Source organism: Clostridium sp. D53t1_180928_C8, assembly GCF_015667795.1.
Taxonomy (GTDB): domain Bacteria; phylum Bacillota; class Clostridia; order Clostridiales; family Clostridiaceae; genus Clostridium.
The window spans coordinates 1-57,671 of sequence record NZ_JADPEL010000019.1; the positions used below are offsets into that span (position 1 = coordinate 1).

Consider the following 57,671-nt stretch of genomic DNA (forward strand, 5'->3'; position numbering starts at 1 on the left):
GTTTTTTCTTGTCATTAAAAAACCTCCTAAAAAATCTTTATAGTATATTATTCCAAATCTACCAACTTATCATACAAAAAGAGAGTAGATAGATTTGTGTTTTACACAAATTCATCTACTCTCCCTATTTAAAGGAATTAAGCTTTGTTTACTGAACCGAATAATTCCATTTTTTCTTTAACTGTAGCTTTGATAGCTTCGAATCCAGGATTTAATAATTTTCTTGGGTCAAATCCTTTTCCTTCTTTATCTTTTCCAGCTTCAATGTAAGCTCTTGTAGCTTCTTGGAATGATAATTGACATTCAGTGTTAACGTTGATCTTAGAAACTCCTAAAGATATAGCTTTCTTGATCATTTCTTCTGGAATTCCAGTACCACCGTGTAATACTAATGGCATGTTTCCACAAGCGTTGTTTATTTCTTCTAAAGCATCAAAAGCAAGTCCTTGCCAGTTTGATGGATATTTTCCGTGGATGTTTCCGATACCAGCAGCTAACATAGTAACTCCTAAATCAGCTATTGATTTACATTCTTGAGCATCAGCAACTTCACCTTTACCAACAACTCCGTCTTCTTCTCCACCGATTGATCCAACTTCTGCTTCTAAAGATAATCCTTTTTCTGCAGTAACTTTAACTAATTCAGTAGTCTTTTCGATGTTTTCAGCGATTGGGTAGTGAGATCCATCAAACATAACTGATGAGAATCCAGCTTCCATAGCTTTGTAGCATCCTTCGTAGCTACCGTGGTCTAAGTGTAGAGCAACTGGTACAGTGATGTTTAATTCTTCTAACATACCGTTAACCATTCCAACGATAGTTTTGTATCCACACATATATTTTCCAGCACCTTCAGATACTCCTAAGATTACTGGTGAGTTATTTTCTTGTGCAGTTAATAAAACAGCTTTAGTCCATTCTAAGTTATTGATGTTGAATTGACCAACAGCATATTTTCCTTCTCTTGCTTTGTTTAACATTTCTTTAGCTGAAACTAACATGGCAATACCTCCGTGTATTTTAAAATATTATAGAGAATTCGTTAAGTTTTACTTAATGTTATAAAATTAACAATTATGTATATCAATTTATTCTCCATTGGTTATTATACCTTAAAATAATAAGAATGAAAACAAAAAAATAAGTAAATTAACTTTAATGATAGTCTATGAATATCATATTTGTTTTCTAAATTAAGTTAAAATAAAGAAAATATGATATATTAAATAAAGAAATATTTTTTATTTATTATATAGTTTAAATTTAAAATTATAGTTTAATATAATAAATATTAAAGAACTTAGGAGGAAAATATGTTAGCTGATTTACATATACATAGTTATTATTCAGATGGTACAATGTCACCAAAAGAAATAGTAAGAGAGGCAAGGAATAGAAATTTAGGAATAATTGCAATAACTGATCATGATGTTTTAGATTCTTATGAAGAAGTAAAGCATGAAGCTGAAAAAGAAGGAATTGTTGCAATAAGAGGAGTTGAAATAGATTCAATTTTTGAAGGACATTTAGTTCATTTATTAGCATATAAGTTTAATGATAATGAAAGATTTTTTGAGTTAGTAAATAAAGCAAAAAAAGAGTTGCTAGAAACTAGTATTGAGCTTATAAGAAGAATGGAAAAAGATTATGAAAATATATCTCTAGAAGATTATAATGCTTATGAGTATGATAGAAGAAAAGGTGGTTGGAAGGGAATACACTACCTATTTGATAGAAAAATTACAGAAGGTCTTTTTGATGGAATGAAACTTTATGGTAAATATGAATGTGGTCATGAAAAGTTTAATTTTCCAAGTGTAAAGGAAGTTTGTGATATTACTCATGAAGCAGGGGGATATGTAGTATTAGCACATCCATGTAATTATTATAAAGAAAAAACTAAAGAAGAAATATTAGAAAAGCTTGAAATATTAAAATCAGAAGGAATTGATGGAGTTGAATGTTATTATCCTGCAAATAGTGAATTAATGACAGAAACATGTTTAGAGTTTTGTAAGAATAATGATTTAATAATAACTGCTGGATCTGATAGTCACGGGGATTTTGGTGCAGTAAGCAAGGGGATAGAGTATTATTTAGGTGCAGTTAAGGCTGATGATACTATTTTAAATTTAAAAAAAATATTGTAATTTATTAAGAATAGGAAAGAACTGTTATAACAAGTATTAGTTATAATAGTTCTTTTTTTATTATTTATAATTAGTTATTAATGGATAACTATTAATGATAATATTGCATATTTTATAGTAGTTTAGGAGGAGATATTATATGTTAAATAGTATAAGTGTAACTTTGATAAATGAAGTAAATCAAGAAATATCATCTGATATAGATGTTTTAAATATTAAAGGAGAAGGATATGGAAAAATATATTTAGAAGATAGAAACTCGGATTTAACTATAAATATGAGCAATGTAAAATTGGGAACAGATGAAAAGGGTGGATACTTAGATTTAAGTGGAGGAATGCAAGGACATATTACAATAAATGCAATTGGAGAAAATATTATAAATGCAGGAATGGTCAATTTAAATTATGTACCTGCGAATGATGTAGAAGTAAATGCGGCTATTAGAATTTCAAAGGGAGTAATAACAACTATAATATGTGGAGAAGGAAACTCATTAACATGTATAGGTGAGACTTTAGTTTATAAAGAAGGAGTTACGCCAGAATACAAAGCAGGAGCTGGAATAGGAGGTTCTAGTGGGGATACTTGTGGGACAATAATAGTTAATTGTGAAGGTAAAATAACAGCTATTGGAGGAGTAAGTGCAGCAGGAATTGGAGGTGGATCTGGAGGAGATGGAAATAATATAACTATAAATATTATTAATGGAGGAACTGTTGAAGCTATTGCGAGTTATGATGTAAATGGTAATGGAGGCGCTGGAATAGGTGGTGGATGTGGCTACTTAAATTCTAAAATCAATAATTTTGAAGGTGGAAATAGTGGAACTATTACTATAAATGCACAAGGTAAGGGTGAAAGTTTGGCTAATATTATTTCTATAGGTGGTCATTGTGGTGCAGGAATAGGTGGAGGTGCATATGGAAATGGTAGTGGAAGTATAATTCAAGTCTCATGTGAAGGGTGTAAAGATAGTGGTAAAGAAATAGAAATAAGTAAAGGTGAAGGAATAACAATAAACCTAAATGGAAATTCGAAAATTCAGGCTAGTTCTTTATATGGCGCAGCAGGGATAGGCGGAGGTGCAGGACTTTTGCCTAAAGATGAAAGTAGTGATGTTTTTATTGGAGGCAATGGTGGAGTTATAAATATTATGGGAACTTCAAGTGATAGCATTATTGCAATTGGAGGAATTCAAGGAGCTGGAATAGGTGGGGGCTCTAATGGAAATGGTGGAAATATAACTATTGGAGGAGAGTTATTTATTAACGCTCAAGGTGGAAATAATGCAGCTGGTATAGGTGGAGGATACGCGTTAGAATATTTTGGAATAAACTGTATTTGTGGAAATGGAGGAATTATAGAAATTAATGGGCAAGTAAATATAGATACAAGTGGTAGTTATGGAGGAGCAGGAATTGGTGGAGGTTTTAATGGAAAAAGTGGACAAATAATAATAAATAATTGTAATGAAATAAATGCAACTGGCGGTTATGGGGGAGCAGGAATTGGTGGAGGATTACATGGCCAAGCACAATGTATAGAAGTAAAATCAGGAAATGTAATTAATGCAATAGGTGGAGTAGGAATTATTGAAACTATAGATAATGACGGCAATCGTATAACTCAATATTGTGGTGGTGGGGCAGGCGTTGGTGATGGTACATTTGGATATAATACAACTGCTGTAAAATATGGAGATAATGCTGAGATTGATATAGCAGGTGTAAATAATTTAACTGCTAGTGGTGGATCTTATGGAGGAGCAGGAATTGGTGGCGGTAGTGAATGTAGTAGTGGGAAGATAGTTATAAATAATTGCAATTATATTAATGCAACGGGAGGAAATGCAGCTGCAGGAATAGGGGGAGGAAACAGAGGTAATTCGATAGATATAAAAATAAATAATGTAAATAATATTATTGCAAGTGGAGGAGAAGAAAGTGTTGAAGATAGTATTTATGGGGGCGCTGGCATTGGAGGAGGAGGATTTGGAAATAATATAGCTATAAAAGTTTCTGGTTGCTCAAAGCTTTCTGCTATTGGAAGTGGTGGAGGTGCTGGAATAGGTGGAGGTGCTGGAAATAGTGGAGATGATAATGATGAGGGAAATATACTTGGTGGATATGCAGGCAATATAGATTTAAATGATTGTCAGTGGATATTAGCTAATGGAAGTAGTGAGTTTATTAATGGATTTAATAGAGGAAGTTCAGGAATAGGGGGTGGAGCATTTGGAAATGGTGGTTATATAAACTCAAGTAATTGCGACAGTATAACAGCTATTGGTGGTTTATTCGGAGGTTCTGGTATAGGTGGTGGTTATACTGGATGTTATCATAATATTGAAATAGTTGGATTTGAGATATTGGAAGCCAAAGGAAATTCAGAAGCACAAAATATAGGTGTAGGTGATAATTGTCCTATAGAATGTTTGAATCTTGTAAAAAGTTCTAAAAAGAAACCTATTATTAGGCAAAGAATAAAAATAAATAGAGGAATTAATTTGTTTAAAGTAAGTAAAATTTAATTTTAATATTTATATAATAAGTTATAAGGGGATGCCGTTAAAAAGTAATAGGTATTCCTTTATAACTTGTAAGGTTGATTAAAATAAAAAAACTATTATATTTATAATTTATATTACACATAATATAAATACTGTTAAAAAAATAGGGGTATAGTATTATGTTTAATAAAAAAATAATAAAAAGCGTATTAAAAGTTGTTTTTATTTTTATATTAATTTTCAGTAGTGATATATTAGTTAAGGCTAACATTTTATCTAATACTAAAATTCTTGCAATAGGTTCGTACTCTTCAGGAAATAAATGGGAAAATTCTATTTTAAAGGGATTTGAAAGTAGTAATAACAATAAATATATAGTAAAGTATGAATTTTTAGATAGTAAGGTTTCAGAATCTAAGGAGTATGACGATAGTTTTATTAATTTTTTAAATGTTAAATATAGAGAGGCTAATATTGATTATATAATCGCTCTAGATGATGAGTCATTTAAATTAATTAGAAGTAATTTATTTAGTGAAGAATTATTTACATATAAGAAAAAAATTATTTTTGTGGGAGTAAATGAGTTTATACAGTTAAATGAGGATGAAGGAAATTATATTACTGGGATATTAGAATATCAAGATAATTTACCTATAGTAAATACAATATTAACAGCAGGGAAAAATATTAAGGATATATATCTAATTTTAGATAATAGCATTTATTGTGATACTGTAAAACAGGAATTTACCAAAATCATTGATATGGCAGAAAAAAAGTTTGAATATCATATTATCCAAGATACAAACTTTGACTCTATAAAAAAACAATGTAAGAAAATTCCTGATAGAGATTGCGCAATATATTTATGTGGTACATTCAAGGACTGTGATGAATCTAATATTATTCAACCAGATGAAGTTATAAGAGAGATTAAAAGGATAAGCAATGCACCTATTTATGCAAAATTAGAAGAGTATATTTATGCAGGGGCAGTTGGAGGAATAGTTAATGATGGATATAAACTAGGGGAGGTTACATATACTCTTTTAAACAATATTGTATCAGAAACTTATAAATATACTATACTACCAGTACATGATACATTTAGTTTGCCGATTTTTAATTATAATGCCATAGTTGAATATGATATTAATCCTTTTAAGTTGCCATCTGACAGTAAAATCATTAATAAAAAGCCATTTCAGTTATTATTACCTAAATACTTAATTATAATAGTGTGGTTCTTGATTTTATTAGCTATATTAGGTGTTGTAGGATTAATTTATTTATATATAATAAATAAAAGAAAAGCTAGGGAAAACAAGTTATTACTAGTAGAATCAGTTGAAAGGGAAAAGATAAAAACTGATTTTATTGTTACAATTTCTCATGAGCTTAGAACGCCTTTAAATATAATAATAAATGCAACTAATCTATTAAAAATGAAGTTAAATGATAGAGAGTTTGATAAAAGTTTTTTTGATGAAAGATTAAATTATATAATGAAAAATGCTAATAGATTACGTAGATATATTAATAATTTAATTGATGTAAGCAAACTAGAAATGGGATATATGGATGCTAGGTTTACTAATGAAAATATAGTTAGCGTAGTTGAGGATATAACATTAACTATTGTAGATTTAGCTAAGTCATTTAATTTAAATGTAGTTTTTGATACTGAAGAAGAGGAAATAATAATGGCTATAGATAAGGTTAAGATGGAAAGAATTATTCTAAATTTATTATCTAATGCTATAAAGTTTACTAATGATGGTGGAAAGGTTATGGTTTTTGTAAAAAGGGAAGCCGACAATGTTATTATAGAAATTTGTGATGATGGTGTTGGAATGTCTGAAGATATAAAAGAACATTTATTTGAAAAATTTAAGAGGGCAGACTTAAATGATGGATTTAATAGAAAAAATGAAGGTAGCGGTTTAGGATTATTTATAGTAAGAGGATTAGTAGATTTACATAATGGAAAAATAGAGGTAAAAAGTAAATCGAATGAAGGAACTAAATTTATAATTTCATTGCCTATAAGAATAGTAGAAGATAGAGAAAATGAAAATTTAATAGAGTATTCATCTTTAGAATACATGTTTGAAATGGAATTTTCGGATATTGATAAAAAGGAATAATATTTAATAAAAGGAATAAAAAAAGACTGTATAAAATTATACAGTCTTTTTGGTGCTGAAGACCGGAATCGAACCGGTACGGTATCGCTACCGCAGGATTTTAAGTCCTGTGCGTCTGCCTGTTCCGCCACTTCAGCAGGCAAGAATTATTGTAATATGATATTAGGAATAAGTCAATAGAAAAATTAAAAATAATAAAAAATATGTAATAGTTATAAAAAAAATGATAATATAAAAGAAATATATTTATGGAAATTGGTGAGCTATTATGAATAAGGTGTTTGAAGTACTTCATAAGTATTATGGATATAATTCATTTCGAAAGGGTCAATATGAAATTATAAACAATATATTGAAAAAAAGAGATACATTTTGTATTTTACCAACAGGTGGGGGAAAATCAATTTGTTATCAGATTCCAGCGCTTTTGTTTAGTGGTGTTACTATAGTTATTTCGCCATTAATTGCTTTAATGAAGGATCAAGTTGATAATTTAAAAGCAAATGGAATAAATGCTGAATATATAAATAGCACTAAAAATTTAGAGAATATAGATAGAATTATGGATATGTGTAGGAATGATAAAGTAAAATTACTTTATATTGCACCAGAAAGACTAGAAAATGAATTCTTTAAAAAGAAACTTAGGAAACTTAATATAAGTCAATTAGCTATAGATGAAGCTCATTGTGTATCAATGTGGGGACATGATTTTAGAAAAAGTTATGGGTTAATTAATGATTTTATAAATTCTTTAATTATTAGACCTGTAATAACAGCTTTCACTGCTACAGCAACAGAAATAGTTAGAAAAGATATTGTTAATCTTTTAGGCTTAAGAAATCCTTATACATATATAAGCAGTTTTGATAGAGATAACTTATCAATAAGAGTACATATTGAGGAAGATAAATTAGAATTAGTAAAAGATATTATTAAGGATAAAGAAAATGAGGCTGGAATTATTTACTGTGCTACAAGAAAGGAAGTTGAAGGATTACATTTTTATCTTAAAGATTTGGGATATGATGTATTAAAGTATCATGGTGGACTAAAAGATGAAGAAAAGGAATATTATCAAGATGAATTTTTAAATGAAAGCTCTAATGTTATGATTGCAACTAATGCATTTGGAATGGGAATAGATAAGTCAAATGTAAGATATATAATTCATTTTACAATTCCTAAAAATATAGAAAGTTATTATCAAGAGATTGGTAGAGCCGGTAGAGATGGAGCTATATCAGAATGTCATATTTTATTTAATAGAAGTGATATTAGGACTCTTGAATATTTGATATATACAACAGTTCAAATAGAGAGAAAAGAGTCAGAAATAAAGAAGCTTCAAAAGATGATAGACTTTTGTGAGAGTAAGGAGTGTCTAAGAGCTTTTATTTTAAAATATTTTGGTGAAGAAAATGTTAGGGATTACTGTAACAATTGTAGTAATTGCTTAAATAGTGATGAGCTTAGAGATTATACTATAGAGGCTCAAAAAATATTATCTTGTGTATATAGAACTAGAGAGCGTTATGGAGTAGCGGTTCTTATAGATGTACTTAGAGGAATGGTTGGACCTAAGATAGTTAATGATAAATTAAATGAGTTAACTACATATGGAATAATGAAAGAATATAGCAGTAAGTTTATACGAGACTTAATAAAGGCATTGATTGATTTTGGATATGTCAGTCTAAAGGATGGAACGTATTCAATGCTGAAATTAAATGAAAAGTCATACAGTATTTTAAAGTCAAAACAAAAAGTAATGTTTAAGTTAAGTTATCAAGATGAAGAGAAGATTATTAATAGTGAGTTATTTAATAAGTTAAGATTATGGAGACGAGATACTGCTATTAAGGAAGGAGTAAAGCCATATATAATTTTTTCTGATGCAACATTAATTGAATTATGTAATAAATTACCTCAAAATGAGAAGGAGCTTTTAGAAATACGAGGTATGGGTGAAAAGAAATTTAATAAGTATGGAGAAGAAATTTTAAAAAAACTAAAAAGTTAAAATATTATAAAAGATAAGTAATTCCTTATAAGTAAAATTGCAATATTGTAATTTTACTTATAAGGAATTTTTATTATTAATAAAGTTAATTGAGCATGTAGTGTAATAATTTTAAAAAATATGTTTAGTTAATAATAATTATAAAATTTAAACATATAAAATATAGAGAAGTGTAAATAAAAAAATAGGAATATAACTATTTAATACAATAATATATTAGATTAAAGGGGAGGGATGAGTCTATGAACTTCAAGGAATTTATAACTACAGATAGAGAAAATAGAAATAATGAAAAATTTGAAGGGACATTTTTGGATTACTTAGAAATTGTAAAACAAAATCCAGATGTAGCAAAACTTGCACATAAGAGGTTATATGACTTTATTATGAGTAAGGGAGTAGATGTTTTAAAAGGCGATGAGCACCCAAGAATAAGAAAAATATATGGTAATGAAACAATTAGAGAATATGGATATTTTAAAGAAGATTTCTTTGGAATTGATAAAATTCTAATGAAGCTAGTTAATTATTTACACTCTGCATCTATGAAAGGTGAGGAATCTAGACAAGTTTTATACTTAGTAGGACCTGTTGGAGCTGGTAAATCATCATTAGTAGAATCTTTAAAGAGCGCATTAGTTCAATGTGAACCAATATATTCTTTAAAAGGTTGCCCTATGCATGAAGAACCTTTACATCTAGTACCAAATCACTTAAGACCTAAGTTTAATGAAATGTTAGGTGTTCAAATAGAAGGAGATTTATGTCCTGTATGTAAATATAGATTACTTCACGAGTTTAATGGAGAATATGAAAATTTCCCTGTTGAGAGAAAAGGATTCTCTATAAGATCAAGAAAGGGAATTGGAGTTGTTCCACCGGTTGACCCTAATAATCAAGATACTTCAATATTAACAGGTTCTGTTGATATTTCTAAGATGGATATGTATCCAGAAGATGATCCAAGGATATTCTCATTAAATGGTGCGTTTAATGTTGGTAATAGAGGATTAGTAGAATTTATAGAAGTATTTAAAAATGATGTTGAATATCTACACACAATTATAACTGCAACACAAGAAAAATCTATACCATCACCAGGTAAAGGGTCAATGATTTACTTTGATGGATTAATAATAGCTCACTCAAATGAAGCTGAATGGAATAAGTTTAAATCAGATCATACTAACGAAGCTATATTAGATAGAATTGTAAAAATCGAAGTTCCTTATTGCTTAGAGCTTGAAGAGGAAATTAAGATTTATGAAAAGATATTAAGAAAGAGTAACTTTAATGCTCATATAGCACCACATACAATTGAAGTTGCTGCTATGTTTGCTATACTTTCAAGATTAACACCTTCTGCAAAGGTTGACCCAATGACTAAGCTTAAGATTTATAATGGTGAGGATTTAGTTGAAAAGGGAACAACTAAGAAAATTGATATTTCAGAATTAAGAGAAGAAGCTGGTCCTTATGAAGGAATGAAAGGAATTAGTACAAGATTTATTATAAAGGCAATTGATAATGCACTTTCAAATTCAGAGTATGATTGTATAAATCCATTAAGCATAATGGAAAGTATAATTAAATCTATTAAAGATATGGATATAGCTGCTGATGATAAGAAGAAGTATTTAGCATTTATTCAAGATACTATACGTAAAGAATACAATAAGATATTAGAAAAAGAAATAACAAAGGCATTTATTCATTCATTTAGAGAACAAGCTGAAAGTCTTTTCAATAATTATATAGATAATGCTGAGGCTTTTGTTAATAAAACTAGAATTAAAGATGCTCAAACTGGTGAAGAATTAAATCCAGATGAAGAATTTATGAGAAGTATAGAAGAACAAATAGGAGTATCAGAGGCTTCAAGTAAGGGATTTAGAGCTGATGTAACATCTTATATGTTCTATCTAGTAAGAAATGGATCAAAGATAGATTATAAATCTTATGAACCTCTAAAAGAAGCTATAGAAAAGAAACTTATAACATCTGTAAGAGATTTATCTAGAATAATTACTAAATCAAGAGTTAGAGATAAAGAGCAAACTGAAAAATATAATGCCATGGTTGATGAAATGCAAAAGAATGGATATTGCCAACACTGCTGCGATGTAATTCTTAAATATGCCGCTAACAACTTATGGAAGGATTGATAAGGAATGGCTATATTTAGAGATAATACTATAAATCCTGTTGAACATGATAGAAGTATTGAGGATAGAAGAAGACATAGGCAGTTGGTGGAGAAATCTATTAAAGAAAATTTAGGAGATATACTATCTGAAGAAAGTATAGTTGGTGAAACTAAAAATAAAAAATTTAAAATTCCTATTAGAGGAATAAAAGAATATCAATTTGTATATGGTAGCAACAATAAAGGTGTTGCTACCGGTACAGGTGAAGAAAAACGTGGGGATAAAATAGGATCAGCTGATTCTTCAAGTGGTAAAAAGGGTAATAAAGGTGCAGGTAATTCTGAAGGTGACGATGTATATGAAACAGAAATAACTTTAGAAGAGTTAATGGATTATATTGTTGAAGACTTAGATTTACCTAATTTAGATAAGAAAAAATATTCAGAAGTTATTACTGAAAGTGCTAGTAGAAAAAGGGGATATCAAAGACATGGTATCAATCCAAGACTAGCAAAGAAAAAGACAGTTATGGCTAAAACGGCTAGAAAGCAAGGTAAAAAAAGGGCTTTGAAAGAAGCTGGGTTAGATACTGAATTAGAAAGATTTCCATTTAGAGAAGATGATATTAGGTATTATAGGGTAAAAACAAAACCTAAAAAAGAAAGTAATGCTGTAATGATATTTATAATGGACGTATCAGGTTCTATGGATAGTACTAAAAAATATTTAGCAAGATCATTTTTCTTTGTTTTATCTACTTTTATAAAGAGAAAATATAATAATATTGAATTTGAGTTTATTTCTCATACAACAGTTGCAAAGCAAGTTAATGAATATGAGTTTTTCCATAAGGCAGAATCTGGAGGAACATATATCTCTAGTGGTTTAAACTTAGCGTTAAAGCTTATTGAGGAAAAGTATTCTCCAGATGTTTGGAATATATATCCGGTGTATGCAAGTGATGGTGATAACTGGTCTGAAGACAATGAAAGAGCAATTGAATCTGTAAAGAAGCTTTGCGAAATAAGTAATATGTTTGGATATGCTGAATTATTACCATCAACTTATTCAACAACTATGTATTATAGATTTAATAAAGAAGTTTCTGATAAGAAATTTGTCTCTGTTATTGTTAAAGAGAAAAAGAATCTATGGGATGCTCTTAAGTTAATGCTAAGCAAGGAGCTGAGGGAGGATGAATAATGGAGTACACATTAAAGGAATTAGAAGAATGGAATGTGAAAATTGAAAAAAAAGCAACTGAATATGGACTTGATTATTATCCACAAGAGTTTGAGATTGTTGGATTTAATGAGATGTTAGCTTATGAGGCTTATGTTGGAATGCCATCTAAATATCCACATTGGAGCTATGGTAAGGCATATGAAAAAAGCAAGACACTGTATTCGTTAAATTTAACAGGATTACCTTACGAAATGGTTATAAATTCTAATCCGTCTCTTGCGTATTTAATGAAAGAAAATACGTTGCTTTTACAAATTCTAACTATGGCTCATGTATATGGACATAATGATTTCTTTAAAAATAATAGGTTATTTAGAGAAGGGACTAAGGCTTATTATACTTTAGAGATGTTTAAATTAGATGCGGATATAATTAGAAGCTATATAAATGATCCTAATATAGGATATAGTAGAGTTGAAAAGATTTTAGATGCAGCACATGCACTTAGATACCAAATACCAAGAGTAGTTGGTATGAAGGAATTAAGTGATGAAGAAATTAAAGAAAATTTAATAGAAGAGTATAATAGGAAAATTGAAGGTAGAGATATATTAAATAGTGATGAGGAAATACAGCTACCTGATTTAAGCAAAACACCTATAGAACCTTGTGATGATATTATAGGTTTTATAATTAAATATGGTTCTTTAGAAGAATGGGAAAAATCTATCTTAAAGATAGTTAAAAGGGAAACTCAATATTTTATACCACAAATTGAGACTAAGATAATGAATGAAGGATGGGCAAGCTATTGTCACTATAACATTTTGAAGAGTTTAAACTTACCAGATGGATTACATCTTGAGTTTATAAAACGTCATAATGATGTTATAGCACCTGCATTAGGTGGATTAAATCCATATTATGTTGGTTTCAAGGTATTTGAGGATATTGAGAAGCGATATGGAAGAGATAAGATGTTTGAAGTTAGATATATAGAAAGAGATAATTCTTTCTTAAGAAAATATTTAACTCAAGACTTATGTAGAGAGTTAGGTTTATTCCAATATGCAAAGAAGAGTTTTGAATTTGTGGTTGATGAAGTATCAGATGAAGAGGGGTGGAAGGTCATAAGAGATACTATGTCTGACTCCTGTGGAGTTGGATCTATTCCTTATATAAGAATTACTGATTTGAATAAGCGGGATGGAACTTTGACATTAGAACATGTTTTTGATGGAAGAGAGCTGGAGTTGCTTTATGCAAAGGAAACAATAAAATATTTATTTGATCTTTGGGGCCATAAGATTATATTAAAAACACATACTAAGGAAGGTAGAAGTATAGAAATAGTATGTGATAACGATAAAAGAGTAACAGTAAATTAAGATTAAAGAGAAAATGATGAATTAAAAATGAGAAGTAATATGTTTACTATCATTTATGATTCATCATTTTTGTATGTTTTGAATAGTTTAATATTAGAAATGCTTTAGAGGAGATTAAAATGGATTTAAAGGGAAGTAAAACTGAGAAAAACTTATATAGAACATTTGCAGGAGAAAGTAGAGCACGGACTAAATATAATTTGTATGCGGAGAAGGCAAGGGATGAAGGCTATGAGTGGATAGCACAAATCTTTGATGTTACAGCTATAAATGAATTGGCTCATGCAAGGAGAGTCTATAAAGAGTTTTTAAAATTAGTTTGTAGTACCAAAGAAAATTTAGTGGATGCAATATGTGGTGAAACAGCAGAGTATAAAGATTTATATGCTAAGTTTGAAAAAGAAGCAATAGAAGAAGGGTTTAATAATATTGCTGAATTTTATAAGGAGCTTAGAGAAGTAGAGGAAGAACATTCAGAAAGATTTAAGGATTTATATAATAAATTAGATAAAGGAACAATGTTTAGCGGACCGGAAGATTCTAAGTGGGTTTGTATGAATTGTGGATATATACATGAAGGGAAAGAAGTACCAGAAAAGTGTCCATTATGTGGATATCCAAAAGCTTATTTTAAACCATATTGTGAAATTAAAAATGTATAAGGAGTTATAAAAGATGTTTATATCAATACCAAAGGAATTTTTTGTACCAGTTATTTTTGGTGATACATTTACGTTAAATGAAGAAAATAATAATTTAGAGCTAGATTTAAACATGTATAGAGAAAGTACTGGCAAAAAAAATAATGATAATTTAGAAATGAATAAAGAGTATTTAGAAAATAGTAAAACAGCACAAGAAAAACAAGATATTATTGATGTTGAAGTAAATATGAATGAAGAACAATGTGGAAATAAGGAAAATATTAAAACACAGATAAAGGATGAAGGAACTACGATGTATGTGCCTTTAAAGGGAGAAATTGATTTAAATAAAATGTGTAATGAATCAGGAAAAATTTTTGAAATATTAGATGATGAATTTATAGAAAACATTGAAATTAAGGGCTGTAATGAAAAGAAATAATTATGATTTGGAGGTATTTAAATGAAATACCAACAATTAATGAAAGAATACTATGTTAATATTAACAACTTAAATCAATTACTAAAAACAATGGTAGATTCTTATAGGCTTTTAATAGGAGGAGCAGCTGAATTAAATAATATATATGAGGCAAAAAGTAGCTATGTTAAGGAAGCTGTTCATAGAGCTAATAAATTGGGAGATACAATAGATAATGTAATTGATTTATTAGAAGAATGTGGGGAAAGTTATTTTAAATATTGTTCTGTAGTTGGAGAATATATTTTAAAGAATAGTGATAATAAAGTAATTTTAACTGAAGTAGATGATGAATTATTTTTTCAAGATGCATCTACTAGGGAAGAGTTTGAAATGTTAAAGGCGTATAAAAAAGAGCAAGACGAAAAATTGAAAAATTAAAAGAGGCTATATCAAAGTGAGATTTATTTAATTAGCTTTGATATAGCTTTTTTTAGAATTTTTTCAGTTTAAATTTACTTACCATTAAATAAGAACCTAATAATAATAATAAAAAGGGAATAAGTGCAGAAATATTTTTATTAATGGTAAATAAGCAAAACAATGCTAAAACACTACCGGTAACAGTGATAGGAACACCTGTAAAAACTCCATTAAATTCACTTGCGTTATATCTAGCTAGTCTAAAAGCACCGCATATAGGAAATAGTAAAAGTGGAAAAATTCCTAATATGCCAGAAGGACCTAGTGTATAAAAATCAAATAATAGAAATACTAGTATAGATGGTGCAACACCAAAAGAAACTAAATCAGCTAATGAATCTAGCTCTTTTCCTAAATCGCTTGAAACTTGTAGATAGCGAGCTATTCTACCGTCATATCGATCAACTAATGCAGCAAGTAATATAAAAATACAAGCTAACGAATAGTTACCATCAAAGGTAGAAAGCAATGATAATATTCCAAATGATAAATTAATAAAAGTAAAGATGTTAGGAATACTGCTTTTTCTCATATAATCACTCCTAAGTTTATCTTACACAAAGATAATTATAGCATAAATTTAAAAAAAAATTAACAATCCCTAAATGGCAATATTTAAAAATTTGTTAAGTAGCAAAAAAACTAGGTTTACAAATATATATATATTATATAGAGTAAACTTTAAGTATATTCAACATATAGCGTAATAAAATCTATGTGGTATAATTTTATATATATAATAGGAGGGATACAATGAAAAAGGTAAAGTTAATTTATAATCCTTATTCTGGAGAGAATGTTATTTTGTCAAAATTAGATGCAATAATTAACATACATCAACAAGCAGGACTTACTATAGTGCCTTATAGAATAAGAAAAGAATGTGGAATAGAAAGTGCATTTGATGATATAAAGCCAGGTGAATATGAATATGTATTAGTTGCTGGAGGTGATGGAACTGTCGATTCAGTAGTTAATGCTATGGCAAGGCAGGGAATTTCGTTACCTATAGGAATATTACCAGTAGGTACAGCAAATGATTTTTCGAAGTTTTTGGGAATACCATTTGATGTAGAAGAAGCTTGTAAGCAAATAATTGGTTCAACAGCAACTACTGTAGATTTAGGAAATATAAATGATAAATACTTTGTAAATGTTGCTAGCACAGGACTTTTTACAGATGTGTCTCAAAAAACTGATGTAAATTTAAAAAATACTATTGGAAAGCTAGCATATTATTTAAAGGGATTAGAAGAGTTGCCTAATTTTAGGCCGTTAAAGGTGAAAATAACATCAGAACAAGTAAACTTCGATGGAACTATGTATCTTATGTTAATCTTTAATGGAAAAACAGCAGGTAATTTTAATTTAGCAACTAGAGCTGATGCTACAGATGGAATGCTTGATGTAATAGTATTCAAGGCTGTTCCAGTATATGAATTAATACATTTATTCATAAAAGTTCTTAAAGGTGAGCATTTAGACTCAGATAAGGTTATATATTTTAAAACAGATAGATTGCATATAGATTGTAATGAAGATATAGTTACAGATATAGATGGAGAAAAAGGACCAGATTTTCCACTAGATATAAAGTGTATTAAGGGTGGATTGAAAATTTTAGGGGTTAAATAGAAATTTAAAGAATAAATAAATTAAAAATTTAATAATTATAAATAATAGTACTTTTGTAAAGGAGATAAAAATGATAGCCTTTATTTATTTATGCATATTATTATTTATAATTATTTTTTCGGTATACTTAATATATTTAAGTTCTAATAAGTGTCCATCAAAGATACGAAAATTTTATTTAGTGAGCTTATTGATAATTGTAGTGAGGTATTTGTCATTACTTTCTTTATGGTTAATACAACGTCAAAGTATAATTTATTTTATCAAAGTATTAACACAGTTAAGCTTAGTGGGAATTCCACTTTTAGTATTAGCGGCTATTTATATATTTTTGAGGGATGAAAATAGAAGTTTTAATTATAATTATACTTTCATGATTTTATTGTTTTTAGTATACGTTATAATAAATATATTTTATAAGTTAGATATAAGAGTAGATAGTATATTTGGATTTATAGTAAATTATAGGGAGGTTTTAATCCCAAGCTTAATTTACTTAATATTAATTTCTTCATTCGTAGTTATAAGCTTATTATTTCTTGATAAGCCATATAGTAATACTACTGGAATGAAATTACTTTTGGTATCATTAATAATTACAGTTGTAGAATTTGTAATATTTTTAGGGGGAATAAGGATTTTCCCTTACCCATTACTGGGAGAAATGTGTATTTTAGGATGTTCATACAAGGCTATAGCCACATTTAGAATTAAAAAATAGAAATTAATAAATAAATATTGTTTTTAGAGTATTGCCTTTTAGTGGGTTGTTAATATAATATTAATATAGAATGCCCAATAAAGGGCATTTTTATTTCAAATTTGTTGTAAAATTTACACTAAATAATTTTTGAAAATAACGGTGGTGAGATTAAATGGAGGGTGTCCCTCAGAGTATTAATTTAAGAAAATTGAATATAAGAAATAGTAGAGGGGAAACTCAGATTTAAATCCAATATCTCCTCTATTAATTGAGGAGGAATTTTTATGCAAAGATTATCTGTTTTTTTATTTACTAGCATATTAGGAAAGAAGATGTATGATGAGTTTGATGATGTGCTTGGTGAATTAAAAGATATATATGTAACAACGGAGCAAGGATATCCTAGAGTTATTGGGTACAAAGTTAAGCGTGATGGAATAACTTTTCATTATGAGTTCAGAAGTATAATGTTTTACAATGTAGACAATAAGGTTAAAATAATGACGCGTGGGAGCAAGGAAATACTTCCAAGAACTTATTCTTATTTATTATCTAGAAATTTATTAGATAAAAAAATTGTAGATATTAATGGAAAGCAAGTTGTTAGAGTTGATGATTTAAGAATTGCAGAAATTGCAGGTGAATATAGAGTAATTGCGGTTGAAACAGGGCCTCTTGCTAAGTTTAGGAGAATGAATTGTCAAGGGTTAGGAAAGTTTGTATATAAAGTTTTAAATAAGGACTTTGAAGATAAAGTTATTATGTGGGATGACGTTGAATCTTTAGAAATGGTTAATAAAAACCTTCAAATAGCAGTTCCGTATAAAAAATTATCAACATTGCACCCTGCGGATTTAGCAGATATATTAGAAAATCTTGATGCAAGTTCAAGAAAACAAATTTTTGAATCCTTAGATGAAGATTTGGCAGCGGATACTTTAGAAGAAATTGAACCAGAATATAAAAGTAGTATTATAAAGGATTTAAGTGAGGCTAAAGCAGTTGAAGTTTTAGAAAATATGCCTAATGATGAGATTGCAGATATATTAGATGAATTAGATGATGAGGAAAGAGAAAAAATACTTGTTAATTTAGAAACAGAGGATGCCGAAGAAGTAAAGGAACTTCTTAAATATGAAGATGAAACAGTAGGTAGTATAATGAGTAAGGATTTTATTTCCTTTAATTTAGATATTACAATTGGAGAAATAATAGAGATTTTAAGAGAAAGTAATCCAGAAGATGAGGAATTAAATTCAATATTCATTAAGGATGAAGAAGAAAAAGTAATTGGTGTTATAGAATTAAAGGATTTAATTTTAAATGATGCTAAAATAAAAGTAAAAGAAATAATGGATGAAAATATAAATATACTTAAGCATAATGAGGATATTAATGAAGCTGTTGAAATAGCTGCTAAATATGATTTATTAGCGATTCCTGTTGTTGACAATAATGATGTACTAATTGGGGTTGTAAATACTCATGATTTAATTGATGAAGTTCTATATCCAATGTGGAAAAAGAAAAATAAGTAAAAAAATTGAAATTAGTTGTTGACTTTTTTTATGATAAGAATATAATGAAAATATAAAGTTTAGTTAAATACTCGGAATTAAAACTGTGAAAAAGGAAAGTAGTATAAAGGAAGGTTACAGAGAGAAAAGGATGCTGAGAACTTTTTGCTGGTAATTTATATGAAGTGCCCTTTGGAGTTTATGCCTGAAATAATAGTAAGGTTTTACGGTAGCACCCGTTATAGTGATCAGGTATTATATTGTACCGTAGAATGAGTGAAATCATTATTGTTATGATGGTTTAATTAGAGTGGAACCGCGAATATACTTCGTCTCTATATAATAGAGACGAAGTTTTTTTATATAAAAATATAAAGAATTTAAATTTTGGAGGTATAGATATGATTTATGATGGAGCAATTAAATTAATAGGAAGAACACCGGTATTAAGGTTAACAAAAATGGTAGATAAAAATAGTGCAGATGTATATGTAAAGTTAGAAAAGTTTAATCCAGGTGGCAGTGTAAAAGATAGGGCAGCTCTTGGAATGATTGAAAAGGCAGAAGAGGCAGGAATATTAAGGGAAGGATCTGTAATTGTTGAACCTACAAGTGGAAATACTGGAATTGCTTTAGCTATGATAGGTAGAGTTAAAGGATATAAGGTTATAATCGTTATGCCAGAAACTATGAGTAAAGAAAGAAGAGATTTAATTAAAGCATATGGCGCAGAACTTGTATTAACAGAAGGGTCTAAAGGTATGAAGGGCGCTATAGAAAAGGCAACTGAAATGGTAAATGAACATGGATATTTTATGCCACAACAATTTGAAAATATAGCTAATCCTGAAAAGCATTATGCCACAACAGCTCAAGAAATTTATGAGGATATTAATGATTTAGATGTATTTGTAGCAGGCGTAGGAACAGGTGGAACTGTATCGGGTATAGGGAAAAATTTGAAGGAAAAAATAGATGGTGTAGAAATTGTTGCAGTTGAGCCAAGTAATTCACAAGTACTTTCAGGTAAGAATCCAGGACCACATAAAATACAAGGGATTGGAGCTGGATTTATACCAGGAAATTATAAAGGGGAATATGTTGATAAGGTAGTTGCTGTTACTGATAATGATGCAATAGAGACAGCAGTTAATTTTGCTAAGCAAGAAGGTATCTTAATAGGAATATCATCAGGTGCAGCTGTTTATGCAGCTATAGAAATAGCTAAGAAGCTTGGTAAAGGAAAAAAAGTTTTAGCTATAGCTCCAGATGGAGGAGAAAAGTACATTTCAATGGGAATATACGAATAAAATTACTAAATAGATAAAGGTTAAGGAGTTAGAAGTTAGTAGTTAATTAATAAATTTAGATAGGAATTGCATATTTAACTACTAACTAAAAATTATTAACTATTAAAAAGGAGGAGTAGGTTTGTTTAAAAATTTGAAATATGATTTAAATAGAGTTATGGAGAATGATCCTGCTGCTAGAAGTAAGGTTGAGGTGTTTTTACTTTATCCTACTATTCATGCATTAATTGCATATAGGATAGCTCATTTATTATATACTAAAAGATTATTCTTTTTAGCTAGGCTTATATCACAGGTGTCAAGATTCTTTACTGGAATAGAGATACATCCAGGAGCTAAGATTGGTAAGGGGTTAGTCATAGATCATGGAATGGGAGTAGTAATTGGTGAAACAGCAGAGCTTGGGGAAAATGTATTATTATATCATGGAGTAACTTTGGGGGGAACTGGGAAAGATAAAGGAAAGAGGCATCCAACGTTAGGTGATAATGTTATAATAGGAGCTGGAGCTAAGGTACTTGGACCGATATATATAGGCAGTAATTCTAAAATTGGTGCTAACTCCGTGGTTTTAAAAGATGTTCCAGAAGGAGCTACAGCAGTTGGTATTCCTGCTAAAAATATAATAAGAGTTCAAGAAGATATAGCTGATATAATAGAAATAGAAGATTATAGGGGAATAAGCAAAGAAATTTATAATAACATGGTGATTTAATTTATGATTAAAGAAGATATAATAAAGTACTGTAATTCATTAGGGCTAGATATTATTGGATTTATTAAATGTAGAAGATTTGATGAACTAATAGAGTTTTATAATTATAGAAAAGAGATGGCTTTAGAAAATGAATTTGAAGAGGCTGATATAGAAAAAAGAATAAATCCAATGTGGTATATGGAAGAGGGAAAAACTATTATTTCAATAGCTTTTCCCTATCTTTGGGTTGAAAATAATATAGAAAATGGTTTCTCTAAATATACTAAGGGCTTTGATTATCACAGAGTAGTAAAAAAATATCTAGATAGAATTTGTGAGTTCATTAAAAGTAACGGTGGAGAAGCTATTTCTTTTGTAGACAGTAATACATTACCGGAGCGATATATTGCATATTTATCTGGTGTTGGATTTATTGGCAGAAATAATATGATTATAACTGAAAAGTATGGATCTTATGTTTTTTTAGGTGAGATAATTACTAATTTGGAGTTAGCTGTTGATGATGTAAGGATATTTGAAAATATAAAGGAGTATAAAGAGTGTGGAGAATGTACTAGATGCTATAAGGAATGTCCAACAAAATCTATTAATATAAATAGAGTTAATCCTAATATATGTTCATCATATATAACTCAAAAAAAAGAATTAAGTGATGTTGATATAAAGCTCTTAAAGAATAAGGTGTTTGGATGTGATATATGTCAAAATATATGTCCATATAATGAATCAATAAAATTTTCAAAACTTGAAGAATTTAAACCACTAGAATTTATGTGTAATTTCAGCAGTGATATTTATGCTGATATGAATAATAAATTTTTTAAGGAGAATATTTCTAAGACATCTTGTGGGTGGAGAGGGAAAAATGTTATTAAAAGAAATGCTATAATAAAGTTACATAATGAAGGTGAAGATATATCTAGATATAGAGGAGATTCGCCCTATATAAATGAATATATAGATAGATTAAAATAAGTTAATTGTTTTGAAGGGATATATAAAATATAATGTGTATGTGCATATTATATTCAAGGGGGTACTTAATATGATGTCAAAGAGTGTGGCAAGACTTATAAAGCTGTTGCCAGAAAAACTAGTTATAAAAATAGCAAGAAATAAGATAAATGGGTATTTGAAAAAATATGCGAAAATAAATGTTGATGGATATGAAAATATTAAAAAAGTTGATGGAGCAAAAATATTTATTTGTAACCATTTAAGTAATTCAGATGGGTTTATTATAGAAAAGATATTAAAAGAAGACTATGATCCAACTTTTGTTGCTGGAGTTAAACTTTCTAATGATCCAGTTACTAATTTAGGAACTAAAATAGTTAAAAATATTAGTATTAAGCCTAATAGTGCAGATAAAGATGCAATTATGTCTATGATAAATGTATTAAAGGGGGGAGAAAATTTAGTTATTTTTCCAGAGGGGACAAGGAGCAGAACTGGAAGTATGATTGAAGCTAAAAAGGGAATATTATTAGTTGCTAGAATGAGCAAAGCTACAATAGTTCCAATTTCAATGTATGGTACTGAAAAATTATTACCTATAAATAAAGATGGTGATATGGCTGGAGAACAATGGAATGAAGCAGAGGTAAACGTAAAAATAGGAGAGCCGATAAGCATTCCTAAAAAAGATAAAGAGGAATCTAAGCATGAATATGATGATAGATGCTTGAATTATATAATGAAATCTATAGCAAAAGGATTACCGGAAGAATATAGAGGAGTTTATAAGTAGTTAAGAGTTAGGAGGAACGTTTATGAAGCAAAGGACTAAGTTAATATTAGAAGAGTTAAAAAGATTGTATCCAGATGCAAAATGTGAATTAAACCATGAAACTCCATTTCAGTTATTAGTTGCAACTATTTTATCTGCACAAACTACAGATAAAAAGGTTAATGAAGTAACAGAGAGTTTATTTAGGGATTATCCAGATGTAGATGCATTTTTAACTTTGTCTATAAATGAACTTGAAGAAAGAATAAAGCAAATAGGTTTATATAGAAGTAAAGCTAAGAATATATTAATTATGTGTAATCAGCTAAAAACTAAGTTTAATGGAGAAGTACCTAAAACTATGGATGAAATAACTAGTTTAGCAGGTGCAGGAAGAAAAACAGCAAATGTTGTTTTATCTAATGCATTTGGAGTTCCATCTATTGCTGTTGATACGCATGTTTTTAGAGTTTCAAATAGACTTGGACTTGCAGAGTCAGATAATGTTTTAGAGGTAGAAAAACAACTTCAAGCAGAACTTCCTAAAAAGGAGTGGAGTTTAGCACATCATTTATTAATATTTCATGGGAGAAGATGCTGTATAGCAAGAAATCCTAAATGTAGTGAGTGTTCACTTACAAATAGATGTGTATATTTTAAAGCTCAAAAGGCGAAAAAGAAATAAAAATTTTGAAATAGAATATAAAAATTTTAAGTTGTATTTGTAGTTTATTAAACGACTAATTCCTAGACAGTTGGAGTTATAAATTCATCTTAACTAAATCGAAGATTTGGAGAAATGTTTATGAAACAACTCCTCCTTAAGCAGTCGGAGTTGTAAATTCATCTAACCAAATCGAAGATTTGGAGATTCATTTATGATATAATTGAATGTGAAAATATATAGTAATACTTACATAATTACTGAAATTTTAGGAGGATATACATGAAAGTTGGAGTAATAATGGGGGGAATTTCTTCAGAAAGAGAAATTTCACTTAAGAGTGGTAATTCAATAGTAGAAAAAATTGATAAAAACAAGTATGAAGTAGTGCCTGTAGTTATAGATAATAAAGAAGATATAGTAAATAAAGTTAAGGATATAGATTTTGCTTTATTATCTCTTCATGGAAAATTTGGCGAAGATGGAACAGTTCAATCAGTACTTCAAACTTTAGATATACCTTATTCAGGGTGTGGACCTATAAGTTCAGGTGTATGTATGGATAAAGATTTTACAAAAAGGATACTGAAAGCAAATGATGTTAGAACTGCAAGATGGATAAATGTATCATCTGTAGAAGAAATAGATTATGATAAAATCGATGAAATGGGATATCCTGTTTTTGTTAAACCAACAAATGGGGGATCAAGTGTTGCTACATTTAAGATAAAAAGTAAAGATGAGATTCAAGCTGCTGTTGAGGAAGGGTTAAAATGGGACACGGAAGTAATGATTGAAGAATTTGTAGAAGGTGATGAAATAACTTGCCCAGTATTTGATGGGAAAATGTGGCCTGTTATAGCTATTAAGCCAAAATCAGATTTCTTTGATTATACTCAAAAGTATGCAGCAGATGGAGCAGATGAAATAGTTATTGAATTAGAAGAAGAGCTTCATAAGGAAGTTGAAAAAATGGCTTTAGAAACTTATAAGGCTTTAAAGTGCCAAGTATATGCTAGAGTTGATATGATAATTGATAAAAATGGAGTTCCTTATATATTAGAGGTAAATACATTACCAGGAATGACTCCAGCAAGTCTTTTCCCTAAGAGTGCGGCTGCAATAGAAATTACCTATGCAGGACTTTTAGATAAGATAATTGAAACATCTTTAAAAGTTAAAAGAAGTATTTAGTATTATAAGTTTTAAAACTCAGTGAAAGCTGAGTTTTTTTTATTTAGTTTTTAGTAATTTATATGAAACTTTTTTATAGGAGTTATTGTCTAATAGAGAGAGGTAATAAAATAATATAAAAAAGAATAAGCTCTTAATTTTTAGATGTAACCATAACTACATTTTTAAATATTATATGTAGTAAGGAGAACTTTTTATTGGAGGATTTTATGCAAAATAGAAATGATAAAAGTCTTTTTGGTATAGATATTAATGAATATACACAAAATGTAGACTTTACAGTTCTAGCAACAACTATAGACTTTTTATACCTAAGATCTTCAGGATCCGCTTCAGGTAGATTTAGAGTAGACAAGAAGTTTTTGGAGTTTGCTAAAAAGGCAAGAGACTTTAAGATACCTGTAGGTGCATATCATTTTGGAGTTCCTAGTACAAACTTAAGTACTGCTGATTCACAGTGTGATGATTTTATTAATATACTTCAAGACGGATTTGGACAAGGAGATTATGGAGATTTATTTCCAGTATTAGATATTGAAACTCCTACAGATAAATCAATTTCTACATCTACATTAATTAATTGGATACAAAGATTTAGAAAGAGATTTGAGAAAAAGACAAGAAGAAGGTTAATGCTTTATACAGGTGCTTTCTTCGTTGAGTTATATAATAACTTCTTCATTCCTAATGAAGGATATCCTTTGAAGAATATGATTTTATGGATTGCGCATTATACTGCAATTGCAGGAAATGCACCAGTTCCACCAGATGTTGGAGGATGGACTAGATGGAGAATATGGCAATATAGTGAGAGTGCAAAAGTTGGAGGTGTTGGAAATCCAGTTGATGCAAATTGGGGACCAGACAGTATTGATTTGTTAACTCAACCTAGAAATGTTACTGGACTTACAGTTAGCAGAAAAGGAAATGTTTTAAATATAAGTTGGAAGAAGAATACTGATAAAGACTTATTAGGATATAATATCTTCGCTAATAATTATTGGATAGGAACAGTAGATGCTGATGATACTAGCTTTTCAATTAATATAAATCAATTACCTTTTGAAGTTAAAGGAACTGTAAAGATTAGTATAGAGGCGTTTGATAATGATGGTGAAACATCTAAGAAGAGGAGTAGCTTTACAATATAAAATAAATGAGTAATATAGAATAGCTTTATATTTATATATTTAATATACTATATAAAAAATAAATTATACGTAATAATATAAGGCTATTCTTATTATACTAAGATTAGAGTTATTAATTGGAATGATTTTATTAATTGTATAAAATTAAATAATAGAATATAATTAGAACATAATGCAATTATAGCAATTATATATATAAAATTTGGGAGGCGTGGAACTGTGAGCAATGAAAAATCTAATGATGGTAAAAGCGGAAAGGCTATGTCTAAAAATAAAAAATTAATAATTATAATATCTACTATTATAATATTAATTGCTGGTGTAACTTTTGGATATTTTACTAGTATAAAAAACAAAGTAGATTCATGGGCAGATAAAATATATCCTGGGGTACAAGCTTATGGTATAGACTTAGGTGGTAAGACTAAAGAAGAAGCAGTAAACATAATAAATGAACAGTTACTTCCTTTAATTGGGGATAAAATTATAACAGTAACTGTTGGGGATAAATCCTTTGAATTAAAATATTCAGATATTACTCCATCAGTAAGTGCAGATGAAACTGTAGAACAAGCATTAGATTATGGAAAAGATAAGAAGATGCTTGAAAAGAAACAAATGATAGAAGATGGTGTTGATTATAAAGTTGATACTGTATTAAGCTATGATGAAGAAAAAGTTAAAGAGTTTGCAAATAGTGTAAATGATCAAGTTAAAGTTGATGCAATTGATGCTAAAATATCAATTAATGGTACAAATATTTCTGTTACTCCAGAAACTATAGGAAAGAATATAAATATAGATGAATTATGCAATAAAATAAAAGAATGTGTGGATCCAAATCCTGAAAAGGCTGAAAGTGTAACTGTAGATATACAAGATTACTCTCCAAGAATAACTTCAGCTGATTTAAATAAGATAGATGGAATAATGTCATCATATTCTACTTCATTTAGTACTGGAGATTCAGGAAGAGTAGAAAACTTAAGAATTGCAAGTGGATATATTAATGGAACATTATTAATGCCAGGTGATGAATTTAGCTATAATAACACAATTGGTGAAACAACTCCAGAAAGAGGATATAAAGAAGCAAATACATATGTTGGATCAAAAATAGTTCCTGGATATGGAGGCGGAGTATGCCAAGTATCAAGTACTCTTTATAGAGCTGTTATACAAGCTAATATAAGATCAACTGAAAGACGTAATCACTCAATGACAGTTGGTTATGCAAAGCCAGGATTAGATGCAACTGTTGCAGCTGGATATATAGATTATAAATTTGTAAATACATATGATTTCCCAATATACATTCAAGGATATTTATCTGGGAATAATGTAGTTTTTAATATTTTTGGTAATAAAGAAGCAATGGGTGGAAAAACTTATGAGCTTGTTAATGAAATATTAGAAACTTATAATTATAAAACAGAAGAAGTACAAGACCCTACATTACCAGAAGGAACAAGAGTAGTAACATCATCTGGAGCTAATGGATGTAAGGCAAGTGGATATTTAATTACTTATGAAAATGGGGTTCAAGTAAATAAAGAACTTATATCAACAGATGTATATTCGACTAGAAATCAAATTGTTAGTGTTGGAACTAAAAAGGTAGAAGCACCTAGTGCACCTAATTCGGGCGAAACAGCGCCAGGACAAGTAGCACCTGAAGAAGTACCTGCTACTTAAATATAAAAAGAGTTATTTAATGAGGATGTATCAAAAAAGGCTTATTAAACAAGAAAGTTATTTTGTTTAATGACAAGTTTGATATATCCTTATTTTTATGAAGAAATATAATTATTATTAATAAATCGTAATATTCAATATTCAAGCGTAAAATATAGTATTAAATTAAAAATTAACAAAATGTAAAATGCTTTGACTATTAAAAAACTATATAGTATCATTGAAGGTATATAAATAGTGTAAAGTAAGGTGTATGGCATCTTACTTTTTATTTTGGAGGGTGAATTCATTGAATTTAAATATAGTTTTATATCAACCAGAAATACCACAGAATACTGGAAATATAGCAAGAACTTGCGTTTTAACTGACTCAACTCTTCATTTAATAAAGCCGTTAGGATTTAGTATTGATGATAAAGCCGTTAGAAGATCAGGTTTAGATTACTGGAAGGACTTGAAATTAGAAGTTCATGAATCTTATGAAGAATTTATGGCGAAGTACGGAGACAGAAGAATATTTTTATCTACTACACATGGTGGAAATATATATTCAGAAGAAAAATTTCAAAATGGAGATTTTATAATGTTTGGAAGGGAATCATCAGGGGTTCCAGAATATGTACATAATGCGCATAAAGGAATAAGAGTACCTATGGTACAAACAAGTACAAGAAGTTTAAATTTATCAAACACAGTAGCAATTATAGCGTATGAAGTTTTAAAGCAGATAGGATTTCCGAATATGAAATAAAAAAATAGGGGGTACTTTTATGGAAAAAATTAAGATTATTACTGATAGTACTTTAGATTTACCATCAGATCTTATAAAAGAGAAGGATATAGAAGTTTTACCGTTATTAATTAACTTTGGTGAAGAAAGTTATTTAGATGGAGTAGAAATAAATACTAAAGATATGTTAGAAAGAATAAAAAAGGATAATGTACTTCCAACTACAGCTCAAGTAACACCAAATAGATTTGAAGAAGCATTTAAAAAGTACCTAGATGAAGGATATAAAATTGTTACTTTAGTATTATCATCAGAAATGAGTGGAACATACCAATCAGCATGCATAGCTAAAAATATGTTAGAAACTGATGATATAGTAGTTATAGATTCTAGAAATGTAACATCAGGTTTAGGTATCTTAGCATTAAAAGCTTGTGAATTCAGAGATAATGGTGATAGTATATTTGAAATAGAAGAGAAAATTAAAAATATAATTCCTAAGGTGAAAAGTTCATTAAGCTTTGAATCTCTAGAAAACCTAGTAAGAGGTGGAAGACTTTCTAAAACAGCTGGTACGATAGGAAGTGTTTTAGGGTTAAGACTTATTTTAGAAGTTAGAGATGGGCAAATGGCAGTTAAAGATAAAGTAAGAGGAAGCAAAAAAGCCTTAAAGAAGGTAATTTCTGATTTTGAAAGTGCAAATGTTGATTTTGATTCACCAATAGTTATTGATGAAATTTTAAATGATGAAATATTTGAGGGTCTTAAAAAATATTGTGAAGAGAAAAATATAAATTATGTTCATGGAATTGTTGGGTGTACAGTTGGTATACATTCAGGGGTTGGAGCATGTGGATTTTTCTTTGTTGAAAAATAGAATTTTAGATAGTAAGTAATAAATTTATTACTTACTATTTTTTTATATATAAAGTTATATTATTCCTATTTAGTTATAAATATCATTACATGGAATAAAAAAATGGGATGTGTTTTGTAATATATCGATAAAAATAGCACAAAATATTATAGAAAAAATTAAAGTGAAATTTTAAATATATAATAAAAAGCTATATATATATTTAAATATTCAAAATAAATGAATTTTATTAAGTATATATATGAAAAAATAGTAAAAATAAAAAAAATATAAAAAAATTACTAGAAAGACTTTCAAAATTCATATATCTGTTTTATAATAATAGATGTGGGACATAAAAGTCATTGCTGGGACATTTTTAGTCCAAAGGAGGGTCTGTAGTGCAGGAAATATTAGATTTGCAAAGAAAGATAGTTCCTGAGCTGGTGGAAGTCCTAGAAAAACGATATAATGTTTTAAGGACAATATTCTATAACCAACCTATTGGAAGAAGAATGCTTGCAAGTGAACTTAATCTTGGCGAAAGAATAGTCAGAAATGAAATTGATTTATTGAAATCACAAAACTTAATAGAAATTAATACCCCAGGTATGACAGTAACTAAAGATGGACAAAATGTCCTAGAAGGTTTAAAGGAGTTCATACATCAAATAAAGGGTTTAAATGATATTGAGAGAAGTATTAAATCAGTTTTAGGGTTAAAAGATGTTGTTATAGTTCCAGGAAATGTTGAAGATAATCCTTCAACGCTTAAGGAATTAGGAAAGGCAGCAGCAAATTATGTAAAAAATATAATAAAAGATAATGACATAATCGCCATTACTGGAGGAAGTACAATTAAAGAAGTTGTTGAAGCATTTCCAAAGGTAAGTAATATTTCCGATGTTCTTGTTATTCCAGCTAGAGGCGGAATGGGAAGAAAGGTTGAAAGTCAAGCTAATTATTTAGCAGCAGCATTAGCTAATAAGGTTGATGGCAATTATAAGTTATTACATATTCCAGAAAATGTTAGTTCGAAAGTATTAGAAGGGCTTCTTAAAGAAAAACAAATAAAAGAAGTTATAGACCATATTCACAATGCTGATATTTTAATTTACGGAATAGGTAATGCAATTCATATGGCTAAAAAGCGTGGATTGTCAGAGGATTATATAAATAAGCTTGAAGAACTAGGAGCTGTAGGAGAAGCATTTGGGTGTTATTTTAATAAATACTCTCAAGTAGTTTCAGAAAATACTCCAATCGGAATTAATATTAATGATGCAAAAAAAATTAATACGCATATTGCGGTAGCTGCAGGAGAAAATAAAGTAGAAGCTATAATTGCAACGGAAATGAATAATTCTAATGCTGTTTTAGTTACTGATGAAGCTGCAGGAAGAAGGATTGCAGAGTTAATTAATACTAATTAATTTGATTTAAAATTTAATTTTAAATATATAATATCTATTTTTAGGAGGTAATTGTAATGGTAAGAGTTGCAATAAACGGATTTGGACGTATAGGACGTCTTGCATTTAGACAAATGTTTGGAGCTGAAGGGTATGAAATAGTTGCTATCAACGATTTAACAAGCCCAACAATGTTAGCTCATTTATTAAAATATGATTCAGCACAAGGTAGATACGCTTTAGGTGATACAGTTGTTGCTGGAGAAAATTCTATCACTGTTGATGGAAAAGAAGTTAGAATATACGCTGAAGCTGATGCTTCTAAATTACCTTGGGGAGAAATTGGTGTTGACGTAGTATTAGAATGTACTGGATTCTACGTATCAAAAGCTAAATCTCAAGCTCATATCGAAGCAGGTGCTAAGAAAGTTGTTATATCAGCTCCAGCTGGAAACGACCTTCCAACAGTTGTATTCAACGTAAACCAAGATATATTAACTGCTGAAGATAACATAATCTCAGCTGCATCTTGTACTACAAACTGCTTAGCTCCAATGGCTCAAGCTTTAAACAACTATGCTGAAATTCAATCAGGAATAATGTCAACTATCCACGCTTACACTGGAGATCAAATGATCTTAGATGGACCTCAAAGAAAAGGTGATTTAAGAAGAGCTAGAGCTGGGGCTGTTAACATAGTACCTAACTCAACTGGAGCTGCTAAAGCTATCGGATTAGTTATTCCAGAATTAAACGGAAAATTAATTGGTTCTGCACAAAGAGTACCAGTTCCAACTGGATCATCAACTATATTAGTTGCTGTAGTTAAGGGTGAAAATGTAACTGTAGAAGGAATCAACGCTGCTATGAAAGCTGCTTCAAACGAATCATTCGGTTACACTGAAGAAGAATTAGTTTCTTCAGACATCGTAGGAATCAAATTCGGTTCATTATTCGATGCAACTCAAACAATGGTATCTAAAATCGGAGAAGGATTATACCAAGTTCAAGTTGTTTCATGGTATGACAACGAAAACTCATACACTAGCCAAATGGTTAGAACTATTAAATACTTCGCTGAATTAGCTTAATTTTAATAGATAATTATATATGGATTTAGATGCTTATAAAAGCACTCTTATAAGATCCTAAAAAGGGTCCGGTCTCTAAGGCATACTTATAAGACCGGGCCTATTTTAAAATTATAGATAAAAGTATGAATAAATTATGAGGTGAAAAGAATGAGCTTTAATAAGAAGACAATTGAAGATGTTCAAGTTAACGGTAAAAGAGTTTTAGTAAGATGTGACTTTAATGTACCATTAAAAGATGGTGTTATCACTGATGAAAATAGATTAGTAGGAGCTCTTCCAACTATTAAATACTTAGTAGAAAATGGAGCTAAAGTTATACTTTGCTCACACTTAGGAAAAGATGCTTCTAAAACTTTAGCACCAGTTGCTGTAAGATTAAGCGAAATGTTAGGTAAAGAAGTTGTTTTCGCTAGAGACGAAGAAGTTGTTGGAGAAAATGCTAGAAAAGCTGTTGCTGATATGAAAGACGGAGACGTTGTATTATTAGAAAACACTAGATGCAGAAAAGAAGAAACTAAGAACGGAGAAGAATTATCTAAAGAATTAGCTTCTTTATGTGACATCTACGTTAATGATGCATTCGGAACTGCTCATAGAGCTCACTCTTCAACTGAAGGTGTTACTAAATTTGTAGATACAGCTGTATGCGGATACTTAATCCAAAAAGAATTAAAATTCTTAGGAGAAGCTGTAAATGCTCCAGTTAGACCTTTCGTTGCTATATTAGGTGGATCAAAGGTTTCTGATAAAATTGCTGTTATCAACAACTTATTAGAAAAAGTTGATACAATTATCATTGGTGGAGGAATGGCTTACACATTCTTAAAAGCTCAAGGATATGAAATCGGAACTTCTTTATGTGAAGATGATAGAATGGATTATGCTAAGGAAATGATCGCTAAAGCTGAAGCTAACGGTGTTAAATTCTTATTACCAGTAGACCACAGAATTGCTGATGGATTCAAGGATGTTGAAGCTACAGTTACTGAAGATCAAAACATTCCAGCTGGATTCATGGGATTAGATATCGGACCTAAGACAGAAGCTTTATATGCTGATGCAATTAAAGATGCTAAGACTGTTATCTGGAACGGACCAATGGGAGTATTCGAATTCGAAAACTTCAACAAGGGAACAATTGCAGTTGCTAAAGCTATGGCTGATGCAGATGCTACAACAGTTATCGGTGGAGGAGACTCAGCTGCTGCTGTTAACATCTTAGGATTCGGAGATAAAATGACTCACATCTCTACAGGTGGTGGAGCTTCATTAGAATTCTTAGAAGGTAAAACATTACCAGGAATCGCTGCTTTAAACGATAAGTAAGCTTCCAAATTTTAATTTGATTAGTTGAAGTTACACAGTGGTGTACTCATACGAAAGGTGAGTATGGACTTCCTTTAAAGATTTTATTAAAAATAGATTTAAAAGTTATGAATGAAGTTTATACTTCATTCATAACTAATTATTTAAAAATAAATTATGAGGTGAATACAATGAGAAAAGCTATTATTGCTGGAAACTGGAAAATGCATTACACTCCAGAAGAAGCTGTTAATGTTATAAATGAATTAAAACCATTAGTAAAGGATGCTACTTGTGATGTAGTAGTTTGTCCTACTTTTGTTTGCTTAGATGCTGTATTAAAAGCAGTTGAAGGATCAAACATCAAAGTTGCTGCTCAAAACATGCACTTTGAAGAAAAAGGAGCTTTCACTGGTGAAATCGCTCCAAGAATGTTAGAAGCTATGGGTGTAGATTACGTAGTTTTAGGACATAGTGAAAGAAGAGAAATGTTCAATGAAACTGATGAAGCTTTAAATAAAAAAGTTAAAGCTACTTTTGCTCATAACATGACTCCAATCCTTTGCTGTGGAGAAACTTTAGAACAAAGAGAAAATGGAACAACTAATGAAGTTGTTGGATCTCAAATCAAAGCTGATTTAGAAGGTTTATCAACAGAATTAGCAGAAAAAGTTGTTATAGCTTACGAACCAATCTGGGCTATCGGAACTGGTAAAACTGCTACTGATGAGCAAGCTAATGAAACAATAATGGCTATAAGAGGCGTTGTTGCTGAAATGTTCGGTAAAGAAGTTGCTGATAAAGTAAGAATTCAATACGGTGGATCAGTTAAGCCTGGAACTATAAAAGCTCAAATGGCTCAATCTGATATCGATGGTGCTTTAGTTGGTGGAGCTAGTTTAGTTGCTGCTGATTTTGCTCAAATCGTAAACTACTAAAATTTTTTTAAATAGACTTAAACTTATAATATATAGTTTAAGTCTATTTTTTTATTGCGAATTTACATGGTAAATGTTTACAAAGAGATATACTCCCAGTATAATTGTAAAGAATAGGTTGTTTACATAATTATTATAAAGGGGGGAACATTTTTTTATATTATAAATATAAAGTAATGGGGGAGTATAAAAAAATGAAAAGATTAACTAGTTTAATATTGGCAACTACTTTAAGTATTGGTCTATTTAATACTGTAGCTATAAGGGTTAGTGCTAGTGGGAATGATACAAATGTTCAGGTGCAAAAAAATTATGAAATATATCCATTACCACAAAATGAGATATATTTAGGGGCTGATTTTAGAATTACAGATGAAGTTAACATAGTATTAGAAGAGGGAATTGATGAATCTACTAGAAACTTTATTGTTGAAATATTATCTACTAAGGGTATTAATAATACTTTCTCTAACGAAGTGGTTGATAATAAAACTAATATTATTATTGGAGTAAGAGGATCTAACGGATACGTAGATAATTATTTTAATGAAAATATAGAGTATAATCAAGAAATATTTTTAGAAGAAGATGCTTATGTTTTAAAAGTAGATAATAGTTTGAAGGAAAATGGGGTAATTGCGATATTGGGTGATACAACAGATTCGGCATATTATGGTATAGCAACTTTAAAAATGATTTTCAATCAAATAGAAAATAATCAAATAGAAAATGTTATGTATGAAGATTTTGCAGATGCTAAATGGAGAGGATTTATTGAAGGATTTTATGGTTATCCTTGGTCAAATGAAGATAGAAAGAGTTTAATGGAGTTTGGTGGAAATTTTAAAATGAATTCATATATATTTGCTCCTAAGGATGATCCTTATCATAATAGACAGTGGAGAGAGCTGTATCCAGAAGATAAACTAGCTGAAATAAAGGAATTAGTAGATGTAGGACATAAGAGTAAAACACAATTTATTTGGGCTATTCATCCAGGATTTAATATGATTAATTGGAATGATTATGATAATGAACTTCAAACATTATTAAATAAATTAGAACAATTATATGGTATTGGAGTGAGGCAATTTGGCCTTTTTATGGATGATATAAGTACCGATCAATCATTAGCGGATAAAGATTGGCATGTAAGACTTGTAACAGATGTAGCTAATTGGGTTAAGGAAAAAGGGGATTGTTACTCATTAGTATATTGTCCACCATACTATAATCAGGCATGGACTGGGGAGAAAGGTAAACCATATTTACGAGCATTAGCGAATGTTCCAGAAAATGTTGAAATAATGTGGACTGGAGTAGATGTTTGTGGACAAGTAGTTGAATCAGAAATGCAATGGCCAAAAGATTTAATAGGAAGAGATACTTATATGTGGCTTAATTGGCCAGTTAATGGACATAACTCAGCACGATTAATGCTTGGAAAGGGAGAGGTTATGAATCCAGGAGTCCATAATATTTCAGGAATAGTAACTAATCCATTAGAATATGCAGAATTATCAAAGACAGCTATATTTGCTATTGCAGATTATACATGGAATACTGATGAGTTTAATGATGATAAAAGCTGGGAGGATTCATTTAAATATATAAATCCAGAAGTAGCAGAAGAATTCCATACTATAGCTTCTCATTTAAGTGATCCATCTCCAAGTAATAGAAATTTAGTTTTAGAAGAGTCAGAATATATAAAAGAGGATTTAGAGTTATTTTTAAACAATTATAATAGTGGGGAAGAGATTAGTGAGGTAGGAAGTAGATTAATTTATGAATTTGATAAGATATTAGAGGCAATTTTAGTATTTAATTCCGAAAAGAATTTGAATGAAAAAATGAAGAGTGAAATAAAGCCTTGGTTAGGATCTTTAGAATATATAGTAAAAGCATGTAAAGCATCAGTTAATAGTGCTATTGCAATTAGAGAATCTAATCTTGATGTAGCATGGACAGAATTATCAAATGCTACAGTTTTCAAACAAACATCTCAAACTTTTACAACTAAAAAATTAAATTATCCAGATGTTGTTGTTGAAAGTGGAGCAAAGAGATTAATTCCATTTGCAAATGAGTTAATAAGTAGTTTAGATTCAAAAATATATATGGAAATGGATCCACAGTCAAGTAGTAGAATACCGATGTCTTCATATAAATCAAATGAATTAGATTTAATAGTTGATGGAGATGAAGAAACATATGCTTATTTTAAAACTCTACAAAAAGTAGGAGATTGGTATGGAGTTGATTTAGGAAAAGTTATTGATGTTAACAATATAGAAATTGTTCAAGGAAGAAATGATACTGATCATGATAGATTTCATAAGGGTATTTTAGAATATTCAGAGGATGGGCAGAATTGGTCAGCTATCGGTGAGGAAAGAACAGACTCTAGAATAGTAGAAAATAATTTATCTATAAAAGCAAGATATATAAGATATAGAGCAACAATTGCAGGAGTACCAGGTGGAAAGCCAGATTTATGGACTGCAGTAAGAGAAATAAAAATAAATAAAGAGGAAAATAAACCAGTTTTATTTACTAATGTTAAAGAGCTAGAAAATACTGAAGTTAGTATATCAGAGCTAAAGGCAGAAATATTAAATATATCAAATATTACATTAAAAACAAATGAATATTTAGGTTTAAAGTTAACTGGAATAGAAAGAATTGCTGATATAATATGTGAGTCTTCATCAGAAAATCTAACTATAGAAGCTTCTATTAATGGAGTTGAATGGAATGAAGCAACAGATGTAAGTGAAGCAAGGTATATTAGAGTGATAAACAAAGAAAATAATGATATAACATTTGATTTAAATAAATTATCAGTTACGCTTAATAAGTTTCAAGATATAAAAATTACTCATAATTATGGAAGTATATATAGTGGAAATATAGAAAGTATTTTTGATAAAAAGCTAGAAAGTAAGGTGTGGTTTGGTTCAGCACAGGGAAAAGATAAATATGTACAAGTAGACTTAGGTGGAGTAGTTGATATCGACAAGATAGATTTAGTAATAGGAGATTCTGAAAAGGATTATTTTAGAAATGGAAACTTAGAAGTATCTTTAGATGGAGAAATATGGGAAGTTATAGATGAAATAGCAGGTGAAAGTAGAGAGACTAATTTCCCAACACTTAAAGCTCCTTATAGATATAGAACTATGGAAGGCATTAATAAAAGAGCTAGATATATTAGATTAATATCAAAAAATAATAGTAATGCATGGTTAGCATTAAATGAAATACTAATAAATGAAGGTGTTAATATAGATACCAATATAAATTTATCATTAATAGCTAAACCAGAAGGTGAATTAAGTAATACTTCTGAAACTGTAATAGATAAAAAATTATCTACATTCTATACACCTGCTGGAGAAGAGTTAGAGGGTGAATTATTATATAGGCTTTCTGATTACAGTGAAGTTGGTGAATTGATTATTTTACAAGGCCCAACAGGTATTTCAAATGCAAGTGTTGAAATAAGAGATTTAGATGGATGGCATGAGATTGGAGCTTTATCTAATTCTTATAATTATTTTGATACTAGTAATTTAAATAATGTTTTAGATGTTAAGTTGACATGGAATGGTGTTAAACCAATTATAAATGAAATAATAACAGTAAAGAAATCAAGTGAAAATATACCAGATGAAAAGCCTGATGATGTAATAAATAAGGATGAATTAAAGGCAATTATAGAAAGTGCCAAGAGTATAGTTGAAAATGAAGCTGATAAGTATACAAAGGAAACTATAGATTCATTGAAGGAAGCAATCAATATTGCAGAAGAAGTTTTAATAAATGGTGAAGCAACTCAAGAACAAATAGATGTTGCTAAAGAAGCAGTAGAAGTTGCTATTTCGCAATTAGAAGAAAATGATAATAAACCAGAAGAGATAAATAAATTAGCATTAAGAATTAATATTGATTATGCTGAAGAACTAAAGGAAAGTGGTGCTCTTGAGGGAGTTGTACCAGCTGTAATTAAAAGCTTTAATAAGGCTTTAGAAGAAGCTTATATAGTATATAATAATGAGTTTGCTACTCAAACTGAAGTAGATGAAGCATTTAATAATTTAGCAGAAGCAATTCATATGCTTGAATTTAAGCAAGGTGATAAATCAGAATTAGAAAACTTAATTAATTCAGCTAACGCTTTAAATAGAAATGATTATACTGATGAGAGTTGGTTGAATTTAGAGTCTATACTTGAAGAAGCAAATAAGGTGCTAATAGATGACAATGCAATGCAAGAAGAGATAAATGAAATGGCTGAGAATTTGAAAGAAGCTATTAAAAATCTAGAGGAGTCTAAGAAAGTAGATAAATCGGCACTTCAAGCCTTGATTAATAGAGTAAAGGAAACAGATTCTTCAAAATATATAGAATCAACATGGATATCATTTGAAAATACACTTAAAAATGCAACTGAAGTATTAGAATCTGAAATTGCTACTCAAGTAGAAGTAAATGAAGTGTATAGTTCTTTATTAAGAGCGTATTTAAGTTTAAGATTAACCCCTGATAAGTCTTTACTTGAAGGATTAATTAAAGAAGTAGAAGGATTAGATTTATCTAAATATACTACTAAAAGTATTAATTTGATGAAGAAAGAATTAGCAAAAGCTAGTGTAGTATTAAATAATAAAGAAGCTACTGAAGATGAGGTGAATGAAGTAGTAGAAAACCTTAGAAATGCTAAGGAATCTTTAGTAGAAAAAGATTATATTAGCAACTCTAATGGAAGTGAGAATAATAATGGTAGTTCAAGCATAAATAAAATTAATGAAAATTTACCAAAGACCGGTGATATAGTTTCGTCATCAGTAACGTTAATAATATCAGGGTTATTAACGGTTGGAGGAGCATTAATGTTAAGGAAAAAAGAATATTAGAATAAAATTAAAACGATACTTTAAAATATGAACTAATAATATTTTAAAGTATCGTTTAATTTATAAAAGTAAATTAAATACATAATAAAAACTAAAAAAATATCAATATATTGCAGAAAAGTATAAGAAAATTGCTATGCTAGAATTGGTTAAAAACATTTACAATAATGGTAAAAACTGATATATTTAATTAAAAGAATAAATTTTGTAAATAGACCGTGTTACCTTAAGAGGGCATTAGGGGAACTTATCTGATGAAAGTTTTATCTAGATAAGTCAATTTGTGATGCCTAAAAATAAGTATTTATCGGTAAATATAAATGTGGTAAGGAATTCAGAAGCAATAGGCATAATGCTCTAAATATTAGAAGGTTTTATTATTTGTTAAACTATCAATTTATATATATAAGTTGATATTTATATAAAATTATAAACAAAATTTAGAGAGGGGTAGAATAATGAGAGGTCTAAAGAGGAAAAAAATAATTAATTTATCTTTAGCAACGATGCTTACATTTACTATGTTAATTAGTAATGTATCGGCATATGTAAACACTAATGCCGAAAAGGTATCGGAAAAAGTTAATCTAGCTTTAAACAAAGCTGCTTTTGCATCAAGTGAAGAGACAAGCACCTTTACTGCAAAAAAAGTAACAGACGGAATAGTTGATAGGGAAGGTTCTAAATCATCAAGATGGGCATGTGAAAGATATGAAAATGGCCCATGGGTAGCTGTAGATTTAGGAAAAAAACAAAATTTTGATGAGGTAACTATTACTTGGGAACGTAGAAATGTTAATTCCTATAAAATTGAAATATCAGATGATTCAGAAAGTTGGACATCAATTTACGTAGGAGGAGGGGCAACAGATTTTATTGAAACTGTAAATGTTGGTAATCAAGAAGCTAGATATATTAGAATAGTTATTGATGATTATTCAGCAACAGCAGAAAATGTTACGTGGGAAACAGTGTCTATATATGAAATCGAAGTTTATGGAGAAGGAACAATTGTAGATCAGGATCCAGAACCAGGAGTAAATATAGCACTAAATAAAACTGCAAGTGCTTCATCAATTGAAACAAATGATTTTACAGCGAATAAAGCCTTTGATGGAGTAGTAGATAGAACAACTACTAAAAAATCAAGATGGGCAAGTGCTGTTTCTTCAGACCCACAATGGTTAAAAGTTGACTTAGGAAAAGCAACTAAGTTTGATAGTTTCGTAATTGAATGGGAAAGAAGAAACTCAAATAATTATAGGATACAAGTTTCAGATGATGATAGTACATGGACTGATGTATATGCTGCAAATAAATATCCGGCCAACTTTAGAGAAGCTATAGAATTATCAGAGGCCGTAAAAGCAAGATATATAAGATTATATATAGATGAGCATATTGCAAATTCAGAAGGTGTAAACTGGAATACAGTATCAGTATATGAATTACAAGCATACAATGGAGGAATTCCAGAAGCGCCAAAAACTGTTTCAGAAGTAGCCAATAATTTAGTAGTACAAGAACTTACAAGTGAAGATACTGTTCTTACTATGCCAACAGTTCCAGAGGGATTTGAAATTTCTTTTGTTGGAGCTGATTATGAAGAAGTTATTGATTATGAAATGAATATTCATAAACCGTTAGTAGATACAAAGGTTGAAGTGAATTTTGAAGTACGCAAAGGTGAAGAAAAGGCAACTTCTCCAGTTATAGAAATTACTGTTCCAGGTGTTCATAATGTTGAAGGAAATAAAAAACCAACAGTAATTCCAGAGTTAAGGGAGTGGGCAGGAAAGAGTGGCAACTTTACAATAAGCAACACTTCAAGAATAGTAATAAATGAAGAATCAGAAGCAAAACTTAGAGAAACTGCTGAAATTTTTGCTAACGATTACAAAGATGTAACAGGAAAAGAGATAAAAGTTGTTGTATCAAATAGTCCTCAAAATGGAGATTTCTATATTGCTTTAAACTCAAATTATCCTGAGCTTAGAGAAGAAGGATATTATATGAATATTGATGATTTTGTTAGTATTGAGGGAAATACTGCACAAGCAATCCTCTTAGCTAGTAGAACAATACTTCAAATTCTTAAGCAAAATGAAGATTTTATACCTAAAGGATTAGTTAGAGATTATCCACAATATGACATAAGAGGATTTATGTTAGATGTAGCAAGAAAGCCTGTTTCATTAGATTATTTATATGAAATTGTTAAAACTATGTCTTGGTATAAGATGAATGATTTTCAAGTGCATTTAAATGATAATTATATATGGTTAGAAAGGGATTACTCTAATATAGGTGAAGATGCTATGAACGCATATGCAGCGTTCCGTCTTGAATCAAATGATGTAGGTGAAAATGGAGTTCCTTTAACAGCACAAGATTTATCATATAGTAAAGAGGAGTTTGGAAATTTTATAGATAGCTCTAAAATTTATGGAGTAAATATAGTACCAGAATTTGATACACCTGGACATGCATTAGCATTTGTGAAAGCTCATCCAGAATATGCTTATAGAGATGGGCAAGGTGAAAATGCAGCTATGTTAGATGTAACAAATCCAGAGGTAATAGAGTATATAAAAGGAATATATGATGAATACCTAGATGGTGGAGATAATTCTGTATTTAGAGATGTTACTTTCCATATAGGTTCAGATGAATTCTATGGAGATTCTCAAGAATATAGATCATACTTAGATAAAATGTTAAAGTATGTAAGAGATGAAAAAGGAAGAACTACAAGAGTTTGGGGTAGCTTAAGTCATAAATCAGGAAGCACTCCTGTAACATCTGAAAATATAGAAATGAATATATGGAATTGTGGTTGGGCAAATCCTCAAGCTATGTATAATCAAGGATATGATTTAATAAATACTGATGATGCATATCTTTATATTGTACCAGGTGCTAATTATTATAAAGACTACCTAAGTAGCCAATGGTTATATGAGAATTGGGAAGTAAATAAGTTTAGTAATGGGGTTGTTATTCCACAAGGAGCAAAGCAAATGCGTGGAGGTATGTTTGCACTTTGGAATGATATGATAGATAAAGCTGCAAATGGAATTGTTGAATATGACTTATTTGATAGAACACTTCCTGCAATTCAAGTTTTATCTGAAAAGATGTGGGGAGAAGCTGATGATAAGACATATAATGAATTTAAAGAAGTTGTAAATGAAGTAAACTTAGCTCCAAATACTAATCCTAAATATGATGTTGAAAGTAAAACTGAAAAAGTTATTGAATATGATTTTAATAATGTAAATGGAAATTTAGTAGAAGATAAATCAGGAAATGAATATAACTCAATTAGTTTAAATAATTCATCTATTCAAGGAGGAGCATTAAGCTTGAATGGTGAAAATAGTTATCTTAGAACTCCAGTTAAAAATATAGGTCCAAACTATTCAATTTCATTTAGTGTAAACAGATCAACAGATAGTAATGAAGGTGAACAAATTCTATTTGAATCACCACAAGGGTCATTTAAAGCTGTACAAAGTGAAACTGGTAAAGTTGGATTCTCAAGAGAAGGGTATAATTATTCTTTCAATTACACACTTCCAAAGGGAGAATGGGTAGATATAACTATAATAGGTAAAATTAATAAAACAGAACTTTATGTAAATGGAGAATATGTTGATGAGATAAGTAAATCAGGTTCTGAAGGAAAGTTTGGAACATTTGTATTCCCATTAGAAACTATTGGTAGTGAAACTAATGCATTTAAAGGACAAGTTGATAATTTAATTATTGCTAATGTTGCTACTATATACGATGAGACATTAATACCACAATCACAAATGACTATAACTGCAACAAGTGAGCATCCTAATGTTGGAACTGAAGGTTTAGCTAGCTTTGCTTTAGATGGTAATGAAGGAACTATATGGCATACTAAATATTCTCCAAAGGATGAACTACCTCAAAGTGTAACTATAAATCTAGGTAACACTTATAAAGTGGATAGATTCACATATCTTCCAAGACAAGCAGGAGGAACAAACGGGATAATAACTAAATATGCAATATACACAAGTGTTAATGGAGAAGAATTTACAAAAGTTTCAGAAGGAAATTTTGAGAATAATATTAAGTTAAAAACAATAAAATTCGATGCTCCTATTGAAGCAAATTATATTAAATTTGAAGCATTACAAGGTGTTGGTGGATTTGCAGCAGCATCAGAATTTAATGTTTATAAAGAAAAAGAAAATAATGAAGAAAAACCAGAAGTTAATAAGACAGCGTTAAAATTTGCAATAGATTATGCTTTAGAAATAATAGAAAAAGGTGATTTAGAAGATGTAGTACCTGCAGTTGTAAGAGAATTTAATGAAGCTTTAGATGAAGCTAAAAAGGTTTATGAAAATAATGAAGCAACAGCAGTTGAAGTTGATGCAGTATTTAAGAGGTTAACAAATGCTATTCATATGCTTGAATTTAAACAAGGTAATAAAGAAGCATTAAAGAATCTTATAGATAGTGCTGAAGCTTTAGATGAAAAAGTATATACTAATGAGTCTTGGATAAAGCTTGTTGAGGAGCTTGAAAAGGCTAAATCAGTATATAATGATGAAAATGCAATGCAAGATGAAGTTGATAAAGCAGCAGAGGCTTTAAAAGCTGCAATAGATAACTTAGTTATAAATAATGTAGATAAAGATGAATTACAAAATCTTGTAGATAAGATTAGTTCATTAAATAAGGAAGAATATATAGATTTTACATGGAGTTTATTAGAAGCTCAACTTAATAATTCTATAGAAGTATTAAATAATAATAATGCAACTCAAGATGAAGTAGATAAGGCATATAATGATTTGTTAGTATCTTATCTTGGATTAAGATTAAAGCCAGATAAATCTAAGCTTGAAGATTTAATAAACAAAGTTAAAGAAATAGATTTATCAAAATATACAAAAGAAAGTGTTAATAATTTAAATCTTGCTTTAGCTACAGCTAGTGAGACTTTGGCTAATGATGATGCTACTCAAAAAGACATTGATAAGGCGATTTCAGATCTTGAAATAGCTAAAGCTAATTTAGTTGCAAATTCTAATGAATCTAATAATTCAAATGGATCAAACAACTCAAATAACAATACTAATAAACCAAATAGTACTGGAGATAAAGGTAATTCAAATTTAACAAACTCTCTACCAAAAACGGGTGCTGTAGTTTCTTCTACAATTATAATTATTTTAGCGGTTGTAGTTGTAGGTGCAGGAGTTGTTATGATGAAGAAGAAAAAAACAGATAAATAATTAAATTGGAAATGCCTTAATTAAGGCATTTCCATTAAAGAGCTATATTATAGGTAAACGATTAATATAGATAATTAACTAATAATAGGGGGAGAAGAGAATGAAGTATAAGAAGATATTAAGCACTATTCTATCTTTAACACTAATAACTACATCTTCAGGAGTGGTAACATTTGCTGAAAGTATTGGTAATAAGGTGTCTAGGGTTAATATGGCAGAAACAGGATTTCAACGTTCAACATTATTTAATGATGGATGGAAGTTTAATTTAGGTGATGTACCTGATGCTAAGAATAAAAATTATGATGATGAAGCATGGAGAAACCTAACATTACCTCATGATTGGAGTATAGAACAGGATTTTAACAAAAATTCACCATCTACTCATGAAGGTGGATTCTTAGATGGTGGTATTGGATGGTATAGAAAATCTTTTGTATTACCAAAGGAAATGGAAGGTAAAAAGATAACAATTGATTTTGATGGAGTTTATATGGATAGTTACATCTATGTAAATGGAGTACAGGTTGGTAATCATCCTTATGGATATACACCATTTTCATTTGATATAACAGATAATTTAATATGTGACGGAGTTACTGAAAATGTAATTTCAGTAAAGGTTAATAATAGACAGCCAAGTAGTAGATGGTATTCAGGAAGCGGTATATATAGAGATGTTAAGCTTACTGTAACAGATAAAGTTCATGTAGAACAATATGGAACATATGTAACTACACCTAACTTAAAGAGTGAATATTCAACAGGTAAGGCTACTGTTAATATAAAAACAGATATAGCAAATGAAGAAGGTACTGATAAAGAAGTTACTTTAGTTTCAACTATATATGATAGTGAAGGAAATGTAGTTGGAGATAGTAGCTCAACGCAAGTTATAACAGCAAATAGTACTTATAAATATGATCAAAATGTAGAGGTTCAAAATCCTAAGCTTTGGGGAACTGAAAATCCATATTTATATGATGTTGTTACAAAGGTATTAATTAATAATGAAGTTGTAGATGAGTATACAACAGAATTTGGTATGAGATGGTTTGATCTTACTACTGATAATGGTTTCTTTTTAAATGGTGAACAAATGAAGCTTGAAGGAGTTTGTATGCATCATGATCAAGGAGCTTTAGGTGCTGTTGCAAATGAAGCTGCAATAAGAAGACAAGTTAAAAAATTAAAGGATATGGGGGTAAACTCTATAAGAGTTACACATAACCCAGCAGCTCAAACATTAATAGATATTTGTAATGAAGAGGGAATTCTATTAATAGATGAAGCATTTGATACTTGGTATGGTGGTAAGAAGACTTATGACTATGGAAGATTTTTTGAACAAAAATCAATTCATGGTGATATGACTTGGGCCGAATATGATGTTAAGCAAATGGTTAATAGAGGAAAGAATGCTCCAAGTATAATTATGTGGTCTCTTGGTAATGAAGTTTGGGAAACAAACCAAACAAAGGCTGTACAAACAGCACAAAACCTTCAAAGTTGGGTTAAGGAGATAGACACTACAAGACCAACAACTTTAGGAGAGGATAAATTTAGAATGGGATCTGGAACAGGAGCTCATGAAAATGTAGCTAATGTATTTGATGTTGTTGGGTTTAACTACGCTGAAGCAAATTATGATTCATTCCATGAAAAATATCCAGACTGGGTTTTATATGGATCAGAAACATCTTCAGCAACTAGAAGTCGTGGATTCTATGCGCATCCAGAAAGAACAAATCAAATGGATAAACATGATAATTTACAACAATCAGATTATGATAATGATCATGTTGGTTGGGGAAGAACTGCAGAAGATGCATGGAAAAGAGATAGAGATAAAGAGTATATTTTAGGTGAATATATTTGGACTGGATTTGACTATATAGGGGAACCAACTCCATATTATAGCACTTTCCCATCTAAGTCTTCATATTTTGGAGCAATAGATACAGCAGGTTTTGAGAAGGATATATATTATTTCTATCAAAGTCAATGGTCTAATGAACCAATGGTACATTTACTACCACATTGGAATTGGGAAAATGATGATAGTATAAAAGTTGATGGTAATAAGATATTAGTTAAAGCATATACAAATGCAAATAGTGTAGATTTATATTATAACGAAGATGTTAATAGTAATGAATTAGGATCATTAGTTGCAAGTGATGAATATGAAGTTACTAATGCTGGATATAATGGACAATATAAAGAAACTAGTGATGGTAAATTACATTTAGAATTTAGAGTTGAATATAGACCAGGTAAATTAACAGCTGTTGCAAAAGATGAAAATGGTCAAGAAATTGCAAGAGATGTAGTTAAAACTGCAAATGAAGCTAAAGCAATAGATTTAAGTGCAGACAGACAAGTTATAGAAGCAGATGGATATGATTTATCATATATAACTGTTGATATAGTTGATGAAAATGGAACATTAGTACCAGATGCAAGTAATTTAGTTAATTTTGAAGTTAGTGGTAATGGTGTAATTGTTGGTGTTGATAATGGTAATGCAGCAAGTGTTGAAAGATATAAGGATAATAAAAGAGAAGCCTTTAATGGTAAAGCTTTAGTAATTGTTCAATCAACTAAGAATGCTGGTTCATTTACTTTAACAGCAACAAGTAATGGTTTATCTACTGATACTATAAATGTTTATACAGTAGAAGAAGAGGATTTAGATAAAAATAAGATTGTTGGATATGATGTTAGTGATATTACAGTTCCTGTAAATGGTGAATTAAATTTACCTAAAACAGTAACAGCATTATACACTGATGGAACTAAGAATGATGTTAATGTTACTTGGGAAGAGGTTTCAAGTGATAAGTTAGCACAACCAGGAACATTTAAGGTAACTGGAAGTATAGAAAATAGTAATATACCTGTAGTTATAAATGTTGTAGTTAGAGATATGATTGGAGCTCAAGATGTAAGAATACTAACAGCTGTTAATCAATTAGTAATTCTTCCTAATACTACATCAGTAGTGTTTAACGATGGAACTATAGAGGAACATGGTGTTACTTGGGAAAGAACATTAACAGCAGAAGATGTAGCTAGTGTTGGTACAGTTGAAATTCTAGGAACTATTGAAGGTGTATCAGGAATAAAAGCAAAAGCTATAATAGTAGTTTCTAATAATTATGAAGAAAAGAATGTTGCTTTAAGAGAAAATGGAGAATATCCAAAGGCATTTACATCATATTCTGGACCAGACAACATTAATAATATAAATGATGGTGTAATTTCTAAGGGAAATAGTCCTCAAAATAGATGGACAAACTGGGGAAAAGGAAACCAAAATTATGATGATTATGTAGGTATTGAATTTAATAGAGAATATACAATAAATAGAATAGGTCTTTCTCTTTATAGTGACCATGGAGTAGCAATACCAAGTGAAATAGTAGTAGAATACTTTAATGGAACAGATTGGGTACAAGTATCAAATCAAAGTAAGACTACTGGATTCACAGTAGAGGGAACAGAAGAAATAACTTTTGATGCGGTAACTACAACAAAGATAAGAGCCTTATTAAAAGAGGATACAGCACAAAATAAAGCTGTTGGACTTACTGAATTTGAAGTTTACTCAAATGTTATGGTTAGTGAAGGAACTGCTTTACTAAATGATATAAAGGTAAATGGAGTGACTGTTGAAGGATTTGCAGAAAACACTACTGAATATTCAGTTGTTATTCCTTATGGCTCTGAAATTCCAGAGGTTTCAGCTACAGCTAAAGATAATGCAAGCATATTTGTAGTACCTGCACTTACAACTAATGGAGTAGCAAAAGTTTTAGTAACTGCTGAAGATGGAATTACTAAAAAGGTATATTCAATTAGATTTAAGGAAGAAGCAGCTAAGTTAGATAATGTAGAAATATCATTATCAAAAGATAATATAATAGAAGATGATATTGTTGATATTAATGTAGATGCTAAATTACAAGATAATAGTACAGTAGAAATGTCTAATTTAGATATAAAATACTATGCAACATCTGAAAATAATGGAGAAGTAAAAATAGAAGGAAATAAACTTACAGCATATACAGCAGGTGATATAAGCTTATATGCAGATGTAACTTATAAGGGTGTAACAAAGAGTAGTAATATATTAACATTTGCTATTTCAGAAAACACTGCAGATAAGATTGCAATAGCGTATGAAAAAGTTATTGTTGAAACTGAAAAAGGAGTTAAGCCAGAGCTTCCAGCAAAGGTTAAAGCTACTTTTGACATTGGATTACCAAGGGATGTAGAAGTAACTTGGGATGAAATTGATGAAGCAAAATATAATGAGTATGGTGTATTTGAAGTTAAAGGAACTGTAGAAGGTCAAGAATTAAAGGCAACAGCTAAAGTTGTAGTTAAGGGAATTTCTGCATTAGGAAACTTAGCATTAGTAACTAATGTTGGTGTTGAACCTACTTTACCAGATACAGTTAAAGCGTATTATACAGATGGAACAGTTAAGGATTTAGCTGTTGTTTGGGAAGAGTATAACAAAGAATTATTACTACAAGAAGGTGTATTTGAAGTAACTGGAGTTGTTGATGGTGTAGATATTATAGCAAAAGCAAATATCAGAGTTTCTTCTGAGGTTGTTAAGGGTGATAATATAGCTAGAGCTAGAAATGGATATGACCTTCCGATGGCAATTGCTTCATATACGAATGATACAACAGTAGATGCTGCTTCTCAAGATAGTATAGAAAAGGTTAATGATGGATTAATAGAGCATAACCCAAGTGCAGCTAATAATAGATGGTCAAACTGGAAGAGAACAGATAAGCATACTAGCGAATGGGTTGGTATTATGTTTGGTGTTGCAGATCCACTAGAAAGATATATCAATAACTTAGAAGTTGATTTCTTTGAAGATAATGGTACAAAGATTCCTAGTAATATAACAATTCAATACTATGTTGGTAATGAAATTGTTAAACCTAGCAATCCTGCTCATGTTTTAAAAGAAGAAAGCTCACCATTAAATGATGATAACAATTGGAGAGATGTAACTAACTTAGTTGCAAATCCAACTTCAACATCAGGATCAGCTACTAATTACTACACATTTGATATGGTAAAAACTTATGCATTAAGAATTAAGATGGATGCACAAACAAATATGGGATTAGGTATAACTGAAATTAAGGCTTTTGAAGAAAGAGTAGTGGCAAATAATGATTTTGAAGTGAAATCTATTAAAGCTAATGGTAATGCTTTAGAAGGATTTAATCCAGAAACTTTAGATTATTCATTAACACTTAAGAATGATGAAGCTTTACCAGAGATAACAGTAGATGTAAATAATAATGCATCAGTAACAACTGTTTACACAGTAGAAAGTAGTGAAAAATCTACTTATGCTATTAATGGTAAAGAAAAGATTGATGTAGTAATTACATCAGAAGATGGATTAAAGGAAGTAAAATATACAATAGCAATAACAAGAGAGGCTGGAGATGGAGAAAGCACTGTTGATAAATCATTATTACAATATACAATTGAATATGCTGAAGAAGTAAAAGCTGATGGAGCATTAGAAGGTGTAGTTCCAGCAGTTGTTAGAGAATTTAATGCTGCGTTAGAACAAGCTAAGATTGTATTAGCAAATGAAAAGGCTACTGAAGCTGAAGTAGATGCAATTACTAACAGATTATTAAATGCTATTTGGATGTTAGAGTTTAAGGGTGGAGATAAAGAAACTCTTAAGGCAAATATTGAGTTAGCAGAAAAATTAAATGAAAAAGATTATACTAAGGAATCATGGGCAAGATTACAAGAAGAGTTGACTATAGCTAAGGAAGTGTATGAAGATGAAAATGCTCTTGCTGCTGATATAGAAGATGCAACTAATAATTTAAAAGATGCAATAAACTCTTTAGTTAAGAAAGATGTAAACAAAGAATTACTTCAAGGGCTTATAGATATGATAAGTGAATTAAATTCAGATGAATATATAGGCAGCACTTGGAAAAATATAGAGAAGAGTTTAGAGTCAGCTAATGAAATATTAGTTAATGAAGATGCAACTCAAGAACAAGTAGATACAGCTTATGATAATTTATTAAGAGCTTACTTAGAGTTAAGATTAAAACCAAGTAAGGATAAACTTGAGGATTTAATAAATAAAGCTGAATCTTTAAATAAGGAAGATTACACAGAAAAGACTTGGAAAAAATTCGAAAAAGCATTACAAAAGGCAAAAGTAGTTATGTCTGATGAAAATGCAAGTGAAAAAGATATTACAAAAGCTGAAGATGAATTAGATGTAGCAATGAAAGGCTTAATTGCATCAAATTCAGGAAATGACAATAATAATTCAAATAATGGAAATAATAATGAAAATAATAATGGAACAACAAACAATAACGGAAATACAAATAATAATGGAAATAATAACAACACTAATACTAATAGTAACAGTAGCAATAGTAATAATAGCAATACTAGCCTACCTAAAACAGGAGCTGCAACTTCAGCAGTGACAGTATTAGCATTAGGTGCGTTACTTGCAGGATGTGGAACTAGTATGATAAAGAGAAAAGAAGGTGAAAAATAATCTTTATTGTATTAGATAAAAAATTTACTAATTATTAATTAAAAAGGCTATCTCAAAGGTTATTAAAATAACTTTGAGATAGCCTTTATTTATATAATCAATTATTATTGTTCTTTATTAAGAAGAAGATTATTTAATTTTAAAAGGTAGTTATTATATTCATTTAATTGAGATAAATCACTTGAGAGTTGATTTAATGAACATTTAAGTTTAGCAATATAGGAAACTATATCTAATGAAATGGCAGATAGGTTAGTTGAATATAGTTTTTCAAATTCAGCAATACTATCTAATATTGAGTTAAGTGTATTAATGCAGTCTTGGCATTTATTATTAATTGTAGAATTATTAAGTGATGATATACGAATATAATTAATTAATGTGGCATTTTGAATTAATTGACTTCTTACTTCCTTTATTCCTTCTAAATTATTTTGAAAGTTAAAAAATGTTTCAAGTGCATTAATTGAATCTAATAATGGAGATGAGTCATTAGTATCGGTAGAAATAGTTGTACTAGAATCAGACTTTACAATAGAATTAATACCGTTACTAATATCTTTAGAGCCCTTTGCAAATTTTTTAGCTAACAGTGGAGGAATTGCCATTAGAGCAGTAAAAATACTACTAATCCAACTTACAAATGTTTTTTGATTACCTATATATTTTGAAAGTGAGTTTGAAGATTTTTCTAGGGAACTCCTATGATTTGCTATAAGATTACTAACAGAATGGAGAACCTTTAATTTAGCATTGCTAGAGTTAGTAATTAATGTTTCAAGTTCTGGTGAAACAGGATAAGTTATGCTGATATTAAATATAGATTGGTTAATTGAATCATAATCATTAATCAAATCAACAATAGTATTTTTGTCTTCTGTAGATATTATATTATTATCTAGAAGTGAATTTGCATTATCATAAGCATTATTTAGTGAAGTTTCATAATTGGTTTTATATTTTGAATTTCCAGTTAGAATAAAAGATTCCTTAGCATCACTCATTTCAGTTATATTACTTTTAAATTCATCCAATTCTATTATCGTATTTCTATTATCTGAAGAATTATTTACAATACTAGATAAAGAAGAGTTATTATAAAATAAAAATAAATTTAAGCATATAACCAAAGTTAATGTAAGGATAAGAACATAAATAAAAAGTTTTTTCATAATAAATCATCCTTTGTAATTACTTATGATTTATTATATGAATACCTACTAATATTAAGTTCACGTGGAACCTAAAAATCTTTATACTTTCTTAACATCACTTCTTAACATTTTAACACCATCTTAATTTTCAAAACTATATTATAAACTTGTAGTAAAAATCAAGGAGGGGTAAATATGGATGGATTAGTAATAGTATCATTCATTCTAGTAGTTTCACTATTATGCTACTTAGTTTATTGCTTAATTGGGGGTGAAAATTTATGATTAATGTTATTTTGCAAATAGTTGTATATACAGTTATTTTAGTTTTATTAGCAGTACCATTAGGTAAGTATATGGGAAAAGTATTTTCTGGAGAGCAAGTATTTTTAAGTCCTATAGTAAGACCGATTGAAAAGTTTTTGTACAAGTTGCTAAAAATAGATGAAGAAAAAGGAATGGGATGGAAGCAGTATGCTGGTGCTGTTCTTATGTTTAATTTATTAGGGTTTATAGTAATTTACTTATTACAGATATTACAAAAGTATTTACCATTGAATCCAGAGGGGATAGCAAATGTATCATCAGATTTAGCCTTTAATACTGCGGCAAGTTTTGCAACTAATACAAATTGGCAGGCTTATAGTGGAGAAACAACTTTAAGCTATTTAACTCAAATGTTAGGATTGTCAGTTCAAAATTTCCTTTCAGCAGCAGTAGGTATAGCAGTTTTAGTTGCTGTAATAAGAGGATTCATGAAAAGAAAGTCAAAGGAAATAGGAAACTTTTGGGTAGATTTAACTAAATCATTATTATATATATTATTGCCATTATCAATAGTAATTTCATTATTTTTAGTATCACAAGGCGTAGTTCAAAACTTTAAAGAATATCAAGAGGTTAAATTAATAGATCCATATACATTAGAGGATGGAACGATTATAGATAGTCAAATAATCCCAGGTGGGCCGGCGGCGAGTCAAATAGCAATTAAGCAATTAGGAACTAATGGGGGAGGTTTCTTTGGTGTAAATTCAGCACATCCATTAGAAAATCCAAACTTAGCATCAAATGTCGTTGAAGTTACATCTATATTGTTAATTGCAGTTGCATTATGTTTCACCTTTGGATATATGGTTAAAGATAAAAAACAAGGACGAGCTATATTTTTAGCAATGTTTATAATATATGCAATTTGCTTAGTAAGTGTTGGTGCTTTAGAGCAAAAAGCTACACCACAAATTGAACAAAATGGAATAGTTGATATAAGTTATTCAGATGGGCAATCAGGCGGTAATATGGAAGGTAAGGAAGTTAGATTTGGTATAGCAAGTTCTTCATTTTGGGCAGTTACTACCACAGCAGCTTCTAATGGTTCAGTAAATTCAATGCATGACTCATATACACCATTAGGTGGTGGAATAATAATGCTATTAATGCAATTAGGTGAAGTAATATTTGGTGGGGTTGGTAGCGGCCTTTATGGAATGGTGGCATTTATAATTATGACTGTATTTATATCAGGTCTTATGGTTGGTAGAACCCCTGAATATTTAGGTAAAAAAATAGAACCATTTGAGATGAAAATGGCATCATTAGCAGTAATAACAACTCCGTTAATAGTGGTAATTGGTACAGCTATAGCATGTGTAATACCATCAATACAGGAGAGTTTAAACAATGGTGGTGCTCATGGATTCTCAGAAATTTTATATGCACTTTCTTCAGCAGGAAACAACAATGGTAGTGCATTTGCGGGGTTTAGTGCAGACACAGTTCCACTAAATATTTTATTAGGAATAGCAATGTTGTTAGCAAGATTTGTACCTATAGTATTGATGCTTGCAATATCAGGTTCAATAGCAAAGAAAAAATATATACCAAGCTCAGCAGGAACATTAGCAACTAATAATGGTGTATTTGTAACATTATTGATAATAGTTGTATTAATGATAGGAGCATTAAGCTTCTTCCCAGCATTAGCGCTAGGGCCAATAGTAGAGCAGTTACAAATGTTGTTTTAGTAGTTTCAAGTGAAGGAGAGATTTTGCTATGAGTAAAAAGAAGCAAGTTTTTATAGATGGAAACATGGTAAAAGAAGCCTTTAAGGATTCTTTTAAGAAATTATCACCGAAGATTCAATATAAAAATCCAGTAATGTTTGTAGTTTATATAGGTTCAATATTAACAACTGTTATATTTTTATCAACATTTTTTAATGAGAGTCAAGGACAAGAAAGATTATTTACTTTTTTAATAACACTGTTCCTTTGGTTTACTGTTTTATTTGCAAACTTTGCGGAAGCAATTGCAGAAGGTAGAGGAAAGGCACAAGCTGATGCATTAAGAGCAGCTAAAAAAGATGTAATGTGTAGGAGGTTAAGAAGTATAGTCGATAGACTTGGGGATGTAGTTAAGTCATCAGATTTAGTAAAAGGTGACATTGTATTAGTTAAGGCTGGTGAGCAAATACCAGCAGATGGTGAAGTTATTGAGGGAATAGCCTCAGTTGACGAAAGTGCTATAACAGGTGAAAGTGCTCCGGTCATAAGAGAAGATGGTGGAGATAGAAGTTCTGTAACTGGTGGAACAACTGTTGTTTCGGATTGGATAGTAATGAAGGTTACAGCAGGTAGTGGAGAAAGCTTTTTAGATAAGATGATTTCAATGGTTGAAGGAGCTGCAAGAAAGAAAACTCCTAATGAAATTGCTCTTCAAATATTATTGGTTTCATTAACAATAATATTTTTAGTAATAACATCAACGCTTTATGTATTTGGCGATTTTGCAGTTAAGTTAAATGGTGGAGGTGAATCAATATCAATTCTTTCGTTAATTGCATTATTAGTTTGTTTAGCGCCAACAACAATAGGAGCTTTATTATCTTCAATTGGAATAGCTGGAATGAGCAGATTAACTAGTGCTAATGTTTTAGCTACTTCAGGTAGAGCCATAGAAGCAGCTGGAGATGTAGATGTGTTGTTATTAGATAAAACAGGAACAATTACTTTAGGTAATAGACAAGCAGCAGAATTTATACCATTAGAAAATATATCAGTAGAGGAGTTAGCAGAAGTTGCTGCATTAAGTTCATTAGCAGATAAGACACCTGAAGGTAAAAGTATAGTAGAGTTAGCTAAAACTCAATATAACTTTAATGAAGAAGTAACAGAAGAGGGAGAGTTTGTACCATTTACAGCAAGAACAAAGATGAGTGGTATGAATTATAAAAATAGAGAAATAAGAAAGGGATCAGAATCTGCAATTAAAGCATATGTTCAAAAAATGGGTGGAGACTATCCAAATGAATGTAATGTTATAGTTAAAAGAATATCTAGAAAAGGAGGAACTCCTTTAGTAGTTGTTGAAAATGAGAAAGTTTTAGGTGTTGTATATTTAAAGGATATTATAAAATCAGGTGTTAAAGAAAAATTTAGTGATTTAAGGGAAATGGGAATTAAGACTGTAATGATTACTGGAGATAATCCATTAACTGCAGCGGCAATAGCAGCAGAAGCAGGGGTGGATACTTACTTAGCAGAAGCTACTCCAGAAGCTAAGCTTAATTTAATTGCTGATTATCAACAAGCTGGTCATATAGTTGCGATGACTGGAGATGGAACAAATGATGCACCAGCACTTGCTCAAGCAGATGTAGCAGTTGCTATGAATTCAGGGACACAAGCAGCAAAGGAAGCTGGAAATATGGTTGATTTAGATTCAAGCCCAACAAAGCTTATTGAAATTGTTAAGATAGGTAAGCAATTATTAATGACTAGAGGGGCCCTTACAACATTTAGTATTGCAAATGACGTTGCTAAATACTTTGCTATAATACCACCATTATTTATGAGTATATTTCCTGTGTTAGACAAGCTTAATATTATGAGATTATCAAGTCCAGAAAGTGCTATATTATCAGCAGTTATTTATAATGCATTAATTATAGTAGTATTAATACCACTTTCATTAAAAGGTGTTAAGTATTCAGAGGCACCGGCTCATAAGCTATTAAAGAAAAATTTATTAATTTATGGACTAGGTGGAATTATAGTACCATTTATTGCTATAAAGTTAATTGATGTTTTAATAAATTTTTTAGGAATATTTTAGGGAGGAAAAGATATGTGGAAAGTGTTTAAAAAATCTTTAGGGGTTTTATTAATATTTACTTTAATTGTAGGAGTTATATATCCAACTTTTATAACTGTATGTGCACAAACATTTTTTAAAGATAAAGCTAATGGAAGTTTAATTGAAATAAATGGAGAGGTAGTAGCATCAAAGCTTATAGGGCAAAATTTCACATCACCTAAATATTTTTGGGGGAGACCATCAGCAACTTCAGATTATCCTTATAATGGAGTTGCAGGTGCTGGCTCTAATAAAACACCTGCAGGAGATGAGTTAGAAGAAATTATAGCAAAAAGAGTTGAGGAGTTACAAAAATATAATGGAACAGAGGAGAAGATACCAGTAGATTTAGTAACAGCTTCAGGTAGTGGCTTAGATCCAGATATATCATTAGCAGCAGCGGAATATCAAGTAAAGAGAGTTGCACAACAAAGGAATATGAGTGAAAAAGAAGTTCAAAATATAATAGATGAAGTAAAGCAAAAAAGGATTTTAGGCTTCTTTGGGGAAACTTATGTTAATGTAGTTGAACTAAATTTAAAATTAGATGAAGTACAAAATAGATAGAGGTTTGTTAAAGAAATTGGTATAATTATGCTATTGAATAAAACTGCTAACTAAAGCTTAAATGCCGTGATGCCGAAAATTAATGATATAACCTCCATTAAGTAATATAATTTCGCTAAGAATTTATATTATTATTTCCATAAAAATAGCTAAAGCTTCGAAGCTCCTAATGGTCGCCTCAGCTTCTTAACGCTAGTTTTATTACAATAATAATTAAATTATAAAGCTTATTATATGATACTTTCTTCCGGTGATATCATTAATTTTTCTCTATCACTGGCTTTAAAGCTTAAGTCTGCAATTTAAGCCGAATTTTCCTAAAGTTAACTACTCCTGCTACAAATTTATAGTAGGAGTCGTTAACTATAAGTCGGAGAAATAAGAAAAACAGTGAAGAGAAAAAATGAAATATAAATTCAAAGCGAAAATTTCACAGCTTACCGGAAAAGTAATATTCCATTTTTCATTCTCACTGTATTTCGCAATTTATTTATGGTGTGTAATTAGAAGCATAAGAATATATTCATATTATTTTGGGGTGATAATAATGATGGAAGAGGATAATAGGCCTAATTCCAGGCAATTACTAAAGATGGTAGAAAATGAAGAGGGGTATTTAAAAAGGGGAAAGTTAAAGATATTTTTTGGATATGCAGCTGGTGTAGGAAAAACCTATGCTATGCTTCAAGAGGCTCATGAATTAAAAAATAATAATGTTGATGTTGTAGTAGGATATGTTGAAAGACATACAAGAAAAGATACCCTAGAATTAATTAATGGTTTAGATGTTTTAAGTACAAGAAAAATTAATTATAAAGGTGTAGAAATTCATGAATTTGATCTTAATGCTGCATTAGAAAGAAGTCCGGAGGTATTGCTAGTAGATGAATTACCACATACTAATCCCCCGAGGTTTAGGCATAAAAAAAGATGGCAGGATATTGAGGAGCTTTTAGATGCTGGAATAAATGTTTATACTACATTAAATGTTCAACATTTAGAAAGTTTGAATGATGTTATAGCAAGTATTACTGGTGTTTTTGTTAAAGAAACAGTACCAGATTATATTGTAGATAGAGCTGATAAGATAGAACTTATAGATATAGCTACAGGGGATTTAAGAACTAGATTTGATGAAGGTAAGATATATAAAAAGGAAAATGTAGATAAAGCGAAAAAAAATTTTTTTACTGATGATAATCTGAAGGCTTTAAGAGAGTTATCGCTAAGAAAAACTGCTGATACAGTTAATAGTGTGGTACAAATATCTAG

37 protein-coding genes, 1 tRNA gene and 1 other annotated feature (1 of these 39 running past the window's edge) are annotated in these 57,671 nt (G+C 29.8%); of the genes, 34 read left to right on the plus strand and 4 right to left on the minus strand.

Annotated features, from left to right (window positions below; genetic code table 11):
• Positions 1 to 137: 137 nt before the first annotated feature.
• Complete coding sequence (gene fba / locus I4V51_RS12270; protein ID WP_195988721.1) at positions 138 to 1,001, minus strand: class II fructose-1,6-bisphosphate aldolase; 864 nt, start codon at positions 999 to 1,001, stop codon at positions 138 to 140.
• A 312-nt stretch (positions 1,002 to 1,313) separates the two neighbouring features.
• On the opposite strand from fba, the gene I4V51_RS12275 reads away from it, so the two are divergent.
• The 3 genes from I4V51_RS12275 to I4V51_RS12285 all read left to right on the plus strand — a co-directional run bounded on the left by I4V51_RS12275 (position 1,314) and on the right by I4V51_RS12285 (position 6,812).
• The gene (locus tag I4V51_RS12275) at positions 1,314 to 2,150 is read left to right on the plus strand and encodes a PHP domain-containing protein (RefSeq protein WP_195988722.1); all 837 of its coding nucleotides are present in this window, start codon (positions 1,314 to 1,316) and stop codon (positions 2,148 to 2,150) included.
• 139 nt (positions 2,151 to 2,289) lie between these two features.
• Positions 2,290 to 4,683, plus strand: coding sequence for a hypothetical protein (locus tag I4V51_RS12280; RefSeq protein WP_195988723.1), 2,394 nt, complete (start codon positions 2,290 to 2,292; stop codon positions 4,681 to 4,683).
• 158 nt (positions 4,684 to 4,841) lie between these two features.
• The gene (locus I4V51_RS12285; protein WP_195988724.1) at positions 4,842 to 6,812 is read left to right on the plus strand and encodes a HAMP domain-containing sensor histidine kinase; all 1,971 of its coding nucleotides are present in this window, start codon (positions 4,842 to 4,844) and stop codon (positions 6,810 to 6,812) included.
• A 50-nt stretch (positions 6,813 to 6,862) separates the two neighbouring features.
• Here the strand turns inward: I4V51_RS12285 and I4V51_RS12290 are convergent.
• Positions 6,863 to 6,949 (minus strand) — tRNA-Leu (locus I4V51_RS12290).
• 131 nt (positions 6,950 to 7,080) lie between these two features.
• Between I4V51_RS12290 and recQ the strand changes: the two genes are divergently transcribed.
• The 7 genes from recQ (at position 7,081) to I4V51_RS12325 (ending at position 15,061) form a co-directional block, all read left to right on the plus strand.
• On the plus strand, positions 7,081 to 8,835 hold the full coding sequence (gene recQ / locus I4V51_RS12295) for a DNA helicase RecQ (RefSeq protein ID WP_195988725.1): 1,755 nt from the start codon (positions 7,081 to 7,083) through the stop codon (positions 8,833 to 8,835).
• Positions 8,836 to 9,077: 242 nt separating this feature from the next.
• Positions 9,078 to 11,000, plus strand: a complete 1,923-nt coding sequence (locus tag I4V51_RS12300; RefSeq protein ID WP_195988726.1) for a PrkA family serine protein kinase — start codon at positions 9,078 to 9,080, stop codon at positions 10,998 to 11,000.
• 6 nt (positions 11,001 to 11,006) lie between these two features.
• Entirely contained in the window at positions 11,007 to 12,185 is a 1,179-nt protein-coding gene (gene yhbH, locus I4V51_RS12305; protein ID WP_195988727.1) for a sporulation protein YhbH, read from the plus strand.
• Positions 12,185 to 13,555 carry a SpoVR family protein gene (locus I4V51_RS12310; protein ID WP_195988728.1) on the plus strand — a complete coding sequence of 457 codons (1,371 nt, stop codon included), beginning with the start codon at positions 12,185 to 12,187 and terminating at the stop codon, positions 13,553 to 13,555. The genes yhbH and I4V51_RS12310 overlap by 1 nt, the downstream gene beginning before the upstream one ends.
• 119 nt (positions 13,556 to 13,674) lie before the next feature.
• On the plus strand, positions 13,675 to 14,217 hold the full coding sequence (locus I4V51_RS12315) for a rubrerythrin family protein (protein ID WP_195988729.1): 543 nt from the start codon (positions 13,675 to 13,677) through the stop codon (positions 14,215 to 14,217).
• A 13-nt stretch (positions 14,218 to 14,230) separates the two neighbouring features.
• The gene (locus I4V51_RS12320; protein WP_195988730.1) at positions 14,231 to 14,641 is read left to right on the plus strand and encodes a hypothetical protein; all 411 of its coding nucleotides are present in this window, start codon (positions 14,231 to 14,233) and stop codon (positions 14,639 to 14,641) included.
• A gap of 21 nt (positions 14,642 to 14,662) precedes the next feature.
• Positions 14,663 to 15,061 carry a hypothetical protein gene (locus I4V51_RS12325; protein ID WP_195988731.1) on the plus strand — a complete coding sequence of 133 codons (399 nt, stop codon included), beginning with the start codon at positions 14,663 to 14,665 and terminating at the stop codon, positions 15,059 to 15,061.
• 52 nt (positions 15,062 to 15,113) lie between these two features.
• On the opposite strand, the gene pssA is transcribed toward I4V51_RS12325, so the two are convergent.
• On the minus strand, positions 15,114 to 15,635 hold the full coding sequence (gene pssA / locus I4V51_RS12330; RefSeq protein ID WP_195988732.1) for a CDP-diacylglycerol--serine O-phosphatidyltransferase: 522 nt from the start codon (positions 15,633 to 15,635) through the stop codon (positions 15,114 to 15,116).
• 221 nt (positions 15,636 to 15,856) lie between these two features.
• On the opposite strand from pssA, the gene I4V51_RS12335 reads away from it, so the two are divergent.
• From I4V51_RS12335 to I4V51_RS12430, 20 genes are all read left to right on the plus strand, one after another.
• The gene (locus I4V51_RS12335) at positions 15,857 to 16,738 is read left to right on the plus strand and encodes a YegS/Rv2252/BmrU family lipid kinase (RefSeq protein WP_195988733.1); all 882 of its coding nucleotides are present in this window, start codon (positions 15,857 to 15,859) and stop codon (positions 16,736 to 16,738) included.
• A gap of 211 nt (positions 16,739 to 16,949) precedes the next feature.
• Positions 16,950 to 17,459, plus strand: coding sequence for a hypothetical protein (locus tag I4V51_RS12340; protein ID WP_195988734.1), 510 nt, complete (start codon positions 16,950 to 16,952; stop codon positions 17,457 to 17,459).
• 266 nt (positions 17,460 to 17,725) lie between these two features.
• Positions 17,726 to 18,979, plus strand: coding sequence for a CBS domain-containing protein (locus tag I4V51_RS12345; RefSeq protein WP_195988735.1), 1,254 nt, complete (start codon positions 17,726 to 17,728; stop codon positions 18,977 to 18,979).
• Positions 18,980 to 19,055: 76 nt separating this feature from the next.
• Positions 19,056 to 19,298 (plus strand) — a binding site (T-box leader).
• A 61-nt stretch (positions 19,299 to 19,359) separates the two neighbouring features.
• Positions 19,360 to 20,268, plus strand: a complete 909-nt coding sequence (gene cysK, locus I4V51_RS12350; protein WP_195988736.1) for a cysteine synthase A — start codon at positions 19,360 to 19,362, stop codon at positions 20,266 to 20,268.
• Between the two features lie 121 nt (positions 20,269 to 20,389).
• On the plus strand, positions 20,390 to 20,983 hold the full coding sequence (gene epsC, locus I4V51_RS12355; RefSeq protein ID WP_195988737.1) for a serine O-acetyltransferase EpsC: 594 nt from the start codon (positions 20,390 to 20,392) through the stop codon (positions 20,981 to 20,983).
• A 3-nt stretch (positions 20,984 to 20,986) separates the two neighbouring features.
• Positions 20,987 to 21,961, plus strand: a complete 975-nt coding sequence (queG, locus tag I4V51_RS12360; protein ID WP_195988738.1) for a tRNA epoxyqueuosine(34) reductase QueG — start codon at positions 20,987 to 20,989, stop codon at positions 21,959 to 21,961.
• A gap of 70 nt (positions 21,962 to 22,031) precedes the next feature.
• Positions 22,032 to 22,736, plus strand: coding sequence for a lysophospholipid acyltransferase family protein (locus tag I4V51_RS12365; protein WP_195988739.1), 705 nt, complete (start codon positions 22,032 to 22,034; stop codon positions 22,734 to 22,736).
• 22 nt (positions 22,737 to 22,758) lie between these two features.
• Positions 22,759 to 23,400 carry an endonuclease III gene (nth, locus tag I4V51_RS12370; RefSeq protein WP_195988740.1) on the plus strand — a complete coding sequence of 214 codons (642 nt, stop codon included), beginning with the start codon at positions 22,759 to 22,761 and terminating at the stop codon, positions 23,398 to 23,400.
• A gap of 261 nt (positions 23,401 to 23,661) precedes the next feature.
• Positions 23,662 to 24,573 (plus strand): D-alanine--D-alanine ligase, encoded by a 912-nt coding sequence (locus I4V51_RS12375; RefSeq protein WP_195988741.1) that lies wholly within the window; start codon positions 23,662 to 23,664, stop codon positions 24,571 to 24,573.
• 209 nt (positions 24,574 to 24,782) lie between these two features.
• Positions 24,783 to 25,724: a glycoside hydrolase family 25 protein gene (locus I4V51_RS12380; protein WP_195988742.1), complete on the plus strand. Its 942-nt coding sequence runs from the start codon at positions 24,783 to 24,785 to the stop codon at positions 25,722 to 25,724.
• A 219-nt stretch (positions 25,725 to 25,943) separates the two neighbouring features.
• On the plus strand, positions 25,944 to 27,419 hold the full coding sequence (locus I4V51_RS12385) for a VanW family protein (RefSeq protein WP_347708663.1): 1,476 nt from the start codon (positions 25,944 to 25,946) through the stop codon (positions 27,417 to 27,419).
• Positions 27,420 to 27,708: 289 nt separating this feature from the next.
• Complete coding sequence (locus I4V51_RS12390) at positions 27,709 to 28,170, plus strand: tRNA (cytidine(34)-2'-O)-methyltransferase (RefSeq protein WP_195988743.1); 462 nt, start codon at positions 27,709 to 27,711, stop codon at positions 28,168 to 28,170.
• 19 nt (positions 28,171 to 28,189) lie between these two features.
• A complete protein-coding gene (locus I4V51_RS12395) occupies positions 28,190 to 29,026 on the plus strand; it encodes a DegV family protein (protein WP_195988744.1) in 837 nt (278 codons plus the stop codon).
• 380 nt (positions 29,027 to 29,406) lie between these two features.
• Complete coding sequence (locus I4V51_RS12400) at positions 29,407 to 30,438, plus strand: sugar-binding domain-containing protein (protein ID WP_195988745.1); 1,032 nt, start codon at positions 29,407 to 29,409, stop codon at positions 30,436 to 30,438.
• 56 nt (positions 30,439 to 30,494) lie between these two features.
• Positions 30,495 to 31,508 (plus strand): type I glyceraldehyde-3-phosphate dehydrogenase, encoded by a 1,014-nt coding sequence (gene gap / locus I4V51_RS12405; RefSeq protein WP_195988746.1) that lies wholly within the window; start codon positions 30,495 to 30,497, stop codon positions 31,506 to 31,508.
• A 150-nt stretch (positions 31,509 to 31,658) separates the two neighbouring features.
• Entirely contained in the window at positions 31,659 to 32,837 is a 1,179-nt protein-coding gene (locus I4V51_RS12410) for a phosphoglycerate kinase (RefSeq protein ID WP_195988747.1), read from the plus strand.
• Between the two features lie 170 nt (positions 32,838 to 33,007).
• Positions 33,008 to 33,754 (plus strand): triose-phosphate isomerase, encoded by a 747-nt coding sequence (gene tpiA, locus I4V51_RS12415; protein WP_195988748.1) that lies wholly within the window; start codon positions 33,008 to 33,010, stop codon positions 33,752 to 33,754.
• Positions 33,755 to 33,948: 194 nt separating this feature from the next.
• Positions 33,949 to 38,673 (plus strand): beta-N-acetylglucosaminidase domain-containing protein, encoded by a 4,725-nt coding sequence (locus I4V51_RS12420; protein ID WP_195988749.1) that lies wholly within the window; start codon positions 33,949 to 33,951, stop codon positions 38,671 to 38,673.
• Between the two features lie 458 nt (positions 38,674 to 39,131).
• Positions 39,132 to 43,955, plus strand: a complete 4,824-nt coding sequence (locus I4V51_RS12425; RefSeq protein WP_195988750.1) for a discoidin domain-containing protein — start codon at positions 39,132 to 39,134, stop codon at positions 43,953 to 43,955.
• 100 nt (positions 43,956 to 44,055) lie between these two features.
• Positions 44,056 to 50,544, plus strand: a complete 6,489-nt coding sequence (locus I4V51_RS12430) for an Ig-like domain-containing protein (protein ID WP_195988751.1) — start codon at positions 44,056 to 44,058, stop codon at positions 50,542 to 50,544.
• A 104-nt stretch (positions 50,545 to 50,648) separates the two neighbouring features.
• On the opposite strand, the gene I4V51_RS12435 is transcribed toward I4V51_RS12430, so the two are convergent.
• Positions 50,649 to 51,716 carry a hypothetical protein gene (locus I4V51_RS12435; protein ID WP_195988752.1) on the minus strand — a complete coding sequence of 356 codons (1,068 nt, stop codon included), beginning with the start codon at positions 51,714 to 51,716 and terminating at the stop codon, positions 50,649 to 50,651.
• A 263-nt stretch (positions 51,717 to 51,979) separates the two neighbouring features.
• Here I4V51_RS12435 and kdpA point away from each other — a divergent pair, with 263 nt between their 5' ends.
• The 4 genes from kdpA to I4V51_RS12455 form a co-directional block, all read left to right on the plus strand.
• A complete protein-coding gene (gene kdpA / locus I4V51_RS12440) occupies positions 51,980 to 53,722 on the plus strand; it encodes a potassium-transporting ATPase subunit KdpA (RefSeq protein WP_195988753.1) in 1,743 nt (580 codons plus the stop codon).
• 28 nt (positions 53,723 to 53,750) lie between these two features.
• Positions 53,751 to 55,811 (plus strand): potassium-transporting ATPase subunit KdpB, encoded by a 2,061-nt coding sequence (gene kdpB, locus I4V51_RS12445; RefSeq protein WP_195988754.1) that lies wholly within the window; start codon positions 53,751 to 53,753, stop codon positions 55,809 to 55,811.
• A 12-nt stretch (positions 55,812 to 55,823) separates the two neighbouring features.
• On the plus strand, positions 55,824 to 56,399 hold the full coding sequence (kdpC, locus tag I4V51_RS12450; protein ID WP_195988755.1) for a potassium-transporting ATPase subunit KdpC: 576 nt from the start codon (positions 55,824 to 55,826) through the stop codon (positions 56,397 to 56,399).
• Between the two features lie 547 nt (positions 56,400 to 56,946).
• Positions 56,947 to 57,671, plus strand: the start of a protein-coding gene (locus I4V51_RS12455) for a sensor histidine kinase KdpD (protein WP_243281501.1). The gene runs 1,993 nt beyond the window's last position; 725 of the gene's 2,718 nt are visible here — the first part of the coding sequence; its start codon is at positions 56,947 to 56,949; the stop codon falls past the right edge of the window.

Excerpts from the sequence above, each read along its gene's own strand:
- kdpA (WP_195988753.1), top strand. The coding sequence starts at position 51,980 with ATGATTAATGTTATTTTGCAAATAGTTGTATATACAGTTATTTTAGTT.
- nth (WP_195988740.1), top strand. The coding sequence starts at position 22,759 with ATGAAGCAAAGGACTAAGTTAATATTAGAAGAGTTAAAAAGATTGTAT.
- I4V51_RS12310 (WP_195988728.1), top strand. The coding sequence starts at position 12,185 with ATGGAGTACACATTAAAGGAATTAGAAGAATGGAATGTGAAAATTGAA.
- fba (WP_195988721.1), bottom strand. The coding sequence starts at position 1,001 with ATGTTAGTTTCAGCTAAAGAAATGTTAAACAAAGCAAGAGAAGGAAAA.
- I4V51_RS12435 (WP_195988752.1), bottom strand. The coding sequence starts at position 51,716 with ATGAAAAAACTTTTTATTTATGTTCTTATCCTTACATTAACTTTGGTT.
- I4V51_RS12410 (WP_195988747.1), top strand. The coding sequence starts at position 31,659 with ATGAGCTTTAATAAGAAGACAATTGAAGATGTTCAAGTTAACGGTAAA.
- kdpB (WP_195988754.1), top strand. The coding sequence starts at position 53,751 with ATGAGTAAAAAGAAGCAAGTTTTTATAGATGGAAACATGGTAAAAGAA.
- recQ (WP_195988725.1), top strand. The coding sequence starts at position 7,081 with ATGAATAAGGTGTTTGAAGTACTTCATAAGTATTATGGATATAATTCA.
- I4V51_RS12425 (WP_195988750.1), top strand. The coding sequence starts at position 39,132 with ATGAGAGGTCTAAAGAGGAAAAAAATAATTAATTTATCTTTAGCAACG.
- I4V51_RS12275 (WP_195988722.1), top strand. The coding sequence starts at position 1,314 with ATGTTAGCTGATTTACATATACATAGTTATTATTCAGATGGTACAATG.
- tpiA (WP_195988748.1), top strand. The coding sequence starts at position 33,008 with ATGAGAAAAGCTATTATTGCTGGAAACTGGAAAATGCATTACACTCCA.
- I4V51_RS12285 (WP_195988724.1), top strand. The coding sequence starts at position 4,842 with ATGTTTAATAAAAAAATAATAAAAAGCGTATTAAAAGTTGTTTTTATT.
- kdpC (WP_195988755.1), top strand. The coding sequence starts at position 55,824 with ATGTGGAAAGTGTTTAAAAAATCTTTAGGGGTTTTATTAATATTTACT.
- I4V51_RS12375 (WP_195988741.1), top strand. The coding sequence starts at position 23,662 with ATGAAAGTTGGAGTAATAATGGGGGGAATTTCTTCAGAAAGAGAAATT.
- I4V51_RS12325 (WP_195988731.1), top strand. The coding sequence starts at position 14,663 with ATGAAATACCAACAATTAATGAAAGAATACTATGTTAATATTAACAAC.
- I4V51_RS12420 (WP_195988749.1), top strand. The coding sequence starts at position 33,949 with ATGAAAAGATTAACTAGTTTAATATTGGCAACTACTTTAAGTATTGGT.
- I4V51_RS12280 (WP_195988723.1), top strand. The coding sequence starts at position 2,290 with ATGTTAAATAGTATAAGTGTAACTTTGATAAATGAAGTAAATCAAGAA.
- I4V51_RS12430 (WP_195988751.1), top strand. The coding sequence starts at position 44,056 with ATGAAGTATAAGAAGATATTAAGCACTATTCTATCTTTAACACTAATA.
- I4V51_RS12300 (WP_195988726.1), top strand. The coding sequence starts at position 9,078 with ATGAACTTCAAGGAATTTATAACTACAGATAGAGAAAATAGAAATAAT.
- gap (WP_195988746.1), top strand. The coding sequence starts at position 30,495 with ATGGTAAGAGTTGCAATAAACGGATTTGGACGTATAGGACGTCTTGCA.
- I4V51_RS12345 (WP_195988735.1), top strand. The coding sequence starts at position 17,726 with ATGCAAAGATTATCTGTTTTTTTATTTACTAGCATATTAGGAAAGAAG.
- pssA (WP_195988732.1), bottom strand. The coding sequence starts at position 15,635 with ATGAGAAAAAGCAGTATTCCTAACATCTTTACTTTTATTAATTTATCA.
- cysK (WP_195988736.1), top strand. The coding sequence starts at position 19,360 with ATGATTTATGATGGAGCAATTAAATTAATAGGAAGAACACCGGTATTA.
- I4V51_RS12315 (WP_195988729.1), top strand. The coding sequence starts at position 13,675 with ATGGATTTAAAGGGAAGTAAAACTGAGAAAAACTTATATAGAACATTT.
- I4V51_RS12320 (WP_195988730.1), top strand. The coding sequence starts at position 14,231 with ATGTTTATATCAATACCAAAGGAATTTTTTGTACCAGTTATTTTTGGT.
- I4V51_RS12365 (WP_195988739.1), top strand. The coding sequence starts at position 22,032 with ATGATGTCAAAGAGTGTGGCAAGACTTATAAAGCTGTTGCCAGAAAAA.
- yhbH (WP_195988727.1), top strand. The coding sequence starts at position 11,007 with ATGGCTATATTTAGAGATAATACTATAAATCCTGTTGAACATGATAGA.
- I4V51_RS12380 (WP_195988742.1), top strand. The coding sequence starts at position 24,783 with ATGCAAAATAGAAATGATAAAAGTCTTTTTGGTATAGATATTAATGAA.
- I4V51_RS12395 (WP_195988744.1), top strand. The coding sequence starts at position 28,190 with ATGGAAAAAATTAAGATTATTACTGATAGTACTTTAGATTTACCATCA.
- queG (WP_195988738.1), top strand. The coding sequence starts at position 20,987 with ATGATTAAAGAAGATATAATAAAGTACTGTAATTCATTAGGGCTAGAT.
- I4V51_RS12335 (WP_195988733.1), top strand. The coding sequence starts at position 15,857 with ATGAAAAAGGTAAAGTTAATTTATAATCCTTATTCTGGAGAGAATGTT.